47 protein-coding genes (2 of these 47 running past the window's edge) are annotated in these 57,671 nt (G+C 72.3%); 21 read left to right on the top strand and 26 right to left on the bottom strand.

The window, feature by feature from the left end; genetic code table 11:
- Positions 1 to 475, top strand: partial view of an ROK family protein gene (locus tag AB0M16_RS10160; protein WP_365340872.1) — the end only. Its footprint begins 1,199 nt before the window's first position; only the last 475 of its 1,674 coding nucleotides appear in the window; the start codon falls outside the window, past its left edge; the stop codon is at positions 473 to 475.
- Between the two features lie 221 nt (positions 476 to 696).
- Here the strand turns inward: AB0M16_RS10160 and AB0M16_RS10165 are convergent, their stop codons facing one another.
- Positions 697 to 1,893: a helix-turn-helix domain-containing protein gene (locus tag AB0M16_RS10165; protein ID WP_365340874.1), complete on the bottom strand. Its 1,197-nt coding sequence runs from the start codon at positions 1,891 to 1,893 to the stop codon at positions 697 to 699.
- Between the two features lie 178 nt (positions 1,894 to 2,071).
- Here AB0M16_RS10165 and AB0M16_RS10170 point away from each other — a divergent pair, with 178 nt between their 5' ends.
- The 5 genes from AB0M16_RS10170 (at position 2,072) to AB0M16_RS10190 (ending at position 7,037) form a co-directional block, all read left to right on the top strand.
- A complete protein-coding gene (locus AB0M16_RS10170) occupies positions 2,072 to 2,890 on the top strand; it encodes an ABC transporter ATP-binding protein (protein WP_365340876.1) in 819 nt (272 codons plus the stop codon).
- 122 nt (positions 2,891 to 3,012) lie between these two features.
- Positions 3,013 to 3,783 (top strand): ABC transporter ATP-binding protein, encoded by a 771-nt coding sequence (locus tag AB0M16_RS10175; protein WP_365341304.1) that lies wholly within the window; start codon positions 3,013 to 3,015, stop codon positions 3,781 to 3,783.
- Entirely contained in the window at positions 3,780 to 4,670 is an 891-nt protein-coding gene (locus AB0M16_RS10180) for a branched-chain amino acid ABC transporter permease (protein WP_365340878.1), read from the top strand. The genes AB0M16_RS10175 and AB0M16_RS10180 overlap by 4 nt, the downstream gene beginning before the upstream one ends.
- A complete protein-coding gene (locus AB0M16_RS10185; protein ID WP_365340880.1) occupies positions 4,663 to 5,766 on the top strand; it encodes a branched-chain amino acid ABC transporter permease in 1,104 nt (367 codons plus the stop codon). The genes AB0M16_RS10180 and AB0M16_RS10185 overlap by 8 nt, the downstream gene beginning before the upstream one ends.
- Positions 5,763 to 7,037, top strand: coding sequence for an ABC transporter substrate-binding protein (locus AB0M16_RS10190; RefSeq protein ID WP_365340882.1), 1,275 nt, complete (start codon positions 5,763 to 5,765; stop codon positions 7,035 to 7,037). The genes AB0M16_RS10185 and AB0M16_RS10190 overlap by 4 nt, the downstream gene beginning before the upstream one ends.
- A 178-nt stretch (positions 7,038 to 7,215) precedes the next feature.
- Here the strand turns inward: AB0M16_RS10190 and AB0M16_RS10195 are convergent, their stop codons facing one another.
- Both AB0M16_RS10195 and AB0M16_RS10200 read right to left on the bottom strand, forming a co-directional pair.
- Complete coding sequence (locus AB0M16_RS10195; RefSeq protein WP_365340884.1) at positions 7,216 to 7,911, bottom strand: hypothetical protein; 696 nt, start codon at positions 7,909 to 7,911, stop codon at positions 7,216 to 7,218.
- Positions 7,899 to 13,844, bottom strand: a complete 5,946-nt coding sequence (locus tag AB0M16_RS10200) for an RHS repeat-associated core domain-containing protein (protein ID WP_365340886.1) — start codon at positions 13,842 to 13,844, stop codon at positions 7,899 to 7,901. The genes AB0M16_RS10195 and AB0M16_RS10200 overlap by 13 nt, the downstream gene beginning before the upstream one ends.
- A gap of 1,219 nt (positions 13,845 to 15,063) precedes the next feature.
- On the opposite strand from AB0M16_RS10200, the gene AB0M16_RS10205 reads away from it, so the two are divergent.
- Positions 15,064 to 19,110 carry an FG-GAP-like repeat-containing protein gene (locus tag AB0M16_RS10205; RefSeq protein ID WP_365340888.1) on the top strand — a complete coding sequence of 1,349 codons (4,047 nt, stop codon included), beginning with the start codon at positions 15,064 to 15,066 and terminating at the stop codon, positions 19,108 to 19,110.
- A 105-nt stretch (positions 19,111 to 19,215) separates the two neighbouring features.
- On the opposite strand, the gene AB0M16_RS10210 is transcribed toward AB0M16_RS10205, so the two are convergent.
- Together AB0M16_RS10210 and AB0M16_RS10215 are read right to left on the bottom strand one after the other, a co-directional pair.
- Positions 19,216 to 19,698: a VTT domain-containing protein gene (locus tag AB0M16_RS10210; RefSeq protein WP_365340890.1), complete on the bottom strand. Its 483-nt coding sequence runs from the start codon at positions 19,696 to 19,698 to the stop codon at positions 19,216 to 19,218.
- Positions 19,699 to 19,984: 286 nt separating this feature from the next.
- Complete coding sequence (locus AB0M16_RS10215) at positions 19,985 to 20,239, bottom strand: hypothetical protein (RefSeq protein ID WP_365340892.1); 255 nt, start codon at positions 20,237 to 20,239, stop codon at positions 19,985 to 19,987.
- A 177-nt stretch (positions 20,240 to 20,416) separates the two neighbouring features.
- Between AB0M16_RS10215 and AB0M16_RS10220 the strand changes: the two genes are divergently transcribed.
- Positions 20,417 to 20,920 (top strand): hypothetical protein, encoded by a 504-nt coding sequence (locus AB0M16_RS10220; RefSeq protein ID WP_365340894.1) that lies wholly within the window; start codon positions 20,417 to 20,419, stop codon positions 20,918 to 20,920.
- A gap of 198 nt (positions 20,921 to 21,118) precedes the next feature.
- A complete protein-coding gene (locus AB0M16_RS10225) occupies positions 21,119 to 21,889 on the top strand; it encodes a hypothetical protein (RefSeq protein ID WP_365340896.1) in 771 nt (256 codons plus the stop codon).
- A 93-nt stretch (positions 21,890 to 21,982) separates the two neighbouring features.
- On the opposite strand, the gene AB0M16_RS10230 is transcribed toward AB0M16_RS10225, so the two are convergent.
- A complete protein-coding gene (locus AB0M16_RS10230) occupies positions 21,983 to 22,903 on the bottom strand; it encodes an EamA family transporter (protein WP_365341306.1) in 921 nt (306 codons plus the stop codon).
- Between the two features lie 77 nt (positions 22,904 to 22,980).
- Between AB0M16_RS10230 and AB0M16_RS10235 the strand changes: the two genes are divergently transcribed.
- Entirely contained in the window at positions 22,981 to 23,487 is a 507-nt protein-coding gene (locus tag AB0M16_RS10235) for a MarR family transcriptional regulator (RefSeq protein ID WP_365340898.1), read from the top strand.
- 97 nt (positions 23,488 to 23,584) lie between these two features.
- On the opposite strand, the gene AB0M16_RS10240 is transcribed toward AB0M16_RS10235, so the two are convergent.
- From AB0M16_RS10240 to AB0M16_RS10255, 4 genes are all read right to left on the bottom strand, one after another.
- Positions 23,585 to 24,124, bottom strand: a complete 540-nt coding sequence (locus AB0M16_RS10240; RefSeq protein WP_365340900.1) for a hypothetical protein — start codon at positions 24,122 to 24,124, stop codon at positions 23,585 to 23,587.
- Positions 24,117 to 25,664, bottom strand: coding sequence for a TIR-like protein FxsC (locus AB0M16_RS10245; RefSeq protein ID WP_365340902.1), 1,548 nt, complete (start codon positions 25,662 to 25,664; stop codon positions 24,117 to 24,119). Before AB0M16_RS10245 ends, AB0M16_RS10240 begins: the two co-directional genes overlap by 8 nt.
- A gap of 276 nt (positions 25,665 to 25,940) precedes the next feature.
- Entirely contained in the window at positions 25,941 to 26,438 is a 498-nt protein-coding gene (locus AB0M16_RS10250) for a VCBS repeat-containing protein (protein WP_365340904.1), read from the bottom strand.
- Positions 26,324 to 27,481 carry a GDSL-type esterase/lipase family protein gene (locus tag AB0M16_RS10255; protein WP_365340906.1) on the bottom strand — a complete coding sequence of 386 codons (1,158 nt, stop codon included), beginning with the start codon at positions 27,479 to 27,481 and terminating at the stop codon, positions 26,324 to 26,326. Before AB0M16_RS10255 ends, AB0M16_RS10250 begins: the two co-directional genes overlap by 115 nt.
- Before the next feature lie 540 nt (positions 27,482 to 28,021).
- Here AB0M16_RS10255 and AB0M16_RS10260 point away from each other — a divergent pair.
- Positions 28,022 to 28,177 carry a DUF6131 family protein gene (locus tag AB0M16_RS10260; RefSeq protein WP_365340908.1) on the top strand — a complete coding sequence of 52 codons (156 nt, stop codon included), beginning with the start codon at positions 28,022 to 28,024 and terminating at the stop codon, positions 28,175 to 28,177.
- A 180-nt stretch (positions 28,178 to 28,357) separates the two neighbouring features.
- Here the strand turns inward: AB0M16_RS10260 and AB0M16_RS10265 are convergent, their stop codons facing one another.
- From AB0M16_RS10265 to AB0M16_RS10280, 4 genes are all read right to left on the bottom strand, one after another.
- Positions 28,358 to 29,020, bottom strand: coding sequence for a deoxynucleoside kinase (locus AB0M16_RS10265; RefSeq protein WP_365340910.1), 663 nt, complete (start codon positions 29,018 to 29,020; stop codon positions 28,358 to 28,360).
- Between the two features lie 521 nt (positions 29,021 to 29,541).
- Positions 29,542 to 30,540, bottom strand: a complete 999-nt coding sequence (gene gap / locus AB0M16_RS10270) for a type I glyceraldehyde-3-phosphate dehydrogenase (protein ID WP_365340912.1) — start codon at positions 30,538 to 30,540, stop codon at positions 29,542 to 29,544.
- Between the two features lie 243 nt (positions 30,541 to 30,783).
- Positions 30,784 to 31,743 carry a helix-turn-helix domain-containing protein gene (locus tag AB0M16_RS10275; protein WP_365340914.1) on the bottom strand — a complete coding sequence of 320 codons (960 nt, stop codon included), beginning with the start codon at positions 31,741 to 31,743 and terminating at the stop codon, positions 30,784 to 30,786.
- A 131-nt stretch (positions 31,744 to 31,874) separates the two neighbouring features.
- The gene (locus tag AB0M16_RS10280; RefSeq protein ID WP_365340916.1) at positions 31,875 to 32,120 is read right to left on the bottom strand and encodes a DUF6479 family protein; all 246 of its coding nucleotides are present in this window, start codon (positions 32,118 to 32,120) and stop codon (positions 31,875 to 31,877) included.
- 243 nt (positions 32,121 to 32,363) lie between these two features.
- Between AB0M16_RS10280 and AB0M16_RS10285 the strand changes: the two genes are divergently transcribed.
- Entirely contained in the window at positions 32,364 to 33,755 is a 1,392-nt protein-coding gene (locus AB0M16_RS10285; RefSeq protein WP_365340918.1) for a Mucin-2, read from the top strand.
- On the opposite strand, the gene AB0M16_RS10290 is transcribed toward AB0M16_RS10285, so the two are convergent.
- Positions 33,727 to 34,662, bottom strand: coding sequence for an oxygenase MpaB family protein (locus AB0M16_RS10290; protein ID WP_365340920.1), 936 nt, complete (start codon positions 34,660 to 34,662; stop codon positions 33,727 to 33,729). The genes AB0M16_RS10285 and AB0M16_RS10290 overlap by 29 nt on opposite strands.
- A 108-nt stretch (positions 34,663 to 34,770) precedes the next feature.
- Entirely contained in the window at positions 34,771 to 35,373 is a 603-nt protein-coding gene (locus AB0M16_RS10295; protein ID WP_365340922.1) for a hypothetical protein, read from the bottom strand.
- A 552-nt stretch (positions 35,374 to 35,925) separates the two neighbouring features.
- Here AB0M16_RS10295 and AB0M16_RS10300 point away from each other — a divergent pair.
- The gene (locus tag AB0M16_RS10300) at positions 35,926 to 36,633 is read left to right on the top strand and encodes a response regulator transcription factor (RefSeq protein WP_365340924.1); all 708 of its coding nucleotides are present in this window, start codon (positions 35,926 to 35,928) and stop codon (positions 36,631 to 36,633) included.
- A gap of 8 nt (positions 36,634 to 36,641) precedes the next feature.
- Here the strand turns inward: AB0M16_RS10300 and AB0M16_RS10305 are convergent, their stop codons facing one another.
- Together AB0M16_RS10305 and AB0M16_RS10310 are read right to left on the bottom strand one after the other, a co-directional pair.
- Positions 36,642 to 37,433 carry a CAP domain-containing protein gene (locus AB0M16_RS10305; protein ID WP_365340926.1) on the bottom strand — a complete coding sequence of 264 codons (792 nt, stop codon included), beginning with the start codon at positions 37,431 to 37,433 and terminating at the stop codon, positions 36,642 to 36,644.
- 370 nt (positions 37,434 to 37,803) lie between these two features.
- The gene (locus AB0M16_RS10310; protein WP_365340928.1) at positions 37,804 to 39,918 is read right to left on the bottom strand and encodes a hypothetical protein; all 2,115 of its coding nucleotides are present in this window, start codon (positions 39,916 to 39,918) and stop codon (positions 37,804 to 37,806) included.
- A gap of 552 nt (positions 39,919 to 40,470) precedes the next feature.
- Here AB0M16_RS10310 and AB0M16_RS10315 point away from each other — a divergent pair.
- The 7 genes from AB0M16_RS10315 to AB0M16_RS10345 all read left to right on the top strand — a co-directional run bounded on the left by AB0M16_RS10315 (position 40,471) and on the right by AB0M16_RS10345 (position 48,119).
- On the top strand, positions 40,471 to 41,025 hold the full coding sequence (locus AB0M16_RS10315; protein ID WP_365340930.1) for a hypothetical protein: 555 nt from the start codon (positions 40,471 to 40,473) through the stop codon (positions 41,023 to 41,025).
- A 270-nt stretch (positions 41,026 to 41,295) separates the two neighbouring features.
- The gene (locus AB0M16_RS10320; RefSeq protein ID WP_365340932.1) at positions 41,296 to 42,087 is read left to right on the top strand and encodes a thioredoxin family protein; all 792 of its coding nucleotides are present in this window, start codon (positions 41,296 to 41,298) and stop codon (positions 42,085 to 42,087) included.
- Positions 42,087 to 42,695, top strand: coding sequence for a TlpA disulfide reductase family protein (locus AB0M16_RS10325; protein ID WP_365340934.1), 609 nt, complete (start codon positions 42,087 to 42,089; stop codon positions 42,693 to 42,695). Before AB0M16_RS10320 ends, AB0M16_RS10325 begins: the two co-directional genes overlap by 1 nt.
- Entirely contained in the window at positions 42,692 to 43,474 is a 783-nt protein-coding gene (locus AB0M16_RS10330; RefSeq protein WP_365340936.1) for a cytochrome c biogenesis protein CcdA, read from the top strand. The genes AB0M16_RS10325 and AB0M16_RS10330 overlap by 4 nt, the downstream gene beginning before the upstream one ends.
- A gap of 137 nt (positions 43,475 to 43,611) precedes the next feature.
- Positions 43,612 to 44,202 (top strand): hypothetical protein, encoded by a 591-nt coding sequence (locus AB0M16_RS10335; RefSeq protein WP_365340938.1) that lies wholly within the window; start codon positions 43,612 to 43,614, stop codon positions 44,200 to 44,202.
- Positions 44,203 to 44,411: 209 nt separating this feature from the next.
- Positions 44,412 to 45,821, top strand: coding sequence for a sensor histidine kinase (locus AB0M16_RS10340; protein WP_365340940.1), 1,410 nt, complete (start codon positions 44,412 to 44,414; stop codon positions 45,819 to 45,821).
- Between the two features lie 405 nt (positions 45,822 to 46,226).
- Complete coding sequence (locus tag AB0M16_RS10345) at positions 46,227 to 48,119, top strand: hypothetical protein (RefSeq protein WP_365340942.1); 1,893 nt, start codon at positions 46,227 to 46,229, stop codon at positions 48,117 to 48,119.
- 205 nt (positions 48,120 to 48,324) lie between these two features.
- Here the strand turns inward: AB0M16_RS10345 and AB0M16_RS10350 are convergent, their stop codons facing one another.
- From AB0M16_RS10350 to AB0M16_RS10385, 8 genes are all read right to left on the bottom strand, one after another.
- Positions 48,325 to 48,792 carry a DUF3592 domain-containing protein gene (locus tag AB0M16_RS10350; protein WP_365340944.1) on the bottom strand — a complete coding sequence of 156 codons (468 nt, stop codon included), beginning with the start codon at positions 48,790 to 48,792 and terminating at the stop codon, positions 48,325 to 48,327.
- Between the two features lie 272 nt (positions 48,793 to 49,064).
- A complete protein-coding gene (locus AB0M16_RS10355) occupies positions 49,065 to 50,384 on the bottom strand; it encodes a phytase (RefSeq protein WP_365340946.1) in 1,320 nt (439 codons plus the stop codon).
- A 183-nt stretch (positions 50,385 to 50,567) separates the two neighbouring features.
- Positions 50,568 to 51,059: a hypothetical protein gene (locus AB0M16_RS10360; protein WP_365340948.1), complete on the bottom strand. Its 492-nt coding sequence runs from the start codon at positions 51,057 to 51,059 to the stop codon at positions 50,568 to 50,570.
- A complete protein-coding gene (locus AB0M16_RS10365) occupies positions 51,056 to 53,542 on the bottom strand; it encodes a molybdopterin-dependent oxidoreductase (protein WP_365340950.1) in 2,487 nt (828 codons plus the stop codon). The genes AB0M16_RS10360 and AB0M16_RS10365 overlap by 4 nt, the downstream gene beginning before the upstream one ends.
- A gap of 368 nt (positions 53,543 to 53,910) precedes the next feature.
- A complete protein-coding gene (locus tag AB0M16_RS10370) occupies positions 53,911 to 54,108 on the bottom strand; it encodes a hypothetical protein (protein WP_365340952.1) in 198 nt (65 codons plus the stop codon).
- 855 nt (positions 54,109 to 54,963) lie between these two features.
- Positions 54,964 to 55,122 carry a hypothetical protein gene (locus AB0M16_RS10375; RefSeq protein WP_365340954.1) on the bottom strand — a complete coding sequence of 53 codons (159 nt, stop codon included), beginning with the start codon at positions 55,120 to 55,122 and terminating at the stop codon, positions 54,964 to 54,966.
- Between the two features lie 107 nt (positions 55,123 to 55,229).
- Positions 55,230 to 55,706, bottom strand: a complete 477-nt coding sequence (locus AB0M16_RS10380) for an SRPBCC family protein (RefSeq protein WP_365340956.1) — start codon at positions 55,704 to 55,706, stop codon at positions 55,230 to 55,232.
- Positions 55,707 to 56,150: 444 nt separating this feature from the next.
- On the bottom strand, positions 56,151 to 56,573 hold the full coding sequence (locus AB0M16_RS10385; protein WP_365340958.1) for a hypothetical protein: 423 nt from the start codon (positions 56,571 to 56,573) through the stop codon (positions 56,151 to 56,153).
- Positions 56,574 to 57,021: 448 nt separating this feature from the next.
- Between AB0M16_RS10385 and AB0M16_RS10390 the strand changes: the two genes are divergently transcribed.
- Positions 57,022 to 57,671, top strand: the 5' end (the start) of a protein-coding gene (locus tag AB0M16_RS10390) for an RICIN domain-containing protein (protein WP_365340960.1). It continues 1,447 nt past the right edge of the window; the window shows 650 of its 2,097 coding nt (coding positions 1–650); its start codon is at positions 57,022 to 57,024; its stop codon lies off the right edge, out of view.

Below are 57,671 nucleotides of genomic sequence, written 5' to 3' on the forward strand. Positions count from 1 at the left end.
CGCCCCGTCCGACACCGAGACCGGCGGGACTCGGGCGTCCGCGGCCCGGGCCGAGTCCTACCCGGCCTGCGTCTCCGGGACGGCTGTGGCCGGGCCCGGGTCGCCCGGCGCGGCGCCGGACGCGGTCGCGCTCGCGGTCCTCGACGAGACCGCCGAGTACCTGGGCGCCGGGCTGGCCGACCTCATCAACCTCTTCCAGCCGGACCGGATCCTCGTCGGCGGCTGGGCCGGGCTCCAGCTCGGCTCCCGGTTCCTCGCCACCGTGACGGCGTACGCCCGCGCGTACGCGCTCCGCCACCCCGGCGGCCGGACGGAGATCGCGCTCGGCACTCTCGGACCCGAGGCCGTCACCGTCGGGGCCGGACTGTTGCCACTGGTCGACTTCTTCGCCCAGGGCGGGCGCCGCCCCGAGCACGCGCCGAGCATCCCGGCGCCCGCCTGGCAGACCGCCCTGCGGGACCGGGCCTCCACCTGAGTCCAGGGCCCGCACCGGTCGGGCGTACGCGGCGGACCGGCCGTGCGGGCGCCCCGGGGGGCGGGGCCGAGCCCGGCCGAAGTGGCGAGGAGCGGCGTCCGCCCGGCCCGGCAGGCCCGGCGTCGACCGCACGGCCCCGCGCGCGCCGGCCCCGACTCCCCCGGCGCCGGCGTCGAGCTTCCCCTTCGTGCGGGAGAGCCGACGGGCCGGTCCGCGCGTCCTCAGCAGGCCGTCAGGCGGAAGGCGTCCAGGGCCAGGGTCATCTCCGTGAGGTCCCTCGGCCGGGACAGGGACCGGGACGTCAACTGCTCCAGGCGGCGCAGCCGGTTGAAGACCGTGTTGCGGTGGCAGTAGAGGCGGGCAGCCGCCCGGCCCGCCGAACCCTCGCACTCCAGCCAGACGTCCAGTGTCTCCAGCAGGATCGCGCGGTCGGCCGGGTCCAGTTCCAGCAGGCCGCCCAGGACGTCCGTCACCAGGAGGCCCGCCAGCTCCGGCTGCCCGACCACCAGGGCGCCCGCCATCCGGCGGTCCAGCCGGACGATCTGCCGTGAGTCCGGCGGACTGGTCCGCAGAGCGAGCTCCGCGAGCCTGCGTGCTCGTCCCAGCTCCAACAGCCCCGTCACCACGGGGCTGATCCCTCCGGGCCCCGGGCAGCGCCCGTCGAGCAGCTCGGACAGCGCGTCCAGCCCGACGCCCTCCGCCAACGACACCACCCCGATCTCGCAGTCCGCGCCCATCCGCCACAGGAACCGCACGCCCGCCCCCTGCACCCGCCGGTGGAAGGGCTCGGGCACCTCCCGCCGGTCGGGCCGCAGGACCACCACCGCGTACCGGCCGTGCTCCGGCAGATCCAGGCCGGCCGCCGCCCGCGAGCTCACCTCCGTCGAACACTGGCCGTGCAGCAACGCGTCGAGGAGCGCCTGGAGCTGCTCGTCGGTACGCCGCCTCAGCTCCCGTTCCGTCGCCCGGTACGCCTCCGAAGCGGTGTCCGCCTGCGCGTCCACGGCCTGCCAGACCATGGTCGCCGACTGGGTCAGCACCGCCAGTCTCGACGGGTGGGCCGAGGCGTCGTCGATCAGCGCCTCCCACACCAGATGGCCTGCGTGCCGGTAGGCGTGCACCACCAGTTCCAGCGGCATCCCCTGCTCGGCTCGCCGCCGTCCCAGCTCGTCGGCGTGCTCCAGGTCCCGCCGGGGCGAATCCCGCGGCGCCGAGATCATCTCGATCCCGATCCGCAGCGCCTCGTGGGCCTCCCGCCAGTGCTGGTCGTGCGGCACGATCCGGCCGTACGCAGGCTCGTACGCGAGCAGTTCCCTCAGGTGCTCGTCCACCAGCTGGGGCAGCCGCCGCAGAAGCGCCGTACACGCCTCGGCCAACAGCTTCCAGTCATCACCGGTCCGTGGTCTGCGCCGTCCCATGCCCGGAGGATGCCACCCCGCCCCCCTTCCCGGCAGGCCCCTGACACGCGGTGTTGTGCCCGTGCACAACCCGTACCTGCACCGGCTGGGCACCGGCAGCGTTTCGGGCTCCGCACGTGGACGGGCGGCCACCGCGGTGCTGGGGTGACGCCACTGAACGGGCCACGGAAGGGGAAACATGGGAGGGACCGGACTCGCCCTCGAGGTCACGGACCTGTCGGTGGGATACGGACCGGTACGCGCCCTGAGGCAGGTGTCGCTCACCGTGCCGGAAGGCGCCGTCGTCACCGTTCTCGGCGGCAACGGCGCGGGGAAGTCGACTCTGCTGAGGGCCGTGTCGCGAACGCTGTCGTTCCACGGCGGGGCCGTCACCTCCGGCTCCGTCACCTTCGGGGGGCGGCCGATCGACGGGCTCGCGCCGGACCGGGTCGTCGCCGCCGGAGTCTCCCAGGTGCCGGAAGGCCGGCAGGTCTTCGCGCGGATGACCGTGGAGGACAACCTGCGGGCCGGGGCGCTCGGTGCGCCGGGTGACCGGAGGGCGAAGGCGTCGGCCCTGCGACGGGTCCACGGGCTCTTCCCCGTTCTCGCCGACCGGTCCCACCAGCGCGCCGGACTGCTGTCGGGCGGTGAACAGCAGATGCTCGCCGTCGGACGCGCGTTGATGGCCTCGCCGAAGCTGCTCCTCCTCGACGAGCCCTCGCTGGGCCTCGCGCCGCTCATGGCGGCCCGGATCGCCGACACGATCCGCGAGATCAACTCCCAGGGCACCGCCGTCCTCCTCGTCGAGCAGAACGCGGCGCTCGCGCTGCGGCTCGCCGACCGGGCGTACGTCCTGGAGGTCGGCGAGGTCGCCCTGTCCGGCCCGGTCGCCGAACTCGCCGCCTCCGACGAGGTACGGCGCCGCTACCTGGGCGTCGTCGACGAGGACCAGGACACGGACGGGTCGTACGCCGCCGTCGCGCACCCCGTGCTCACCCGCTGGGAGGAGATCCGATGAGCGGACCCGCCGCTCGTGGCTCGGACGCTGGTGGTCCGGGGCGTCCGCCCACCGCACCCGGCGAGGGCACCGCGGCGGACGCCCGGTCCCCAGGGCCCACCACCCCGAAGGGTCTCGCCTCGGTGCCCGCCCTCGAAGTCCGTGACGTCACGGTCCGCTTCGCGGGGCTGACCGCGCTCGACGCGGTCTCCTTCACCGTCCGTCCCGGCACGGTGCACGCCGTCATCGGACCCAACGGAGCCGGCAAGTCCACCTGCTTCAACGTGCTCTCCGGCGTCTACAGGGCGAGCTCGGGGAGCGTCCGGCTCGGCCCGCACGAACTCACCACCCTGCCTCCGCACGAGATCGCCGGGCTGGGCGTCGCCCGCATCTTCCAGAACCTCGCACTCCCGCCCCGCGCCACCGTCGAGGACAGCCTGATGCTCGGCCGTCACCGGCTCACCCGTACCGGCTTCCTCGCCGCCGGGCTCCGGCTGCCCTCCGCCGCCCGCGAAGAGGCCCGACACCGTGCCCGCGTCCGTGAGATCGCCGCCTTCGTCGGCCTGGAGAAGCAGCTCACGCAGCCTGCCGGATCCCTCCCCTACGGGCAGCAGAAGCTCGCCGAACTGGCTCGCGCCCTCTGCATGGAGCCCACCCTCCTGCTCCTCGACGAACCCGTGGCCGGCATGACCGCCGACGAGCGCCGCCGTACCGCGGCCGTCATCGCCGGCGTCCGCGACAGCCTCGGGATCTCCATCGTCCTCGTCGAGCACGACATGGGCGTGGTGATGCGGCTGGCCGACGCCGTCACCGTCCTCGACTTCGGCCGCCGGATCGCCGACGGCGCGCCCGGCGACGTCCAGAACGACCCCGCGGTCGTCCGCGCCTACCTCGGAGAGGAGACCGCCGGGTGACCACCTTCGCCGAACTCCTGCTCAACGGCGTCTCGCTGGGATCCGTCTACGCCCTCATCGCCCTCGGTTTCGTGGTGATCTTCCGCGCCACCGAGGTCGTCAACTTCGCCCACGCCTCCTTGCTGCTCGCGGGCGGCTACGTGACCGCGGTGCTCCACGACAGCATCGGTTTCTGGCCGGCGCTGGCGGCCGGGATCGCCGGCGCGGCCCTCGTCGGCGCCGCCGTCGAGTTCCTCGTGATGCGCCGCTACCGCGGCTCCGACCAGAGTGTCCTCGCCATCGTCACCATCGGTGTCGACATCCTGCTGGCCACCGAACTGACCCGTCGCATCGGCACCGACATCCTGTCTCCCGGCGACCCGTGGGGCGACGACGTCGTCACCATCGGTCCGGTCACCCTGGCGCAGACCCGCATCGCGGCCCTGCTCGTCGCCGGGCTGCTCATCACCGCCTTCCTGCTCGCCTTCCGCCACACCTCCTGGGGCGTCGCCATGCGCGCCGCCGCCGAGAACCGGGAGACCGCGGCCCTCATGGGCGTCCGGCTCGGCCGGGTCTCGCTCGGCGCCTGGACGGTGGCCGGCGGCCTCGCCGCCGTCGCCGCGCTCTTCCTCACCGTCTTCCCGACCCCCGGCCTGGAGCGCACCACCTCCCTCGCCGCGATGAAGGCCTTCCCCGCCGCCATCCTCGGCGGACTGGACTCCACCACCGGCGCCCTCGTCGGCGGCCTGGTGGTGGGGGTCACCGAGTCCCTCGCCACCGGCTACCAGGGCGATCTGACCTTCCTCGGCCGCGGCATCGGCGATCTCGCCCCGTACCTGGTGATGGTCGCCGTGCTCCTCCTCCGCCCTGCCGGGCTCTTCGGCACGAAGGAGCTGTCCCGTGTCTGACGCGCTTCCCCGCCGTGGAACGGCTCGCCTCGCCCGGCCCCGGGTCGTCGCACGGGCCGCCGCCGGACTCGTGCTCGTCGCCCTGCCCTTCTACCTGGACCGGTTCTGGATCCAGGCCGGGCTCTTCGCCATGGCGGCCGCGATCGGCGCCATCGGCATCAACCTGCTGACCGGTGCCACCGGTCAGCTCTCCATGGGCCACGCCTTCTTCCTGGCCGTCGGCGCGTACGGCTACTGCGCCTTCGCCGGGGACGGAGCGGACGGGCTGACCGGACTGGGCCTGCCCGGCTGGGTCGCCGCCGCCCTCGCCGTCGCCCTCGCGGGCGCGGCCGGCGGGGTGTTCAGCCCCATCGCCGGTCGGCTGCGGGGCGCCTACCTCGGCATCGCGACCCTCGCCCTGATCTTCATCGGCCAGCACCTGCTGTTCAACGCCCACGACCTCACCGGTGGTTTCAACGGCCGCGCCGTGCCCCCGCTGAACCTCTTCGGCCTGACCTTCGACGACAACGAGCTGCTGATCGCCCAGGTGCCGTTCGGGTCGGCGGAGAAGCTCTGGTACGTGGGTCTCGTGCTCCTGCTCGCGGGTGCCCTCTTCGCTCGCGGCGTGCTCCGCGGCCGCCCCGGCCGGGCCATGAACGCGATCCGGGACCACCGGATCGCCGCCGGGGTGATGGGCGTCCCCGTGGCCCGCTACCGCGCCGCCGTCTTCGTCCTGTCATCCATGTACGCGGGACTGGCGGGGGTGCTGCTCGCGCTGGTCTTCCAGCGCACCGTGCCGGAGTACTTCGGCATGCTGCTCTCCCTCGAATACCTGGCCATGATCGTCATCGGCGGTCTCGGTTCGGTCGCCGGGGCGGTGGTGGGAGGCGTCTTCGTCTCCCTGCTGCCGCAGCTCCTCAACCGGTACAGCGACGCACTTCCCCTGGTCTCCGCCCCCGGGACAGGCGGGATCGCCCCAGGAGAAGCGGCCCGCTACCTCTACGGCGCCGCCGTCGTCGCGGTGGTGCTCTTCCTGCCCGGCGGCCTGGTCCGGCCGACCGCCCGGCCACGCGGGCGAACCGCCCAACCCTCGCACTCCTCTGGGGAGGAACGATGACCCACCGACGTCAGGCCTCGAGAACCACGGCCGTCGGGCTCGCCGCAGCCCTCGTCGTGCTGACCGCCGTCGGCTGCAGCTCCAAGGCCCGGTCCACCGACGACGCCGGCACCGGATCCGACGGGGTGAGGTCCGGCACGGGCGTCACCGACAGGACCATCGCCGTCGGTGCCCTCACCGACATGACCGGCGTGTACGCCACGCTCGGCAAGAGCGTCACCCAGGCGCAGCAGCTCTACGTGGAGCAGGTCAACGCGGCCGGCGGAATCTGCGGCCGACAGCTGGAGCTGACGGTCCGCGACCACGGCTACGACCCGCAGAAGGCGCTCTCCGCGTACACCGAGCTGGAACCGAAGGTCGCCGGCTACGTGCAGTTCATCGGCTCTCCGTTCGTCGCGGCCGTGAAGCAGCGCGTCGACGGCCGGGACAAGGGACTGGTGCTGCCGCAGGCCTGGTCGGCCTCGTTGCTGGGCTCCCCGTACATCCGCGTCCTCGGCTCCACGTACGACATCGAGACGATCAACGCCGTGGACTTCCTGGTGAAGGAGAAGGGGCTGAAGGCGGGCGACAGGCTGGGCCACGTCTACTTCGAGGGCGACTACGGCGAGAACGCGCTCAAGGGGTCGAAGTTCGCCGCCCGGAAGGCGGGTCTGACGGTCGTGGAGCAGAAGATCAAGCCCACCGACAACGACATGTCGGCCCAGGTCGCGGCGTTGAAGCAGGCGGGCGTCAAGGCGGTCGTCCTCAGCGCGGGCCCCCGGCAGGCCGCTTCGCTGGTCGGGGTCGCCGCGGCGGCGAAGCTGCTCGTACCCGTCATCGGCAACAACTCCGCTTTCGCCCCCCAGCTGCTCGGCACCCAGGCCGGACCCGCGCTGGAGAAGATGTACTGGTTCGCCTCTCCGAGTCTTCCGATCGGCGCCGGCACCCCGGCCGCGAAGAAGCTCGTCACGGACTACAAGGCCGCGTACCCGAACGACGGCCTCGACAACGGCGTCGTGGCCGGATGGACGGCGGCGAGCGTCTTCGGGGAGGCGCTCAAGAGGGCGTGCGACGCCAAGGATCTCACCCGGGAAGGCATCGGCAAGGCCCTGCTGACCCTGAACGCGTACGACGCCGGGTTCGGGACGCACGACTTCAGCGATCCGAAGGCGCCGTCCTCACGCGAGTCCGTGATCCTCCAGCCGGACAAGTCCGTCCCGGGCGGCATGCGGATCGTCCGTGAGCCGTTCGTCTCCGAGGCGGCGAAGGGCTTCACGCCGCAGGCCGGCTGAGCGCGCACCGCACCGGCGTTCGCCCGTTCGGCCCTCGACTACCTGGGCTCCACCGTCCGCCGAGGCCGGCGGCTGCGTCCTGCCCGCGAACCGGCGGGCCTTCCTGAGCAGCAGGGTGAAGCGGAGGGGCGCACCCCGACGGACTTCCCGTCGGAGTGCGCCCCCTCAGTCCTGCGGATCAGGAAGCCGACGCCGTCGTCGACGCGCGGGCACCACCGCCCATGGTGACCCGCAGCCGGTCGGGCTTCAGCCGTCCGTCAGCCTGCTGCAGCGTCACGTCGATCCAGCCCCGGTGATCGTCGGGGAGCGTGACGTAGTAGACGTCGCGCCCCGTCCGTTCCGGGTCCAGCTTTCTGACGAACCGCCAGGACACCTCCTTTCCGCGGTACTTCACGGATGTCACCGTCGCCCCCGGCCCGGAGACGAACACCACGTACGACTCGGCGAATCCCATTCCCGGGCCGAAGAGCGCCGCGAGGTGCGAGCCCTTCTCCTCCGGTGCGACTCGTCCCGCACCGCACACGATCTCCTGGGCGGCGCCTGAGGACGTCTGCCCGAAGCAGACCTTGCCGTTCGTGGTCTCCCACAGGTAGGAGACGGCCTTCCCGGACCGGCGGGCCAGGCTCAGCCCCTTGTCCGTGGGGGCCGCGCCGGACTGCCGGGCCTGGTCCGCGACCGCTTCCTCGAGCCGGCGCGGGTCGGCCTGTTGCTCGCCGGCAGTCGCGTGGGCGGACGGGGACACGGACCCGCCCGGCGTGCCGGCCGAGGGCTTCCCGGCGGGCTGCGGTCCGCAGCCCGCCGCAAGGATCAGCGCCGAGGCGGCCGCCAGCAGCAGGCGCGCAAAAGGTGGCCGGTGGCGTGTCAGTGGCCGCACGTTCCCACCTGGGTGCACATGACCACGTCCAGCCTCACCAGGTTGGGCGGAGCCTCCTTGAACTTGTTGCCCTGCCAGGTGTGGATGTCGAACGTGCCCCAGCTCCTGGTCGACGTCTTTCCGTCCGCGTCCTGGTAGACGGTCTGGAACCGGGTGACGTAGCCGGACGGCACGTAACCGTACATCTCTCCCTTCTTGAGCGTCATCGTGCTGGCCTCGGCGGCCGTCGAGGTGTTCGTCTTGGTGTCGGAGTTGGTCCAGGTGTAGTCGCCGTTGAGGCCGAGCGTGGTCTCCACCTCGCCGTCCACGAGCAGCGGGATGTGGCCCCCCACCTTCGCCTTCACCGATGCCGACCAACCGAACTTGTCGGCGAACTGCTCCATCGCCGCGTACATGGCGGCATAGGTGTAGGTGAACGACAGCGTCTGGTCCTCGGTGACCTCGCGGACGTTGGCGCCGGTGGAGAAGTCGGTCCACGGACCCTGGTACGTCACCACCGTGGACACCGGCCTGGTGCCAGGAGGTCCGTCGGGGACCACGACGCCCTTGGGCAGCTTCGGCGGCAGCTGCTGGCAGCCGTCGCAGTAGTGCTTCCCGGACGAGCCGCCACCACTGTTGCCACCACCGCCGCCACCGCCGCCGCCACCGGAGCTGGTGGTCTTCGGGGTGTAGCCGACGGAGTCCTGGATGTCCTTGGAGCAGTAGGCCAGGTCGTACAGGCACGAGTTGGGAGGCGAGCCGATCTCGGTGCCGGCCGGGTCGCTCAAGGACAGCGGGTTGTTGTTGCTGTAGGTGTACGCGTTGTGCTGGCGCGGGTCCTCGGTCACGAACAGCGGGTCGACGGAGATGAAGCGCCCCGTGGAGGGGTCGTACTCACGGGCGCCGAGGTGCACCAGACCGGTGACGGCGTCGTCCGTGCCACCGACGAAGCCCTTGTCTCCCGACCAACCGGTGGGCAGTGTGCCGCGCGCGCCGCCGAAGAGCGTGGACTTGCGTCGCGTGATCGTCTGCGCCGCGTCGGCCGTGATCTGGGTGGTGCCGGTGCCGTGGTGGTCGCCCAGCACGAAGGTCAGCTTCCCGCCCTTGCGCACGGCGATCGTCTGCGCGCCCGACATGTAGTAGCGGGTGGCGCTGAGCACTCCGCTCGCGCTGCGGCGCAGCTCGTTGCCTCCCGGGAGGTACAGGGTCGTGCCGGTGGTGTCCTTGGCGAGGAGTCGCTGGCCCTCGGTGTCGTAGAGGTACGAGGCCTTCTCGTTCGCGCCCTCGGAGACCGACGCCAGGTGTCCCTCGTCGTCCCATCCCAGGGTCTGCTGGGCGGCCGTCCCGATCTTGCGGGTCCGGGTGTTGCCGGCCGCGTCGTAGGAGAAGGTCTCCTCGTGCGCGTCGGCGCCGGTCTGGGTGACCTTGGGCAGATCGTGCTTGCCGGCGGTCGGGGCGGCGTACGTTCGCGCGGTGGCCTCGCCGGAGGCGGTGGGGTGGCGCGTCTCGGTCTTCCGGTTGCCCATCACGTCGTAGGTGTACGACGTCCAGTAGGCGTCCTGCCCGCCGACGACGGACGTCGAGGGTGTGACGGCGCACTGCTGGCCGGTGTTCGTCCAGGCTTCGGTGATCCGGCCCAGCGGGTCGAGGTCGACGCACTGGGTGTCGGTGGTGCGCGCCGCGTCCTGGCCGTAGGCCGTGGCGACGGAGACGACGTTGCCCGACGGGTCGTAGCCGTAGCTGGTGTCCTCGACGCGCTGCGGAGCCGCCTCCCGGTCGGTGTAGGTGCGGCTGAGGACGCCGGAGTGGTCGTCGTACTCGTTGGACACCCAGACGTGCCGGCCGAACTCTCCGAGCTCCATGCGGGTGTTGCGACCGTAGTGGTCGTAGGTCATGGCGGAGACGATCGGATCGACGCCCGCGCCCACGGTGTTCAGCAGACCGCTGCCTGCCGTGTAGGTGTTGACGACCTTCTCGGCCGGCAGGTCACCGATGGCGGGGTGCTGGGTCCACATCACGTCGCCGGTGTTGAGGTTGTACGAGGTGGTCCACTTGTAGACGCCGGCCGGCGCGCCCGCGCCGTCCGGGACGGTCACCTGGGTGACGACCGGCTTGTAGAGGCTGTTGTACGTGGTGATCGCGTTCTCGTAGGCCTTGCCGCCGACCCAGCGGGTCGACTTCGACAACTGCCCCTTGGCCACGGTGTCGTACTCCCACGACGCGAGCACGGTGGTGCCCTTGGTCAGGGCGGTCTTGCGTCCCAACTCGTCGTAGTCGGTGTGCAGGGTGATGCCACGTCCGACGTGGGTGACGTCGGTGGAGCGGTCGCCCTGGTCGTACGCGGTTTTGGTGGTGCCCTTGTCCGGGTCGTCGACCTGGATCTGGCGACCGCGGACGTCGTAGGTGTAGGTCCAGGTGGCGTCCGAGGGGTCGGTGACGGATGCCAGCCTGCCGCGCTTGTCGAAGCCGTACCGGGTGGACTGGTAGGCGGTACGGGCCGTGTCGGTGTACTGCCGCGACTCGATCGTGCGGCCCTGCGCGTCCACGACCACCGTCGATGCCGTGCCGCCCTGGGGCGGGACGACAGTGGTGGTGTCGCCGGTGTACTGGGTGACGGTTCGCCGGGTCTCGTCGCCGAACCGCCGGGAGATCTGCGCCGTGACGCGTCCGGCCCCGTCGAACTCGGTGTCGGTGGACGCCGGGTACTTCAGCTCCTGCCCGGTGACGAGGACCGGCTCGGCCGCCCCGGTCGCGAAGTAGACGCCGGAGGTGCGCCAGGCCTGGCCGCGGGTGTCGTAGAAGGTCTCCGTGACGAGGCGGCCGGCCCGGTCGGGCGATTCGCGCTGCGTCTGCCGGGCCCGCAGCAGACCGTCGTAGAAGGTGTACTCGGTCTGGTAGGTCGCGTCGTGGGCCAGGGTCCTGGCCGTGATGACGGCAGGCGCGTCGTTGCGGAGCTGGTAGTCGAAGACCCTGCTGGGGGAATGGGGATAGGTCGTGGCGGAGCGGGTCGGCAGCCACACCTTGGTGATCCGGCCCAGCGCGTCGTAGGCGGTGGTCGTGACCTTGCCGTTGGCGTCGGTCACCTGTGTGGGCTGGCCGCGCAGCGGGTCCATCTGGGTGGTGGCCGTGTGGTTGCGCGGGTTGGTGACCACGACGGTCGTGGGCGCTTCGCCCGTGGCCGGGGTGTACACCGTCTTGGTGATCTTGCCGTAGGCGTCCGCGACCGTCAGGCCGCGCCCGTAGATGTCGAAGTCGGCGGCCGGGGTGCTGGTGGTGACGTCGTAGCCGTTGCCGGCGCCGTTGATCCGCTCGGACCGCGTGACGTCGCCCTTCGTGGGTGCCGTGCCGAGCGCGCCGCCGTCGTAGTAGGTCCGGACGTCGTCGATGACGTCGGCCGGACGGGACGCGGTGGCATCACAGGTGACGGCGACCGTCTCGACCCTGCTGACCTTGTCGAGGATCTTGCCGGCGCCGGTGCGGGCGTAGCTGGTCGTCCTGCAGCTCTCGTCGCCCGTTCTGGCGGTGTCACCGGTGGTGGATTCGGTGGCGACCATGCCGTAGCCGTCGAAGGTGCGGTCGACCTCGGTGGTGCGCGTACCGCCGCTCACGCTCGTGCGGGTCGATTCCTTCTCCACACCGGTCTGGTACGAGACCAGGTCCGGGAGACCGGAACGGGTTCGCGTGGCGATGGCCGCGGAGCGCCACGGGGTGTACGAGGTCGCCGTCACCAGCTTGCTCGTGTCGTCGCCGTTGTACGTGATCTTCTCGCGCAGCATCCCCGCGAACGCGTCGCGGTCGGTGACCGCGTGCCCTGCCGAGTCCTTGACGTCCTGTCCGTCCCGGCCGCGGAAGTACCGGTTCTCCGTCAGGGTCTTCGGGTCGGAGGCGCTGCCGACACGGGTCTGGACCCGTTCGTAGCCGCGGGCCACGGAGTAGGTGCGGTCCTCGGCCTTGCTGAGCTCGTCCGTGCTCTTGGTCCAGGCGGCGCCGCCCAGGTAGGAGTAGGACGTGACCTTGTCCGGGGACTCGACGAGGTTGTCGCCCTCCACGACCTGGGTGGCCACGTAGGTGTTGAACCAGTCGAGCTTGGCGTCGTAGCCCTCGTACGCCCACTTCACCGGGTAGCAGCGAGTGGTGTTGGTGGCGTCGGCCGCCGGCAGGGTCGTCGCGGTGCACTCCGGCTCGGAGTAGGTGACGCCGATCGTGCCACCGGTCTCGGTGGTGATCTGGTAGACCCGCAGGCGGACGAAGGGCGCGAGGCCGTCACCGGTCTTGTCGACGCGGTTGGCCCGCTGCTCGCCGGCGAACGTCACTGCCGGCAGCGTGGCGCTGCCGCCCGCCAGACCGGTGCGCTGGATGGACTTGAGCCACATGGGTGTCGAGATGCCGTCGCCGGAGGCGGGGAAGTCGTGCCCCAGGGTCCAGGTGTCGACGTCCTTGTAGGCCCCGCCGGTCAGCAGTTCGGTGGTGAGGGAGGCGAGTCGCTTGCGGGACCAGAACGTCGGGGAGAACTGGTCCTTGCACTCGGTGGAGCCGTCCTTGCAGTACTGGTCGAACGGGACGTCCGGCCAGTTCTTGGCGTTGGTCTCGTCGAACGTGCCGCAGTTCGCCAGGCAGCGCTCGTCCACCGCGAAGCGGACCTGCGCCATCGGCTTGCCGGAGTAGACGGCGTCCGACCGGAGTCCGTAGTCGATGCGCTCCAGATAGCCGCCGCGGACGTACCGGGTGACCGTGGCCTTGCCGGTGGTGTCCGAGACGTTGCGCCCGTAGTTGTTGGTCTCCGTCTGCCAGTAGTACGCCATGGCGTTGTCACGCGGGTCGACCACGTAGTCGAGCTGCCAGCGCCATGCCTGCTGGCACCAGCCGCTCGCGAAGCTCGCGTTGTAGCAGGGCTCGCCGGACTGGTTGCCGAACACCGGGACGGTCCACGTCGAGTGGGTCGAGGGATCGGCGGCGGTGGCGCCGGGGAGCCTGTTCAGGCCGAAGAAGTACTGCGTGCCGTCGGCCGTGGTCACCTTCCAGTGCTCGCCCTTGCCGTCGACGCCGTCGGTACCGCCGTCACCGTTGTCGGCTCCGGTCAGCTTCTCGACCTTCGTCCCGTTGTCGGCGGCCTCGTGCCAGCCCTTGCCCGGCTGGTGGACGAGCTCGGTCGACTTGCCTCCCAGTGACAGGGTCGCGTTGTCGTTGAACCAGCACAGGTCACCGACGCGGGTGGTGTTGGTGCCGTTGGTCTTGTCGTCGTTGCAGGACTTGTAGCGGCGCTCGATGAAGCCCGGCTCGTAGGCCCATCCGTCGCCGATCCAGGACGGCTGGTTGTTGGAGGCGGCCGTACGGCCGTCCACCGCTTGCGAGTTGTAGTCCAGGGAGATCTTGGGCTGGAGCCCGCCCGGTACGGCGGGCACGTTGATCGGGTGGGACCAGGCGAAGCTGCCCATCGACTCGCCGGAGCTCCAGGAGCCGGCCGGCTGCAGGGACGTCGCCTTGTAGTCACCGCTGGCGCCGGCCTCCTCGGCGGCTGCGGCGAGGACGGTCGTCGTGCCGATGCCGACCGGGGCGCTCAGCGTCCCGGTTCGGGTGTCGTTGGTGGTCGGCAGCGGTGTCTTGACCCGGCACGCGGCCTTGTCGGGCGTGGTCAGGGCACAGGCCGGCAGGCTCACCAGTCGCAGCCGCGCCGCCCAGTCGCCTCCGTACGCGCCGCGGAAGGCGGAGTAGTTCACTTCCATGCGGGTCCGCACGGGCTTCGACGCGCCGTCGGAGCGGCTCACGGAGAGCAGGAGCCCGTCGACTCCGGCCTTGCGGGCGGCGGCCCGTTCGGAGACGTTGACCTCGACCTTGACCGTGGCCCGAGCCCCTCGTGGCGTGGAGGCTGCCTTGCCGTCCTTCGCGCCGGGGACGGCGGCCGGCTGTCCCTGATCGGTCAGGGCGATGGCGACGGGCAGGTTCGCGGCCCGCACGGGCGCCGGTTCGGCTCCGCGCCGTGTGGCGGGCCGCCCGCTCGTGGGAGCCAGCTCCACCTCGGCCGTCGCGGCACGGGGCCAAAGGACCTCGGGGCCGCCCTTCCAGGCGTGGGCCGCCGCGGCGTCGGGTCTTTTGGCCCCGCCGATGCGGGCCTTTTTGGCCGGCACTGGTTTCGGCTGATGCAATCCAGGAAGCGGAGTTCTGTCATCCGCATTAGCCGTCACGGCCCCCGACGTGGGCAAAAGACCCATAGCGATCGCGGCGGCCAGAACAGCCGCGGAGCCGCGTATTCGTGGAACTCTCACGCTCACCTCTCGCACAAAGCAGAAAATGTCGCCGAACGCTAGCAGCGCGCCCACTCGGCGGGTCGACCACTTGAGCAAGATCTGAGATCTGCACGGAGAACCGCGAATTCCCTCCCGATCGAATGACGATCGGGCGTTTTGCCCCCGGCCCGACAGTGCGGACCATGCCCCTTTTGGCATCGGCTGCGGACATCTGGGCACTGACGCAGCACGTCTGCGCCGGTACGAGGCGGGTGCAGGGTCGAGCACGCGGCCCGCAGATCACCTACGACAACGGCGGAACAATCAATTCCGGGCAAAGAATGAGCGCCCTTGTGAACAGGGCTCGGGAACACGACTGAAATCCCCGCTCGGCACGCGCCGCTGCTACGCGCCCATACGGCGACGAACCCGTCCGGACAAATGGACCACTCCTTCGCGACGAACGGCCGGTGTTCGCGCGCGAGAGCCCCACCGGGGGGACGCGTACAGCGGGCACGGTGGGCGAAACCAGAGCGCCCGAACCCACTCGATCGAGCCCACGCAGGCACCCGTCGGGCGCACCGGCGAGCACCGTGGACAACCCGCCCGAGGCCGCGAAATTTGAGGCGGACTTGAGACTTCTCCCCTCATCCGCATTCCGCGACACAGTTCCTGAGGGAATCACGGTCCCGGCCGGTCAGTGATCGACTAGTCTGCGCTGGCGCGAGAGGCGCAGCCGGGGGGCAGGGCGCCTCTGGGCTGCCTTCGCACGCGCTGCGCCACCCCGAACCGACACTCTGGCTCGCCGCTCCGCCGCCGCCTGTCCTCCTGGGACGAGGGGCCGCTCGGATACGGCACTGCCCGAGCACCATCGCACCGAGAGAAGAGAACCCCTTTGTCGAGTACGCGTAGCAGGAGTCGCTGGAGACGGACTCTCCACCGGGCCACAGTGGTGGCACTGGTGGGCTCGATCGCCCTGTCCGTACCGCCGGCGACCGCCGCCGGGCAGGCACGGACGACCGTGGCGGTGAGCGAGGACGACGGCAGTCTCAGCCCCGAGGACAAGGCCCTGCAGGAGGCGAAAGCCACCGGGAAGCCGGTCGAACTGACCTCCGCCCGGACCGAGTTGTCCGACACCTGGGTGAACCCGGACGGAACGTTCTCCGAGAAGAAGTACGGTGCGCCGGTACGGGTGTTGCGAAGCGGCGCCTGGGTCGCCACGGACCCGACGCTCGAGTTCGCCTCCGACGGATCGGTGAAGCCGAAGGCCACCACCGTGGTCGTGACCTTCTCCGGCGGCGGCACCGGACCGCTCCTCACCGGCGTGAAGGACGGCCGCACGCTGTCGCTGTCCTGGCCGTCCGCGCTGCCGAAGCCGACCCTCAACGGCAACGTGGCCACCTACGCCGAAGTGCTGCCCGGCGTCGACCTCCAGCTCAAGGCCGAGGTCGAGGGCTTCTCCCAGCTCGTCGTGGTCAAGACCCCCCAGGCCGCCACGAACCCGGCACTCGCCCAGCTGAAGTACACGATGTCCACGGTCGGGGTCACGGTCGCCACGGACCCCGACACCGGCACGGTGACCGCGACGGATCCCGCCGGGCAGACGGTGTTCACCAGCCCGTCACCCATCATGTGGGACTCCACCACCACCAGCAGCGGCACGACCGCACCGCAGAGCCTCAAGCAGTCGGCGGTCCAGTCCCTGACGGCGACGGAGCCCTCGCCCGAGCCCGACAGCTCCTTCGAGCAGCCTTCCGGTTCCAAGGAAGCCGTCATGGCCACGTCCGTGACCGGCAGCACCCTCCAGATCACCCCGGACCAGCAGCTCCTGCAAGCGGCGGACACCACCTACCCCGTCTACATCGACCCGTCGTGGGCCTGGGGCGGCCGTAACAACTGGACCCGGGTCTCGAAGAAGTACCCGACCAAGAACTACCTCAACGCCAACGAGGTGGCCCGCGTCGGATACGAGAACGAGACCAACGGCCTGTCCCGGTCCTTCTTCCAGATGGACACGGCCAACGTCCGCGGCACCAAGGTGATCAGCTCCACGTTCCGCATCAGGAACGTCTGGTCCTGGTCCTGCCAGGACCGGCCGGTGCAGCTGTGGCACACCAAGGCCATCGGTGAGAAGACCACCTGGAACAACCAGCCCGCCAAGATCGACTGGCTCTACAACGTCAACGACTCCAAGGGCTGGTCCAGCAACTGCCCTGCGGGCAACCTCGAGTTCGACCTGACCTGGAAGATGCAGCGCATCGCCGCGGCCGGCGACACCAGCATCACCCTCGGCATGTACGCCGAGAACGAAGCCGACACCTTCGGCTGGAAGAAGTTCGACCCGAAGACCGCCACCCTGGAAACGGTCTACAACAACCCGCCCGCCACGCCGACCGACCTGGGCACCAACCCCAAGACCGACTGCACCAACGGCGGCCTCATCGGCAACACCACGGTCAGCCTCCACGCGTACGTCACCGACCCCAACGCCGGTAACCTCTCCGCCCAGTTCCAGGTCTTCCGCAACGACGGAACCATGGTCGCCGACGAGTGGATCCCCGGACTCAAGGACCGCGTCTCCACCCTGGTCGTCCCCGACGCGAAGCTCCCGACCGGCAGCTACACCTGGAAGGTCCGCGCGTACGACCAGAGCGAGTACTCGGCCTGGAGCCAGACCTGCAAGTTCACCATCGACCGCACTCGACCGACCGAGAAGCCGGCCATCACCTCGGCCACCTTCCCCAACGGTGAGAACGGCTGGCCCGCCGGCACCGGCAAGGCCCGCAACCCCGGCTCGTTCACCATCTCCGCCAACGGCGTCGGCGACGTCACCTGGTACGGCTACTACACCGACTGGGACCCCGACGTGAAGAGCGTCACCGTCCCCGCCGGCGGCTCCACCACCATCCAGCTCACCCCGCCCGGCGTCGGCCCGCACTTCGTCTACGCCTTCAGCCAGGACCCCGCCGGCAACCGCTCCGACACCGCCGCCTACCTGTTCTACGCCGGTCGGTCCACCGCGCGCGACCAGGCCGGCGACCTCAACGGCGACACCCTTCGCGACATCTGGAGCAAGGACAGCTTCGGCACCCTGCTCACCTACGCCGGCCAGGGCAACGCGAAGTTCTCGACGACCACCAACGGCGGCATCAGCGGCCTGGGCTCGGCGCTGACGACCAGCTCCCTCGACTGGGGTCAGGACGGCTACAACGACCTGATCACCCTGCAGCACGACACCAACGACAACATCGACAAGCTCTGGGTCCACTCCAACAACGGCCTCGGGCGCGTGCAGCAGCACAGCGCCCAGCAGATCAACGTGAGCTGCCCCGTCCGTGACGAGGAGATGGGCTGCACCGAGGAGGGCGACGACCACTGGCAGGGAGCTTCCCAGATCGTCAACCCCGGTGACCTGAACGGGGACGGACGGCCCGACCTGCTGGTGAAGCAGGGCAAGCACCTGTGGGCCTACTTCGGCGAGCGCAACCTCCTCCTCGACACGCACGGCGCGCCCGTGCTGGTCGGCGGCGAGGACTGGGACAAGTACAGCGTCATCACCCCCGGCGACCTCAACGGCGACAACGTCCCCGACCTCTGGCTGCGTGACAACGCCAACGGCGACATCCTGCGCTCGTACGGCAAGCCGAGCGCGGACAAGAAGGCCGCCGTCGACCTGGCCACCTGGGGCTCCGCGCCCCGCACCAGGGTGGGTGTCGGCGTGACCCAGGCCCTGTACCCCGAGGTCGGCTCCGTCGGCGACCTCTCGGGTGACGGCGTCACCGACCTGTGGGCCAGGAAGGCCGACAACACGGTCTTCGGCTGGTTCGGCGAGATCGTGAGCGGCGCCGTCGGCTCCTTCTCCGGCGGATTCGACATCGACGCGGTGGCCGGCGCGCGCATCGCGTCCGGCACCACCCTGGCCTCCGGCGAGCAGTTCACCACCACCGGCGCCAAGCTCGTCATGCAGACCGACGGCAACCTGGTGCTGTTCACCAAGGGCAACAAGCCGGTCTGGGCCACCAACACGGCAGGAAACCCCGGCGCCTTCGCCCGCATGCAGGCCGACGGAGCCCTCGTCGTCTACACGGCCAACGGATCCACCGCGCTGTGGAGCAGCAAGACCGGCAACAAGCCCAACTCCTATGCCGTCGTGCTCGCCCGCGGAGTCCTGGTCATCTACGACGCCGTCGGCAGGAGTCACTGGACCAGCGGCGGCCAGAGCCGTCCCGACTACAACGACGACGGCTACACCGACGTCCTCGCCCGCGACGCCAACGGCGACATGTGGGTCTACCCGGGCACCGGAGGAACGGGCACCAGCACTCTGGGCACCCGCTACTTCGTCGGCAACGGCTGGTGGCGCGACTGGTGGACGAACGCCTACAACGCCGACGTCAACAACGACGGGTACACCGACATCGTCGGACGCGACCGCAACGGCGAACTCCACCTCTACCCGGGTACCGACGGGAAGGGCACCTACCCCTTCGGCTCCCCCTCCCTCCTCGGCGTCGGCTGGAACATGTACGACACCCTGGGCTTCGGTGACATCAACGGGGACGGCCGCACCGACGCCATCGGCCGCGACAGCGGCGGCGAGCTGTGGGTCTACCCCGGGACCGGCGGAACGGGCACCAGCACGTTCGGCAGCCGGGTCTTCATCGGCAACGGCTGGTGGCCCGCTTCGTGGACCACGATCCGCTTCGCCGACATGAACGGCGACTACAAGGTCGACATCATGGGCCGCACCGATCAGGGCGACCTGTACGTCTACCCCAACACCAGCACCAACAACGGGAGCATCAGCTTCGGCGCCCGCTACTTCAACGGCAACGGCTGGTGGAACGGGTACTGGAACCCCTTCGCCACCGATCTCGACAGCGACGGCTCGGCGGAGTCCGTCGGGGTGACCAACAACGGGGAACTGTACGACTACCTTCCCAGCGGTCGCACGCTGATCGGCACCGGCTGGCAGTCCTTCGACGTCATCCTCTGACGACCGGAGCCACCGGGCGCGGAAATGGGTGGGCCCCCGTCACCGACGGGGGCCCACCCTCGCGTTCACCAGCAGGAATGCAGCACCCGCCGCCACGAGTCGGGCTCACGCTTCCTCGGCCACGGTGTCACCGGAGGACAGGGCAGCCCTTCTCCTGCGGAGCACCACCACCCCGCACACCGCGAGGAGGAGGGCGACCACGGCGGACACCCCGAGGGCCGTCCGTTCGGCGAAGAGCCTTCCCAGCACTTCGAGCACACCGAGCCCGGCGGTCGCGTAGATCAGGGCCCAGGCCGCTCCGCCCACGAACAGGGCGGGGAGGTAGCGCGGCAACGGCATGCGCATGCTGCCCGCGAGGAAGTTGGCGGCGGTCTGGAAGCCGACGGTCAGGAAGGAGACGGCCACCACCGGAGCGCCCCACCGCTGGATCGCCCGCTCGGCGCGCCGGAACTTCGCCGAGGAGATCCGCTCGGCGAACCTGCTGCGCCGGGCTCCGGCGCCGGCGAGCCACCCGACGGCGAACGTCCCTCCCGCGCGGAGCAGGACGATGGCGTACAGGGCTGCGGCAGTGAGCGCGACCTTATCCACGACGACTCGTCCCGGGCAGCGAAGGTCCGGAACCCGCGTCCCCCGTCAGCCTCGTGGACGTCTCGCGCCACCGGGGGCACGACGCGCACGAGCCCGGGTCACCGTCTCTCATCTGCGCCCCGCCCCTGTCCGTTCCGCCTCTGGTTTCCCGCCTGCCGCACTGTCGCACCGGAACCCGAACCGCACACCCGAGCCGAGATGACAGGCAAGGCCAGCCTAACCTAAGGGCCGCACGGTGCGTACAGCGCCCACGTCGCCCGGTGCGCGGCCGGCACCGCGGGAAGGGTCACCGGCTTCGCACCGACCGGACCCGTGCACCTCTCTCGGTGCGCACGAGCTCGCGCAGCGCGACCCGCGCCGCCGGCCCCGCGCCGGGGGTGGCCCAGTAGGGGTGCCACCAGAGTCGCACGGACAGACGCAGGAGCCGTCGCCGCAGGGCGGCGGTGCCGCGACCGGAACCCGCACCCGCGAGGGCGGCGTAGGTGGCCGTCCAGGCCCTCTGGGTCTGGACGAGGTCGGGAGGGAAGGGGCGGCGCTCCACTCCTCAATTAATACATATGTTCGATTAGCGGCACAAGGGGGACTCGCTTCCACCGCGGAGTGTCAGCCGGGCAGTCTTGGTCGAGGAAATCGTGCGGGCTTCTCGCCGTCACCCATGACGGTGGCTCGACCGCCGGTCGCACCCGTCGCGCCCGAGCACTCCGCGATCGTGGGGATCATGCATTCCCGCCGCACCGCACCCGCCCTCCTCGTCGGTCTCCTGCTCACCGTCTCCGGCTGCGTCGCCGTCCCCAGCGCTCCGCCGGCGCCGGCCCGCCCGCCAGCGGGCCTGTCGCCCGCCGACGACCGACCGCCCGCCCCGCTCCCCCGTGAATGGCCCAGCCCCACCCAGGACACACCCCGGGAAGCACTCGACACCACCGACCCCGCCCCCGTCGGCGACCCGCCAAGTCCTCGACCGGGTCGCGGGCGCAAGGCCCCCGGCGCACCGGCCGCCGAGCGCACCGCCCCGCACCGCACCGGTGGGCGGCCGCCGCGGCAGAAGGCCACCAAGCCCCCCAAGAAGCCCCGCCGGAGCTCGCCGGCGAAGACGCCGAGGCACGCCGCCCCGCCCCGCCCGGTCGGGACGCCGGCCGACATGCGCCGGCTCTGCCACGAAGCCGAGCGCATCCAGGTCCCGTACGGGGTCCCCGCCCTCTGCCGCCGTTCGTACGGCAGTTGAGCGGTGCCCGGCGCTCCCGCCGGGCCGACCACCGAGGTCCGCCCTGCGGACGGCAGGCACGGAAGCCGATGTCACCCGTGATGACGGCCCGGCCCGAGGGGGAACCAGGCAACCCGTCCGCCCGTCATCTCCACGGGAGTTGCGCGAGACTCACACTCCACACCCATCGCTCTTCACCACCGAGGTACGAGGAGATCCATGGTCGACACCGTCAACTCACTGGCCACCCGCTTCCACGAGCTGATGGTGGCGCTGCTGACCGGCGGCCCCGCCACGGTGGGCACCGCGGGCCTCCACGACGTCGTCTCGCGCGCCGCGGCTCTCGGCCCCGACGGCACATGGCTCGCCGCCGCGGGCCATGCGAGCCTCGGCGGCCTGGCCATCGCACACGGACGGACGGACCAGGCCGTCGCGCACCTCGACGCCGCGGTGGCGGCCGGCTACAACGACTGCGTGGCGTTGCACGTCGCCCCCATGCGCCCGCTGCACGAGGATCCCCGCTTCCAGGCGCTGTACCAGCGGATGCGCATCACCCAGGCGGACCTCGACGAGGTCTTCTGGCTGCACCAGGAGATGCAGCTCATGGCACGGGACGCCCAGGACGCGACCGTCGACAACCTCGGGCGCCTCGACACCGGGGTGTCACCCCTCCCCAAGGCCCCGATGCCGACCAGGCAACCGAACACCCCCGGCGTCTTCGTCACGCGCATCGATCTCGCCGCGATCCAGACCGCACTCCAGCAGTCCATCCTGAAGCTGGAGTTCGAGCGCAGTTCCGGCAACACCAGCCTCGGTCTCATCGACGACACGTGGGACCACCCCCGCGCCTGGCAAGACGCCCGGTACGCCGACGAGCTGGATTCCCGCCGCCTGCGGGCCGCCGAGGCCCGGGCGTTCGTCGAACGCCCGGGCGCCGACACCACGCTCGTCCCGTGCCCGCCCCTGGGATCGATCACCTACCCGAGCTGAGGGGTGCCGCACCGGCGCGGGGACCGGCGGTCTTCCCTCGCCGACGTCCCGCCGACTTCCCTCGCCGACTTCCCTCGTCTTCCGTCTTGATCTTCACGGGCGACCGCACGGAGCGGGCGCTCGTGCGGTGCGCTCGTCGGCCACCGGGTGGCGAGGTGTCCGGTGGCCGCCGTGGCCGCCCGCCGCCCTGGGCCGCCCCAGGAGCACCCCGGCCAGGACCAGCACCAGTCCGCACGTCTGCTGGACCGACAGCGTCTCGCCGGCCGCAGCGGTGCCGAGCAGGACGCCGGTGACGGGGTTGAGCAGTCCGATCAGTCCGACGGTCCCCGCGGGCAGGTGCCGCAGCCCGGTGAACCAGGCGACGAAGGCCAGCGCGGTCGCGATCAGCGTGACGTACCCGAACGCGAGGAGCGTCGGCCCGGACAGGGCGGGCGGGGGCCCTTCCACGGCGGCGGCGAACGGGAGCAGGATGAGACCTCCGGCGGTGAGCTGCCAGGCGGTCGAGGCGATCACGTCGGTGCCGGCGCTCCATCGTTTGGCCAGGATGTGCCCGAAGGACGACACGAGCATGGCGGCGGCCGCGGCCAGGATTCCCGGCACGCTCACGGCTTCCGTTCCGGTGAGCAGCATGAGGCAGACGCCGGCGAGCCCGATCGCGGCGCAGGCCACGTGGCCGGTCCTCGGCCGTTCGGAGACCAGGGGCCACGCCACGAGCATCATCGTCAGCGGAGCCACCGCCATCACGGTCGAGGCCACACTGGTCGGAAGCAGCTGGGAGGCCGCGTAGACCAGGACGAAGAACACACTCATGTTGAGCAGTCCGAGCACTGCGGATCGCCACCACCACGGGCCGCGCGGCCGTTGTCTGCGCAGGCAGAGAAGGGCGAGACCGGCGGGAAGCGCCCGGAGGGCCGCCCCGTACAGCGGCCGGTCGGCAGGCAGGAACTCGTGCGTGACGAAGTAGTTGGTGCCCCAGGCGACCGGCGCCACCGCGGTCAGCACCACCCACCGCATATTACCTTCCATGGAAACTAATAATAGCTTCCCGGGAAGCTACGATGGGAGCCATGGGCATGGAGCACGATGAACCGATGGACCGCGTTGCCCGCATCCAGGCGGACTGGCGCCGCGAGCGCCCCGACGTCGACACCACCCCGCAGGGAGTGATCGGACGACTGCACCGCCTGGCCGACCGGCTCACCGAGGAACTCGGTCTCGTCTACGGCCGGCACGGACTCGGTGAAGGCGAGTTCGACGTCCTGTGCGCCCTGCGCCGCGCGGGGGAGCCCTACGAGCGGGCACCCGGCGAGCTCGCCGCGCACACCATGGTCACCACCGGCGCGATGACGAAGAGAGTCGACCGCCTGGAACGAGCCGGACTCGTCACGCGCCGCCGCTCGGATGACGACCAACGCGGCCGGATCGTCGCCCTCACCACGCCCGGGCGCGAAGTGATCGACCGCGCGTTCACCGACCACATGCGCAACGAGCACCGCCTGCTCGGTCTGCTGACACCCGCCGAGGCCGCGTCACTGGAGACGCTGCTCACGACCTGGCTCTCCCGCATGGAGCAGCCACCAACCCCGGACGGCGAGTGACCGGCTTCCGGAGCGGGGACGGCCTCCCCTGTGCGAGTCCGCCCCCACCGCGACGAAACCCCTGATCCCGAAGAGTCCCCTCCCGGCGGGAGACGCATCACGGCACGTTGGCCGCTCCGGGATCGGTCGGCGGAGGCGGCACCGGTGCTGCCGGGGCGCCGCCGATGATCTGTCTCAGACTCGTCGCCGTCGTACCGATGTCATGGGAATCGCTCCTGCGGAGCACGAACATCTTCGTGAGCGCGATCAACACCGGCCCGACCAGGATCCCCATCGGGAGGTACTGCCCGGCCTGGCCGAACCAGGTGGCTCCGCCGATGCAGCTGAGACTCACCACCACGCCCGCGCCGACTCCCACCAGGTGCTGCTTGTGGGCGTTGCCCGTCCGCTCACGGCGCTCCTGGAGCTTCGCCAGGTCGAGCTCGTGCCGGCGTTCCGCCTCCTTCAGCTGCGCCAGGTTCAGCTCGTGCCGCCGCTGGTCGTCCTTGGCCTTTCGCTGGTGCTCGCGCTTGAGCTGGGGCTCCATGGCGTCGAGGACGGCGACCAGCTGGTCGAGGGGGACGTCGGCCCACTCGCGGGCGATCTTGTGCGCGCGTTCGAGCTCGGATGACCCGCCCGGTACGTCCTGCTCAGCCACGCCGCCTGCCCTCCGTCATGTCTCCCGTCTCCACCGGGGTCCATCTCTGACCGTCGTCCACACCGCCCGACCCGGGCCCGCCGTCCGTCCGGGAGGGCGCCGTGGTGGGGGGCGGTCCGATACGGAGGAACATCTCGGCGATCCCCCTGCTGACGGCCTCGGCCGCGTCGTCGATCTCCAGCGCCGTGTAGTGCCGCAACAGCGCCGCGACCCTGTCGACGCGCTCGGTCTCGAGGCTCTTCGGGATGTCGTGCGCCTCGGGGGTGAAGGGCGTGCCGGCGCCGTCGGCAGCCATCGGCCCCCGAAGCCGTGGCCTTTCGACGACGCTCCCCGCGGCCGGCGGATAGACCGTGGCATGTCTCAGAAGCTGCCTCGCGGCTGCCTCCACCACGTGGGGCAGGATCCGAGCGAAGGCCTCCAGGCTCGGCACACCCCCGGCCGCAGCCCGGCTGACAGCCCGACCTTGGCCCAGCTTGACGGGCATGGTCGTTTCCAGCATCCCGCTCAACTCGGCCTCACGCGCGCGGGACTGGCGATCGAGCCGGTTCCAGGGGACGATCACACTGCCCGAGGAGCGGTGTTCGGCATCGAACGCGGCGAGGCGTGCACGGCGCCGCTCGTCGTACAACGCCCAGCGGTCCACGAGGAGGATCTCGGGCCCGAGGGACGGCTGTTCGAGCTTCCGCGGCCCGGCGTCGTCGAAGGAGACGACACTCGTCTCGTAGTTCAGCGCGCGGCCCAGGTCCTGGGCCACATGCGCCAACGGGCGGACGGATTCGGGGTAATAGGGATTCCAGCTCAGAGGGCTGTCCCCGTAGTACTCGGGATCGCGGTCCCGTGGCAGGTCCTGCCGGGCGGGCGCGGCGACGGTGACCTGAAGGCGTCGGGCGGGCCCGCCGCCCGGGGGGCCGAAGGCACTGGGCGTCTGTCGGTCGTCCAGGGGGCGGCCGGGCTCGAGGCCCGCGGATTCCGCGACGGAGACGATGCGCTTGGCGATCTCGTACACCGTGCGCTCGTACTCCTCGGCGTACGCGCGCAGTCTGACCAGCCCGTACAGGCCGTCCGTGACGTACCGGTCGCCGAAAGCCCGGTGATCGAACTGCAGCCGCTCCACAGGGCCGGGCAGTTGCGAGGCCGGCACCGGAACCCAGACCGCGGGCACGATGGCCTCGACGGGCCGCCCGGACCTGGCCTGTTGGAAGGAGGCCCGCTGGGCGAACGCGTACCACTCCTTCCCACAGGCCTCGCTGGCGAAGTACCGCGGCGAGAGGAGCGGGACGAACACACGGCAGGTGGCGAGCGCTTCCGCGACGCGTTCGGCCCCTCCGTCCCCGGGGCGTACGGCGCGGTCCATGAACCCCACCGGGACCCCGGCCGGCGCGTCGGTCATGGCCATCACATGGCCGCACAGATCACGGAACAACCGCTCCACCCACATGTCCGGATCCGGCCCCCCGGCTCCGAGCCGGGGCGAATGCGCGTAGCTCAAGAAGAAGTACGGCCGCTGGTCCGCCGCCCGCTGCCACGGTGACGCCTGCATACGCCCCCCATCCTGTCCGAGCACTCGCCCCAGTCTCGAAGAGGGCGGGCGGAATTGCCATTCCGGTGTCGGACGTGCCGTATCCCGTCTTCTGTCGGTCGATCAGCACCCATCCTCGGTCATCGTCGACCACGGCACGGCCCGCTTCAGCGATTCGCCCACAGGATCCCCCTCGGTCCCCACCGAGCCCGAGGCCGGACGGCTGCACCGAGCGCCGTCCTCCGGGCCGTGGTACGCCGTTGCGCCGACGGGGCCGGTCTTCCCGGCCCCGTCATGTCAGTGAAGGGTGCCCGTGTAGGTCCAGCCGTCGGGGCCGGAAGGGTCACCGCCGTTGAAGAGGTACGTGTGGGTGGTGCCGTCGGCGGTGGAGTACAGGTAGTCGGCGTGGGTGTCGGCGTCGACGTCCACCAGCTGCACCTGATGGTGGTCGGTGGTGACGCCGGTCGCGGTGCGCCCCAGGTACAGCCAGCCGCCGTGTCGGTCCCCACCCCGGTTCAGGTAGGTGGTGACACCGCCGCTCGCCTCGACCGTCTGGTAGTCGGCCCGGCCGTCACCGTCGTAGTCCGCGAACCGCACGCGCGTGCGGTCCGCGGTCGTTCCCGTCGCGACCTGACCCAGCCCCACCCAGCCTCCCGCCCCGGCGGGATCCCCGCCGCGGTTCAGGTGGACGCTGACGGCTCCGCCGTCGGCAAGCGTGAGGTAGTCGGCACGCCCGTCGCCGTCCCAGTCGGCGAAGCGGACCCGCTCGTGGTCGGCCGTGGTGCCCCACGCCACCTGGCCGATGTGGCGCCAGCCGTTCGGCCCCGAGACGTCACCCCCCTGATTGACGTAGACGTGACCGCCCCGCCGGGCATGACGACGAGGTAGTCGGCCCGGCCGTCGCCGTCGAAGTCCGCGAAGCGCACGCGGCTGTGGTCGGTGGTCACGCCCGTGGCGACGCGCCCGATGTCCTGCCAGCCGTCGATCCGGTTCAGCCGCGCCCGCACCTCACCGCTGTCCGCGATCTGCAGCCGGTCGGTGCGGCCGTCGCCGTCGAAGTCCGCCCACCGTAGGCGTCCGGTACCACCCGCTTCCGTCCCCGCGCGGGGCGGAGGAGTGCGGGCGGCCCAGCCGTCGGTGACCACGTGCTCGATCGCCTCGCTGTAGACCGCTGCCATCTTCCGGTAGCCGGCGTCGCTGGGATGCAGCTTGTCGGGAAGTTCCGTGTCCACGTCCAGGCGCGGCGACGACACGTACACGAACCGCTCTCCGGCCGCGCGGCGGGAGAGCTGCTGCCGGGAAACGGCGGCGTTGAACTCGACGGTCTGCGCCTCCAGGCCCGGCGTGTCGGTCAGGAGGCCCTGGACGATGACCGTGACGCCCGGCTGGTTGCGGTAGATGTCGCTGACGAGCGCGTCGAGTTCGCCTGCGGCGGTGGCGGGGGCGGCGCCGTACCACTTGAGATCGTTGATACCCAGGTGGAGCAGCACCACGTCGGGGTCCGCGGCGGCCTGCCAGCCGCGTATCTCGTTGCGGACGGCACCGATGGTCCAGCCTCTGTGCCCTTCGTTGTCCGGGTCGCCGACCGCGCCGAAGGAACCGGATCCCACGAAGTCGGGGACGTAACGGGTCTGATGTGCCATCAGATCCCACAGTGGCCCGCGGTATCCCGCCCCGTCGGAGCTGCCCTCGCCGGCCGTGATCGAGTCGCCGAGCGGCATGATCCTCACCAAGGGCGGTGACGGCTGCACGGCTGCGGCGGAGGGAGTGGCCGTGAAGCCGGTCAGGGCGACTGCCGCGAGCATCGCCGCGACGGTGGATCGGTTGCGTCTCGTCATGGTCGTGTGGCCTTTCACAATGCGGTCCGAACGGGCGCCGCGCAGACGGCCTTCGAGTCACCCGACGGCTCGACGACCCTCGATGACCCTCGACGCGCCTCGACGCGCCTGGGCGCGCCTCGGCGCCCGAGACACCGTCGGCGTTGCGTGGCAGCGGAGACGAGCCCGCCCGCCCGGGTCCCCCGGAGACCGGTCCCTGCGGCGTGCGGAGCAGGTACCGAGCTCGTCGAAGCCTATCGTCGATCTTCGACGGGCCCGGGTGCCGGGGAGGTCCGGGCACGGGCCGGTGCTCCGCACGCCGAGGAGGACGGAGCCCGCGTTGCGCAGGCGCGCCCCTCGTGCCCTTCGGACCGGCGTCGGTTCCGGTCGGCCATGGCCGACCGGCCCCCGCGGCGCCGGAGCCGCCCGCCGCGTTCCGCCGTGTTTCGGCCCGTCCTGCATAGCCCGCCCGGAACCGGGTAGCAGCGGCTCTGCGAGAGGGGCCGTACCCGGCCCGGTAAGGATCCGGTGCCGCCCGCCGCCCCGGAGTGGAGAGTAGCCATGATCATTCTCGGCCTCATCCTGCTGGTGCTCGGCTTCGCGCTGGGTATCTCGATTCTCTGGACGATCGGCATCGTCCTGCTGGTCATCGGCGCCGTTCTGTGGATCATGGGGTCCATGGGCCACGCCGTTGGCAGCCGCAACCACTACTGGTGACCCGGGATCCGGCCCGGCGGTCATGGCTCACGCAGCGCCGGCTGGTGGCGGGGGCGGTCCCGAGGGCCGCCCCCGTACGGGCGCTCCTGCGCGCAGCAGGAGGCAGCCCCACGGCGCGGCCGTGGGGCGGGAGGCACCCCGCGCACGGCGTTCAGCGGGGGCGGATGGCGCCGAAGTCCCTCAGGCGCGGCCCTTGGCGGCGGCCAGGGCGTCCTTGACTTCCTGTGCCACGCGGGCCGCGTCCTCGGCGTTGTTCACCACGTCGGTGCGGTTCATGTCGATGACGAGGACCTCGCTGGCCGAGTAGTGCTTGTGCACCCAGTCGTCGTAGCCGGACCACAGCGTCCGGTAGTACTCCACGAGGGCCTCGTCCTGCTCGAAGTCACGGCCGCGCAGCCCGATGCGCTTGAGCACGGTCTCGAAGTCCGCCTGCAGGTAGACCATCAGGTCGGGTGCCTTGCGGTACGGCAGGCCGTCGATCTCGCGCATCATCTCGTTCAGCAGGCCCTCGTACACCTGCATCTCGAGGGAGCTGATGCGGCCGAGGTCGTGATTGACCTTGGCGAAGTACCAGTCCTCGTAGATCGACCGGTCGAGGACGTTGTCGCCCTGCTTGTAGGCTTCCTTGATCGAGGCGAACCGCGTCTGCAGGAAGTAGAGCTGGAGCAGGAACGGGTAGCGCTTGGCCTGGATCTCCTCGGGGCTCGCCGTGTAGAAGAGCGGCAGGATCGGGTTGTCGTCCACGCTCTCGTAGAAGACCTCGCTTCCCAGCTCCTTGGCGAGCAGCTCGGCCACGCTCGTCTTGCCGATGCCGATCATGCCTCCGACGCAGATCACTGCCATACCTCACTTCTCCCTGGGGCTTCCGTTCACGGGCGGGGGCTGGGCTCCCCACGCCACTGGGACGCGTGGCAGCGGTCGCTCGATTCCCCAGGATCGTGGTGATCGGAGTCACGTGGTCCCCCCGCCCGGGCCTGAGCTCCGGCGCGGGCCGCCGTGATCGGCCGTCATCGGCCGGCCTGACCGGCCTTGCGCAGGTGCCACTACAGGAACACGCCATCGCCCCCGCGGCCGCTATGAAGCATAGATGACGCCTCACCCCAGGTAGGCCGGGCGGCGGCCCCTCAGCACGGCGCTCCCCGCCGCCCCGGACAGCCATGGGTCCGGGGCGGTGCGGGCGGCTTCGGCGCTCCGGTCGCCCCGGCCTCGGGCGGGCCGCCTCGGCGCTCCGGTCGCCCCGGCCTCGGGCGGGCCGCCTCCGTGACCGGGCGCTCCGGTCGGCCCGATCGGCCCACCGGAGCGCCCGAGGTGCCCGCGCGTCGCCGGAGTGGTCGCCGGGGGCAGGGGTGCCCTCCGGCGTCCGGTCAGCGGGTGGCGAGGAACTGGAGCGTGTCGATCACGCGGTTCGAGAAGCCCCACTCGTTGTCGTACCAGGCGACCACCTTGACGTGGCGGCCGTCGACGCGGGTGAGGGCCGAGTCGAAGATGGAAGAGGCGGGATTGCCCGTGATGTCGGACGACACGAGCGGGTCGTCGGAGTACTCGAGGATGCCGGCGAGCGGTCCCTCCGCCGCGGCGCGGTACGCCGCCAGCACGTCGTCGCGCGTCACCTCGCGGGCGACGGTCGTGTTGAGCTCGACGATCGAGCCCACCGGAACCGGTACGCGGATCGAGTCGCCCGACAGCTTGCCGTCGAGGTTCGGCAGCACCAGGCCGATCGCCTTGGCGGCGCCGGTCGTGGTCGGCACGATGTTGACGCCGGCTGCCCGGGCGCGACGGGCGTCGCGGTGCGGACCGTCCTGCAGGTTCTGCTCCTGCGTGTACGCGTGCACCGTGGTCATGAACCCGTGCTCGATCCCGGCGAGTTGGTCGAGGACAGCGGCCAGCGGCGCGAGGGCGTTGGTGGTGCAGGAGGCGTTCGAGACGATCGTGTGCACCGCCGGCTCGTACGCGTCGTTGTTGACCCCGAACGCGAGCGTGACGTCGGCGCCGTCCGACGGCGCGCTGACGAGCACCTTCTTCGCGCCCGCGTCGAGGTGGGCGCGGGCGGCCTTGGCCGAGGTGAAGCGGCCGGTGGCCTCCAGGACGATGTCGACGCCGAGCTCGGCCCACGGCAGCTGCGCCGGCTCGCGCTCGGCGAGCACCGCGATCCGACGCCCGTCGACGACGAGGGCGTCTCCGTCGACGGTCACCGGGCGCCCGAGCCGACCGGCCGTGCTGTCGTAGGCGAGCAGGCGGGCGAGAGTGGCGGGCTCCGTCAGGTCGTTGACGGCGACGACCTCGAGGTCGCTGTCGCGTTCGAGCAGAGCACGCAGCACGTTGCGTCCGATGCGGCCGAATCCGTTGATGGCGATGCGAGTCATGAGCGATGTCCCTTTCCCTGTGATCACCAGCGTCGCCTTCGGCCGGTGCCGCTGACAGTGGCGGGATCGCCATGGTTCAAAAGGATCTCGCCACAGCTCCCGCCACCGCCGTCTCCACTGCTCCCGCCACCGCCGCCGCCACGGCCACGGCCACGGCCACTGCCACTGCCACTGCCACTGCCACTGCCACCACCCCCCACCCCCACCCCCGCGCCCGCCACCGGTGCCGGTGCCGGACGCGGGTCACTCGCCCCGGGTGAAGGTGCGCCGGTACTCGCTCGGTGTGGTGCCGAGGATGTGCTGGAAGTGCTGGCGCAGGTTGGCGCCGGTGCCCAGACCGACGTCCGCGGCGATCTGTTCGACGCTGCGCTCGGAGCGTTCGAGCAGCTCGCGCGCCAGATCGATGCGGGCGCGCATCACCCACTGCATCGGCGTGTAGCCGGTCTCCTCGACGAAGCGCCGGGAGAACGTGCGCGGCGAGACCCCGGCCTGCCGCGCCAGGGTGTCGAGGGAGAGGTGCTCGCCGAGCCGGTGCAGCGCCCACTCCCGGGTGGTGGCGAACCGCTCGCCGAGCGGCTCGGGGACGCTGCGTGGCACGTACTGGGCCTGACCGCCGCTGCGGTAGGGGGCGGCGACCAGGCGCCGGGCCGCGTGGTTGGAGGCGGCCACGCCGAGATCGCCGCGCACGATGTGCAGGCACAGGTCGATGCCGGAGGCGGCACCCGCCGAGGTGAGGACGCTGCCCTCGTCGACGAACAGCACGTTCTCGTCGACCCGGACGAGCGGATGCCGGGCCATGAGCGCCCGCGTGTAGTGCCAGTGCGTCGTGGCGCGCCTGCCGTCGAGCAGACCCGTGGCCGCGAGCGCGAAGGCACCCGTGGAGATGGCCGCGAGCCGAGCACCCCGGTCGTGGGCGGCGACCAGCGCGTCGACGACGGCCTGCGGCGGGTCGTCGCGGTCCGGGAACCGGTAGCCGGGGACGAAGACGATGTCGGCCCACGCGAGCGCTTCGAGGCCGTGCGCGACGTAGTACGCGAGGCCGTCGCCACCGGTCACGGGACCGGGTGTCGCCCCGCACACCCGCACCTCGTACGGCATGCTCGCGCGGGTCGTGAAGACCTGCGCCGGAATGCCGACGTCGAGTGGCTTCGCGCCGTCGAGCACGAGGACGGCGACGCGATGCAGGCGGGAGGGTGGCGGCACAGGAAGAGATTACGTGGGATGCCGCGAGCGGGCGTGCCCCTGCCAGGGAAGCCGCTCAGATCGCTCACCGGCCTCGTCGGCCCTCCGCGGTCCTCCGCGCGGGCCGATGGCGGCTGTCTTCTCACCGCGTCTCAGCGGCCCGGGCCTCCCCCGCCCCGCTCGTCGGGTGTGGTCCATGAGTCGCGGTCCGCCCTGGCGTCGGCACGGTCCGCACCGGTGGGATCGGCGACCGGCCTGCGTCGGCGCGCGACGCGACGACTGCCCCACCAGAACGCACCGAGGAGGACGAGAACGACCACGATGCCGACGGCGACGGCGAAGAGCACGCCGTTGGATCCGGCCGACGCGAGGACCGGCACAGCTGCGGCAGCAGTCATGATCACCTCTCCAGGGGTCCCTCACCCGGCAGCCGGGCGCTGCGGGTGTACCCCGCGGCTGTCCCCTCCCGGCCCGCGCAAACCCCCCTCGTCACGACGAGCCGCCGCCCCGGCGGCCGGACCCGGCGGGAGGGCCGCCGGGAGGGCCCGACCCGGCGGGACGGCCGGTGCCACGGCGGTTCCCGACAGGAGAACGGGAGATCATGGTCGCGGACCGAACGAGAGACACAGGGGTGGGGAATCATGGTCGCGTTCCACGCATCCGCGCTGGACGGAGTCGCCCGCAATCCGGCGCTGCCGACGCCACTGCTGCTGCGCCTGCTGGCCCACGACGCCGGCGACGGCCCGCCCCGCCAGGCCTTCCAGCGGGCCGGACTTCCCGAACCGGCCGTCGCGGTGATCCTGGCCCACCCCGACCCGCGCACCCGGATCGAATTCGCGATGAGCAAAGGGGCGGACCCCGCACAGCGGGCCCGGCTCGCGGACGACCCCTCCCCCAGGGTGCGGGCCGCCCTCGCGTACGGACCCGAGTGGGGCGATCCGCGTACACCCGTCATGCCGCTGCCGGACGCCGTGTGTGCCCGCCTGATCGACGACCCCGACCCGTCCGTCCGGGAGGCCCTGCTGGATTCGCCCCACCTCGTGCCGTCGTTCGTGGCCTCGCTGGCGACGCACCGCGATCCGGCGGCGCGCCGGGCAGCGGTCCGTGCGTGGGACATCCTGCCGACGGGCGAGCGGTCGGCGCTGGTGGCCGACGCCGATCCCGAGGTGCGGCGGGCCGCTGCGCTGTGGGCGTGCCGAGAGGACGCGCACGTCACCGCCGGGCTCCTCCGCGATCCGCGGTCCGCCGCCGAGGCCCTGCGCCGCGGGCTCCTGCTCCGCGCGGACGCCGAACGGTGCGTGACCGAAGGGACGCACCTGGTCTCGCTCGCCGAGAACCCGTCGCTGCCCGCCGACCTCGTGGAGCGGCTCGCCGCCGACCCCGACGAGTCCGTACGGCTCGCGGTCTCCCTCAGGCCCGAGCTGAGCGAGGAGCGGCGCATGGCGATCGACTTCACCGTGGGGGCGTTCGCCAGGGGAGGAGACGTGGCGTGGGTTCGGGACGGGCTCTGCGACCCCGAGGTGCTGCGTCGGGCCGCGGCCTCCGCCCATCCGCTGCTCCGACGCGCCGCCGCGCAGAGCCCCCACCTGCCGCCCGACGCTCTGCGCCTGCTCGCCCGCACCGAGGACCCCGTGGTGGAGGCCCTCTTGGGCGTGCACCACCCCGATGCTCCGGAGGAGGTCCTGATGCGCGTGTACGCGCGGCTCGGCGGGACGTTCTCCGCCTGGATGGCGGAGACTCACCCCCGTTTCCCCCGCGAGGGTCTCGCCGCGCGCTACGCCGACCACCCCGACGGGAACTACCGTCGGCTGGCCGTCCGGGACCCGGCCGCCACCCCCGCGCTGATCGAGCGACTCAGCCATGACCGCACGGTCTGGACGCGCCAGGCGGCGGCCGGTGACCGTCGCCTCCCGCTCCCCCGGCTCCGCGAAGTGCTCCACGTCCCCGAACTGGCCTCCAGCGCGGGTGCCAACCCCGCGCTCCCCGCGGAGGAGATGGCCGCCGTCATGGACCGCGCCGGCGTGTCCGCCTGACCACGGAGCCCACCCCCGCTCGGCGTCGCTCCGGCGGCCTCCGCCGCGGCGCCGCGGGCATGATCCAGCGGATCGCCGCGACGACCGCGTGTCCGCCGGGGCGGGCGAACGGCAGCAGCAGGCGCGTGGCGTACGGCAGGTCGAGGCGGGCCCGTACCCATGCGGGAAGGAGCTCGACCGCCGCGGCGGCCAGGAACGCGTACGGGATCCGCGCGGGCCACGGCAGCGGCGGGCGGGACAGCAGGTAGCGCGCCGCCGCGCGCGACTGGGCGGTGGGGCGCAGCTCCGGTCGGTAGTCCGCGAGCCGCGCCGCCAGGCCCGCGGTGCCCTGCGGCGGGTCCGCCACGCCGAGCCGGCGCGCGACCCGCGCCATGTCGGCGACGTAGCCGTCCGCCGCCCGCGGATCCAGCGGGCGCCTTCCGTAGCGCTGATGGGCCCTCAGGAAGCAGGCGGTTTCTGCCGCGTGCACCCAGGCGAGCAGGTGCGGATCGGAGGCCCGGTACGGCACGCCGTCCGGCGTCCGCCCCCGCACCGAGTCGTGTACCCGGCGCACCCGACGCACCGCGCGCTCGGCATCCTGCGCCGTACCGAACGTCGTGACCGCCAGGAAGGTGCTGGTGCGTTGGAGCCGCCCCCAGGGATCGCTCTCGAACCCGGAGTGCGCGGTGACCGCCGCCATCGCGACGGGGTGCAGCGACTGCAGGAGCAGCGCGGCGAGCCCGCCGACGTACATCGACGCGTCCGCGTGCACGACCCGCACCGGCCGGTCCGGGCCGAACCAGCGTGGACCCGGCGTCTCGTGGATGCGGGCCCGTTTCTCGCGCGCGGTCGGGCCGGCGACCCGGTGCAGCAACGCCTCACCGGCCCGCTCCCGCAGCTCACCGATGCACGGTGGGTTCCAGAGCACCCTTCCAGTGTGCGACACGGCTCCGCGGGGGGGGCGTCGCCCTCCGACGTGGTCGCCGGAGGCCCTGCGGGGCGGGCGGCCGGACCGGCGCCCGATGCTCCTCGGCCGTCAGCCGAACCAGACCACGAGGCGGACGTTCTCGTCCCCGTGCACCGCGGCGAGCTCGCGCATCATCGCCCACACCGGCCCCCAGCGGTCGCCGTCCGGTGGGGCGAACATGCGGGGGGTGACGACCACGGGGCGGTAGACCGCGCCGTCCAGGTGCACTTCCCCGCCCTCCGGCCACTCCGGGGGCATCAGGTCCTCACCGAAGATCTCCTCCGATGCGTCGAGGACCTCGATCGGCGTCCAGCGCACGCCGTCCAGGACGAGTTCGCCGTCCGGGCCGGGCCGCCACTCGCCGATGTGCGTCCAGGCGGGCCCGTCGGCGAGGGGGGCGTCCCAGTCGACCGCCGCGACCTCGGCCCAGGTGGCGTACGAGTGGCTGTGGTTCACCTCGTCGTCCGGAACGTCGTCCGAAACGTCGTCCGGCTTGCCCCGGTGGTCGAACAGCGCCCGGTCGTGTTCCAGGCCGAGGCCCCCGCCGTAGCCGAAGAGACACTCCCGGGCGTAGCGGTCGCGCACGAGCGCGCAGTCCGGCAGCCAGTCCCCGGTCCGCCAGCGGCCGTCGGCCTCGCGTACCTCGATCAGACCCTCGATGTCAGCCCCCATGGGTGGCGATCCTAGGTTCCCGCCCCGTCCAGGAGCACGGCGGCCTGCAGGCAGCGACCGGTCCGTGCGCCCCGTCACCGCCCCTGTCGCCGCCGCGAGCTCGTGGGCGACAGGACTGCCGTGTCGCCGCGGGGGTAGGCGCGGGGCATGAGTACGCCTCCGAACGACCCGGTCCCGCCCAGTCCCACGCCGTCGCCGGGGCCCGGCCCCGGGCCCACGCCGGGTCCGCTGCCCGGGCCGGCGCCCGGGCCCGGTGGGCCCGACCCGGTTCCGCCGGCGCCGCCGCAGCCCGAACCGGATCCGCCCTCGCCCGGGCCGCGTCCGGAACCGTTCCCGCAACCCGGGCCGCTTCCCGCTCCGGGGCCCGGCCCGGAACCGGTGACCTGACGTTCACCGGCCGGCGGGCAGGAGACCCGCACGGCCTGGCACGCAGTCCGTCGGGGCGGGGCCGCAGGGTGCGATCGCCCGCCCTCCGGGCCCGTCGGGGCCGGGCATCGCGGGGCCTTCTCCGGGCCGTCCGGAGGGTGAACAGGCCGCTGTAGGGTGTCCGCCATGCCCTGCGTACTCGTGGTCGAAGACGACCCCAGCATCCGTGCCTCGCTGATGGAGATCCTCGCGGAGCACGGTCACACGGTGCGCAGCACGGGCGACGGTTTCGGTGCGCTGCGGGAGGTCACGCAGGGGGCGTTGGACGCGGTGGTGCTCGACCTCGGCCTGCCCGACCTCGACGGCGGCGACGCCCTGCGGATGATCCGCGGCATCTCGAACGTGCCCGTGGTGGTGGCGACCGCCCGCGACGACGAGGGCGAGATCGTCAAGCTGCTGAACGCGGGAGCGGACGACTACCTGGTCAAGCCGTTCTCCGGGGCCCAGCTCATGGCCCGGCTCTCCGCGGTCCTGCGGCGCAGCGCGGCCCCGGCTCCGGTCGCCGGGCACGCCCCGGCCGTCGCCCCGTCGAGTCCGGTGACGGTCGGCGAGCTGACCGTGGATCCGCTGGCGCGTGCGGCGTACCTGGCGGGTCATGAACTGGTCCTCACCCGTCGGGAGTTCGACCTGCTGGCCTTCCTCGCCCGGCACGCCGGCACGGTCGTCTCCCGGCGCCGCCTGCTCGCGGAGGTCTGGCGGGAGGCGTACATCGAGGACCAGACGATCGACGTGCACGTGTCCGCGTTGCGGCGCAAGCTCGGCGAGAGGGCCTCGGCACCGCGCTATCTGCGCACCGTGCGCGGTGTCGGCATCAAGCTGGTGGCGCCGCACTGAGGGCCGGCTCAGGCGGGGGTGCCGAAGTCCTGGGTCCACCACGGGCCGCCGTCGGTGCTGACGCCGACGCCGATCTCGGTGAAGCCGCAGTTGAGGATGTTCGCCCGGTGGCCGGGGCTGTTCATCCAGGCGTCCATGACGGCCGCCGCGTCGCTCTGCCCCTTGGCTATGTTCTCGCCGGACCGTGACCACGTGTACCCGGCCGCTTCGATGCGGTCCTGCGGCTGGGAGCCGTCCGTGCCGGTGTGGGAGAAGTTCCCGGTGGCAGCCATGTCGTCCGTGTAGTCCTGGGCCGCCCTGGTGAGGTCCGCGTCGACCGTCAGGGGCTTGCAGCCCGCTGCGGCGCGCTCGATGTTCGCCAGGCGTACGACCTCCTGGGCCTCGCTGCTGCCCGTGGGGCGCGAGCCGCTGTCGGCCTTGGTGGCCGAGGGCTTCTTGGCGGCGGTCCTGGTCGGTGCGGAGGCCGGCTTGTCGGCGGTGCGGGGCGCGGAGGGCTTCGCCGCCTCGGTGGCCGAGGGGGACACCGGGGCGGAGGCTGCGGGGGAGGCGGTCGTCAGGGTGTACGGGGCGGAGGACGCGGGCGCCGAGGACGGCCCCGACGTCGGGGTGGGGATCACCCCGGGTGTTCCGTCTCCGAGGGCGACCTGGTCGGCCTTGTCGCCTGCGGCGCCGGTCAGTTCGGCACCGGCCATGCAGGCGGCCGCGACGGCCAGGGCGCCGATGCCCGCCACGGCTGCGGTGACGCGCGGAGGGCGTGGGGCACGGTGTCCACGGCGTCCGTGGGCGGCACGGGGGCTCATCTCGGGGTCCTCCAGGGGGTGCGGGCAGGTCGGGGGCGGGGTGCCCGGGGCCTGCGGGTGCGCGACGGTGGGAGCTCGGCGGTGCGTGTGCGGCGGAGAGGTCCGCGGCTTGCCGTGACCGGATCGTAGGCGGGCCGGAGCTGCGAGAACGCCGTCTGAGGGAGGCGCTCAGGAGGACATAAGCATCTGCTCAGGTTCGGCGCCGACCGGCGGGTCGGGTGTGGCGGGCGGTCCGGCGGGGGTGGTCCCGGTGTGCCCGTCCGCCCCGTGGCTCCCGCGGGTCGTGGTGCGGCACGCGGACGCGCGGCAGGGCCCACGGCCGTGGGACCGCGGGCCCTGCCTCGTGCTCTGCCGGTGGTGCGGTCGCCGGTCAGCCGGTGGTCGACGGCATGACGTGGCCGAGCAGGCCCTCCCGGACGTAAGGGCCCTCGCAGTCGGCCCTGTTGGTGACGAAGTGGTCGAACACGGATGGGATGTGGCAGCGGTACACGGGCACCGAGCCCGGGACCGCCCGCGCGTACACGTATCCGATCGGTCCGAGGCTCGGCAGGCCCTCGCAGCCCGGGTCCGGGGTGAGCAGCGAGTGGCGTGCGGCCTGGCACTCGTAGAGGCGTACCGTGTCGGGCGCCGGGTCGCGCAGCACCTTCCAGACCGCCTCGTGCGTGAATCCGCCGGGCAGGGCGCGCGGCGAGGCGAGGTGGCCGTGGTACGAGCGGTAGCCACGGACCAGCGGTACGTAGGGGGTGCGGTGGGCGGCGGTCCGCCCCCAGGTGCGGAGGTAGCCCTCGGCGCCCTGCATGAGTTCGTCCACGACGTCCTGGCCTCCGGAGACGCGGATGTCCTCGATCCAGTCCGGTACGAGTCCGTAGTGCGTGCCGCCGCCGTCGGTGTTGACGTCCCAGACCCGGTTGCCGGTGACCTGCCGGTCGAGGAGCGAGCCGCCGTCGGGGCTGCGGAAGGGGTACGTCACGGGGGTGGTGTGCGCGCCCCGTGGGCCGGGGAGCCAGGCGAAGCCGTTCATGTCGGTGCCGATGCCGAAGCCCGCGCCGTACTTCGTGCGCAGGTCGGCGTGTCTGCGCGTCTCGGCGATGAACGCCGGCGCCTCGTACATGTGGCCGGTGATGAAGCCGCCCAGACGGTAGACCCGCTCGGTCCAGCCGTCGTCCATCCAGCCGTGGGTGGACAGGACGCCGGGGTAGCCCTCGGCTTCGAGGATCCGCAGTGCCCGGTCGGCCGCCTTGACGCTCATGTGGTCGACTTCGAGCATCATGTTGCGCTTCGTCATGCCGAGCACCGCGTACTCGCCGAGCGCGGTCAGGCCGCGGCGGTTGCACTGTGCCTGGAGGGCGTTCCCGTAGTCGGGCAGTGCGGTGCCCTCCGGCAGGGACGCGCGGATCCTGGCTGCCGCCTCCGCCTCGGGAGGTGAGGAGCCCGACTCCCCCTCGCGCGCCGCGTCGTCCGCGAGCGCTTCGGGGGCGAGCGTCCCGAAGCCGATGGGGTTGTCGTGCTGGGGCCCTGCGCACGGCTCGGTGCTCCAGAAGGTGCCGGTCGACAGGAACTGACCGGCGTTGACGGCCATGCCCTGCGTGCCCGAGTCGAAGCGGACCCCGCACAGTGCGTTGTCGAACTTGTGACAGAGGAACATGCTGCGGACGCCCAGCCGGTGCAGCTCGTCCAGCCCGCGGTCGATGTCCTGCATGCTGCACCGCGGCGCGTCCAGGACCTGCTTGCAGCCGAACGGCTCCGAGGTCTCGACGCCGAGGACGACCGCGAGCTTGCCCGCCTCGATGACCTCGCGCGCCTGCGCGGGTTCGGTGACGACCCGGAACCACCCCTTGCCGGTACCGCCGTACATGCGGTCGACGTGGTCCTGCAGCTCGTACGTCTTCTGGATCTGGAGCCTGATGGCGGTCATCTCGTCGCAACCGCGGTCCTTGAAGAAGTACAGCGAGCAGATGACGCCGTTGGTGACCATGTCGTTCACCAGGACCCGCTGGCCGCCCCTCCAGGCCCGTTCGACCCATGCGTAGTAGGTCTGCTGGTGCGTGGCGGAGTCGTGGGCCGGCCAGTCGCGGAAGTCCGGCCAGCCGTTCGGGTCGTGCCGGCCGTCGCCGCCCTTGGTGATCATGTCGAAGAGGGCGAGGACGCCGTTCGGGTAGTGCTCGGGGCAGTCCTTGAGGGCGTCGGCCACGCCCGCGGGCGAGAAGGTCTTCCCGCAGACCAGCCGTCCGCCGAAGGCCTCGTTGGACATCAGGTGTACGTGTCCGTCGACGTAGCCGCGTACGCGGCCCTGTGCGTCGGTCCCGGTGAAGGGCTCCCCCGTGACGTTCACCTGGGAATCCGGTGCCGGGCGGGCCGTGGGTTCCCACCAGGCCGGACCCGCCGAGGCTCCGGCGACCCCGGAGCCGAGCAACAGCCCCAGGAGCGCGACGATCGCGCCCGACAGCAGCAGGCGGCTTCTTCCGAGGGTTCTTCGACGTCTCATCCGCACGCCTTTCGTGAGGGACATGGCAACGCGGAAATGTGGTGAGGTGCGCCCGAGAAGTCAACGGAGGCGTCCGGCGCCCGAGTCGAGGGCTGGTGCGTTCACGCCAGAAGATCCCGTGCCGTGATCCCCTGCTGCCACGGGACGGATGTGGGCGAAGGTTCAGACCTGAAGCCCCTCGGGGCGCGGCCCCGAAACGACCGTCCACCGCGCCCCTCGGGGGCCGGGCGAGCCAAGGAACCGCAGGTCGGAGGCGTCTGACGGGGTGCCGCGCCCGCGGGCGCCGCCGGAGCGCGGTCCCGTCTCCCGCCCAGCCCGGACGGCTCCGGTGCGGGCGGGTGCCACCCGGTCCCGGAGGACGCTGACTGAACGGCCAGTCGGGCCGGGCTCGACATGACCGGTTCCCGCGCCTCGGACAACGCTGTCGAGCGGGTGCCACCGGCGCGCCCCGCGCTCCGCCGGGCGGGCCCGCCGCGTGTCCGACTCCGCCGGGCCCGCTCCGCGAGCGGGGCCCGGGCGGGCGGTGCTGCGGGCGTCGGCCACACTGATGCGGTGCCACGCCTCACGCGCTACCTCCTCATATGGCTGTCGTGCACCGCGGCCAGCGTCACCGCGGTCATGCTCACGGTGTACTTCGTCATCGGCCTGACGCGGCCGACCCCGCCCGCCGCGCGGTCGGTCCAGGCCGTGTATCCGTCGCCGTCCGGCATCGTGGGCGTGCCGGCCTCGTCCGCCGCCGCAACGCCCAAGGCCCCGTCGACCGCCCCGACCGGCCCGTCCGCACCGGCGCCCACCAGCTCGCGCACGCCCTCGCCGTCGTCCACACGGGCGCCCGTCACCTCCTCGCCCCGGCCATCGTCGCCGAAGTGCAGCGGAGGGCCCGGTCTGCACACCGTCCCCTCCGAAGGCGGCAAGGTCACCGTCCAGTACGGCCGCGACAGCGTGTGCTTCGTCTCCGCCGTCCCCGACCCGGGGTTCCGCACGAGCACCCGGCAGACCGACCCCGGCACGCTCGTGGTCGTGTTCACCAGCGACGACCACCGCTCGGAGATCACGGCGACCGTCGTGCCGACCGCGCAGGCCAGCGTGCGCGAAACCCGGCTGTGAGGCCTCCGCAGATGCCGTGGCCACCCGGAACGGCCCCGGCCGCGGCCCCGTCCACGGCCCCGCCGTCGCGAACCTGAGCAGTTCCTTAAGCCTCCCTGATGAGCAGCATCAGGACGGTTCCGGGAGCCCTTTCCGCCCCTAAGCTCACGGTCGGTCAGGACGATCACTCCGGCCCCGCACGGCGGGGCGCCGGACGGCGTCCTGGCCCCGCTCCGGCACCGGCCGCCTCAAGGCCCCGGAGACTCCACCGACACTAGGGGTTGATTCGCCATGGCCGCACACCGGCGTCCACGCACCGCTGGCATACAGGGACTCGTCCGCCTCTCCGCCGTCACCCTGACGGTCGCGACCGCTGCCGTGGCCACGGCCTGCGGCGTCGGCGGCTCGAAGGACGACGCGGCGCGGAACGTCTCCGTGGCCGCGGCCCCGGACGCCCCCACCGACCAGACCACCACCGACGCGCCGTCCATGGACGCCTCGACCGCCTCCGCCACCCCGGGCGCCGCGTCCGCGTCGGCCTCACCGACGGCCCGGCCGACCGTGTCCACCTCCTCGCCCGCCGCCAGGAGCGCCGCCACGACCAAGGCCGCGCCGCGCCCCGCCAGGACGACGGCCGCCGCCGAGCCGGCCAAGCCGGCCGCCACGAAGGGCGGTTCGGGATCCGGCTCCTCGGGCTTCGCCACCGGCTACCCCACGGGCGCCGACGCCCGCGGGGCGGTCAGGGCCGCGGTCGCCGCGGCCAAGGCCGACGGCAAGAAGGTGCTGATCGACTTCGGCGCCAACTGGTGCGGCAACTGCAGGGCCGCCGACAAGGTCTTCGCGACGAGCGGCGTCGGCGCACTCCTCGACGCCTCGTACCACGTCGTCAAGGTCGACATCGGCAGCCAGGACTCCGCCGCCTTCGACCTGCTGCGCAGCTACTGCTCCGGCGAGGGCGCGTACAAGATGCCCGTCCTGGTGGTCCTCGACGGCAGCGGCAAGGTCGTGACCGAGACGCACTCGACCGGCAACCCGGACCTGACCGACGCCGGCCTGAGCGCGTTCCTCCGGAAGTGGGCCTGATGACGGCCCGCCGTCGCGGACGCGGCGCACCGACGGCGGTCACCCTGCTGCTCCTCGCCCTCGCCGCAACCGGCTGCGGGGGTGCCACCGCGGCCGGACCGGACGGCGCCGACGCCGGAGCGTCCGGGGCCGGCACCGCCTCGACGGCGAAGGTCCTGCCCGTGGCGGACCGCCGCCCGGCGCCCGACACCGCCGGCCGGGATCTCGCCGGCCGGGACGCCGGACTGCGCTCCTACCGCGGCAAGGTCGTCGTCCTCAACGTGTGGGGCTCCTGGTGCGCGCCCTGCCGCGCCGAGGCCCGTGATCTGGAGGCGCTGCGGGCCGCCACGGAGCCGCGCGGGGTGCAGCTCCTGGGCGTCAACGTCCGCGACCGCTCGACCGGGCCCGCCCGGCAGTTCGAGAAGACGTACGGGCTGCGGTACCCGAGCATCCACGACCCCGACGCGAAGCTGCTCCTGGCCTTCCCGCCGGCGCTGCTCAACCCGCAGGCCATCCCCTCCACCCTCGTCATCGACCGGCAGGGCAGGATCGCCGTCGCCGTCTCCGGACCCGTCACCCGCGCGCAGCTGGAGCCCCTGGTGAACCGCGTCGCCGAGGAGGGCGCATGACCGGCCCCACGGGGATCGCGCTCGCCTCCGGCCTGGACGCCGGCGCGGTGTCGGGCACCCTGCTGCTCGCCGTGCCGGTGGCCGTGGCCGCCGGCCTGGTGTCCTTCCTCTCCCCGTGCGTCCTGCCGCTCGTACCGGGCTACCTGAGCTACGTCACCAGCCTGTCCGTGTCCGATCTCGCCGGGGCGGACGGCGGCAGGCGGGGCCGGATGGTCGCCGGTGCAGCGCTGTTCGTCCTCGGTTTCAGCAGCGTCCTAGTGTCCGGCGGTGCCCTGTTCGGGTTCGTCGGACGCAACCTGCTCGCCTACCAGGACACCGTCACGCTGGTCCTCGGCCTGTTCACCGTCGTCATGGGCCTCGCCTTCGCGGGCTGGCTGCCCGGCTTCACCCAGCGCGAGCTGCGCAGCCGGCGCCGCCCCGCCTTCGGCCTGGCGGGCGCCCCCCTGCTGGGCATCGTGTTCGGCGTGGGCTGGACCCCGTGCATAGGACCGACCCTGGCCGCCGTGCAGGCGCTGGCCTGGAACGAGGCGAGCGCCGGGCGCGGCGCCCTGCTGATGGTCTGCTACTGCGTCGGGCTCGGGGCGCCGTTCCTGGTCACCGCGCTCGCCTTCCAGCGGGCCCTGCGCGCCTTCCGCTGGGTCAAGAGCCACCACCGGACCGTCATGCGGGCCGGGGGCGCGCTCTTGGTCCTCGTCGGCGTCCTGCTGGTCACCGGCCTGTGGACGGACCTCGTGTACGCGTTGCAGATACGGCTGGAGGGAACGACCGCGGTTCTGTGAGCGGCGTCAGGCGTCAGGCGTCAGGCGTCAGGCGTCAGGCGTCAGGCGTCAGCAGATGGCACTCCCCCACGGCACGTGGCCGGCCGGGAGCAGCAGCGAAACCATCCTTGAACGGAAGAAAGACGAAGAACGACGACATGACACGGCAGATGACTCCTGGACACCCGGCTCCCCGCCTCCCCCGCGCCGCACGCACGCGCCTCGCCTGGCTGGCGGTCGCCCTGCTGGCGGCCTCCTCGTCGACCGGGTGCGGACGGGAGTCCGCGCCGCGGCATCCCGCCGCGATGACGGAGTTCCACGAGAACGGGGTCACCGTCCGGCTGAGCGTGGCGGACTGGAAGTCCTCGGCGGGCACCCTGGTCGCCACCTTCACCCCGGACGACACCGGCTTCCACCTCTACAGCACCGCGCTTCCCGCGGAGGGCGTCGAGGGGGTGGGGCGGCCCACCCAGGTCCGTCCGACGGGATCGGTCACCGCCGCGGGCGGGATGACGGTGGACAAGCCCGTCAAGACCATCAAGGTGCCCGGGGTACGCAGTGCCGTGCCCGTCTATCCCGACGGCCCCGTCACGGTCACGCTGCCGATCCGGGCGACCGCTCCGGGCGGGGCGAAGGTGCTGGTCGGCTATGCGAGCTGCAGTTCGACCGAGGGGTGTACGATCCCCGTGGCCGACCGGGCCGTGGCCCTGCACACGGGCCAGGACGGCCTGTCGTTCGACGCCGTCTGACGGCCCGTCGTCGCGGATCACGAGGCCCGGTGACGCCGGCCGCCCTCGTGACGGGCGTCGCGCCGGAGTCCTTCCGGCGCCCGCCCGCGGCGACCTTCGTCCCGGACCCCGAACCCTGCCCGTACCGCTTGACGCGCGGCTACCCGTTGGAGCGCTGCACCCGTGAACCGAGGGCCCCGAAGACCCCATGACGAGTGCGGGGCCCCGCGGTGAGGCGCTCCCTGGCGGGGGTGGCCCTGGCGGTCACCTCGATGGTGGCGCTGTCGTTCCTGATTCCGCTGGGACTGTTGGTGATGTCGCTCGCCCGCGAGCAGAGCATCACGGCGGCCGAGCAGAGCGCCGCGGCGATGGCGCCGATCCTGGCGCTCACCACGGACGCGGCCGAACTGCGCGAAGCGGGCGCGGGGCTGCGCGCGGCCGAGCACATGGTCATCCATCTGCCGGACCACAGCACGGTCGGCGGTGCGGGGCACGCGCCGCCGGAGCTGCTGGGCCGCGCCGAGGTCGAACGCGAGTCGATCTCGCGGGACGTGCCCGGTGGTTGGATCTACCTGCAGCCGGTGATCCTGCCCCAGGACCGGGTCGCCGTGGTGGAGAACTTCGTGCCCGACGACGACCTGACCCGCGGCGTCGCTCTTTCGTGGAGCGTCATGGCCGGCTTGGCCGTCCTGCTGCTCGGCGGCTCCGTCCTCGTCGCCGACCGCCTCGGCTCCGCCGTCGTCACCGCCGCGAAGCGACTGGCCGAGGCGTCGCGCCGACTCGGCACGGGCAACCTCGACACCCGCGTACAACCCAAGGGACCACCGGAACTCAAGGAGGCGGGCACGGCCTTCAACACCATGGCCGACCGGATGACGGATCTGCTCGCGGTGGAACGGGAGCTGGTCGCCGACCTGTCCCACCGGCTGCGCACCCCGCTGACCGCGCTGCACCTCGCCGTCGAGCGGATCGCGCCGAGCGCCGACACCGGGCGCATCCAGGCGGCCGTCGCCGAGCTGGAGAAGGAGCTCAACGCGATCATCGCCGAGGCCCGCACGCCGCTGGCCGTCGGCCCGATGGGCCGGGTGCTCCGGGGGGAGGACTCCCCCGACGGAGATGCGCTCGGCGGGGAACGCTGCGAGGTCGCCGACGTCGTCCGTCGGCGCGCGGCCTTCTGGGCCGTGCTCGCGGGCCAGCAGGCGCGCCCCTGCGAGCTTCAGATCACCGACGAGACGACCCCCGTCTGCCTGCCGGAATCGGACGTCACGGCCGTCGTGGACGCACTCGTGGGCAACGTCTTCCGCTACACCCCCTGGGGCGCCGCCCTGGAGATCTGCGTGAACCGCACCGCGCACACCGTGGAGCTGGCCGTCCACGACGCCGGCCCCGGGATCACCGACCCGGACGGCGCCCTGGCCCGCGGCGGCAGTACCGGCTCCACCGGGCTGGGCCTCGACATCGCCCGCCGCGCGGCCCTCGCCGCCCGGGGCACCGTCCACATCACCCGCGGCCCCCTGGGCGGCGCCCGCGTGGCGGTCACGTTCCAGCTGTCGACGGAGCCGACGGGCAGGCGTCCACGGACTCGACGGAGGGGCAGGAAGGCCGGGGCGGCACGCGTGCCGAACCCTCAGGGCGACTGACGGTCCCGCAGCAGCCCACGTTCCCCGCCGTCAGCGAGGCAGCCGGGTCAGGGGCGGTGGCCCCAGACGCTCCTCGGCGGCCCCCGTGGTGCCCTCATGGGTGGGCCCTTCAAGCCGCCGCCGTCGGCTGCCGTGGGCTGCCGTCGGCGGTCTGCCGCAGGTATCGGGATTTGCGATCGGCACGCCCCTCCCTCCCATCCACCTTGAGACACCAGATCCATGACATCCGGTGCGCACGCGGAACCGTTCGCAGGTGCGCATCGTCCCTTGATTCGGGTGTGAGGTAAAGCCCTTGCACGGCACAGCAGTTCGGGCCGACCGAATCCCGCAGGGGCAAGAGTCCGAGAGTCCGGTCGGCACGACGTCCGCTCCGCCGCACGGACGAACTCCTGGGAGGTCACCTTCATGAATCCGAGACCGCGCCGACCACGCGTACTCGCCGTCGCATCCGTGCTGGTGCTCGGTGCGTTCCTGGCACCGGCGGCGACCGCGAGCGCCACCTCCGCAGCACCCGCGGCACGCGCGGCACCCGGGGCTCCGGCGCCCGCCCGGATCGATCTGGTCCTCGACCTGTCCGGGTCGATGAACGAGAACGACGCCGGTGGCCAGACCCGCCTGGCCGCCGCCAAGCAGGCGGTCACCCGCATCATCGACACCGCCCCCGAGCAGGCCCCCCTGGGACTGCGCGTGTACGGCGCCACCTATCCCGGACAGGACAAGAAGCAAGGCTGCGCCGACACGCAGCAGGTCCTGCCGGTCACGCCGATGGACCGGCCGGCACGGGCGGACGCCCAGCAGCGGGTCGCGGCGTTCAAGGCGCTCGGGTTCACACCGATCGGCGTCTCGCTCCGCGAAGCAGCCAAGGACCTCGGCACGAGCGGCGAGCGCCACATCGTCCTGATCTCGGACGGTGACGACACCTGTGCGCCGCCGCCCCCGTGCGAGGTGGCCCGCGAGCTCAAGGCGCAGGGCATCGGGCTCGCCGTGGACGTGGTCGGCTTCCGCACGCCCTCCGCGGCACGGGCGCAGCTGAAGTGCATCGCCGACGTGACCGGCGGGTCGTACGCGGACGCGGGCGACGCCGACTCGCTCACCGCGAATCTGAGCACCCTGTTCCGCAAGGCGTGGCGCACCTACCAGGCCACCGGAACGCCGCTCAAAGGCTCCCGGAATGGTTGCCAGGACGCACCGCTGGTCACTCCCGGCCAGTACCTGGACGAGTTCACCGGGGGGAAAGACCTCTACTACAAGGTCAAGAAGCGGCCGGACCAGCGGCTGCAGGTGAGCGCCACCGCCGTCGCCGAGGAGGGGTACGGGCGCGGGTCCCACATCACCGTCGCCGCCGGCCCTCCGGGAGACGGCGAACCCCGCGCGTGGCTGCGGGAGTTCGCCCAGTCGACGGGCTGGGCGAACATCATCTCCGCCGGAGGCCGCAGCAAGCCCGGAGCCGGCAACGAGAAGCGCGCGCCGAACGACGTCGGCTGCATCATGGTCGAGAACGACGTGACCAGGTCCGGCGACGGGCCGTTGCCCGTCGAGCTCCTCGTCGGCATCGCCGACAAGACGACCCAGGAGTCCGGCCCGCGGGCTCCTGAGCCCCGCACCGGGGCGGACGCCGAGGGCGGCTTCTCCTTCAACAGCGCCACCCCGATCGGGCCGGGCACCCACCGGCAGTCCATCGCCGTCGGTGAGGCCCCTTTCTGGCGGGTGGAGCTGAAGGCCGGCCAGAAACTGACGGTCAGGGCCGGCGTGGACATTCCGGCCGACTTCCCGTCCTCCGCCACCGCCGGGTGGGGTGTCACCGTCTACAACGCCCAGCGCTCGTCGACGCTGTGCAACGAGGACCACGACCTGACCGAGCTCCTCTCGGGCAGGACCGGGCACATCGAGCGGGTCTGCGGGCCCTGGGAGATCACCGCGCCGGACGACGCGAAGAGCCCCGACTCGAACGGGTACGACGTGCCCGGCACGTACTACATCCAGGCGCAGGTCGCCGAGCCGGGCGACGAGGCGAAGGGCGTCGTCGTACCGATCTCACTGACGGTGGACGTCTCCGGCACACCGAGGTCCGGGAACAGCCCGGTGTTCTTCTTCGGTGACGACGCCGCCCAGGGCCGCTCGCCGTCCGGTGCGAACGGCAACGGCGAACGGGGCGGGGGCGGCGGCGGCACAGCCTCCGCCGCGAAGGACGACGAGTCGCCTCTGGGCGGTCTCGCGCTGCCGGCGGGTGTGGGCGCCGGGGTCCTCCTGCTCGGCGGCATCACCTTCTACGCCCTCAGGCGCCGCCGCGCGGCCTGACACCCGGCACGCGCGCGGCTGAGGCGACCGGCCGGACTCCGGGATGCGCGACCGGCCCACCGGTCCGGCTGCCGCGGTCCGGCCTCGTCGCACCGTTCCGGCTCACTGAGACGTGGAGCCGGAACGGCACACGCCGCGTCGAGGGCGTGCGTCGCGGCCGCGCCGTCGGGCGCTCGCCCCGCGAAGGAGCCGGCCCCGTCCGTGTTCAAGGCCCGTACGACAGCGCCACGACGACGAACGCCGTCCCGATCGCCACGCAGAGGCCGCCGAGCCCCACGAAGAGCCACCACACGCCGGGCTTCTCGGCCGGTAGCGTCCAGCGCGACGGCTTCGCCGCGTCGTAGCGCACGTCGACCCGGGCGCCGAGCGAGAGCGTCCTGTTCAGGGGACGAGCGACGTGCGTCCTGGTCTCCATCGCCTGACCGTCGACCGTGGTCCACGCTATGACCGGGTAGTAGGCGGTGGTCCCGGAACGGCGGACGGTGATCGTGCTTTCCGAGCCGGGTCCCTCCAGCTGCGTCGGCTCGAGGCGGATCACCACGCCCTGAGCCCGCTCCCCCGTCCGGATCAGCCGTCGGATCTCCCGGATCCTGCCATGGGCCGCCGTGGCGAGGACGGCTCCCGTCGGGGTGAAGGCCAGCGCGATGAGCCAGGCGATGTGGGTGGAGGACATGCGAGCTTCTCGATTCGGCCGCGCACGGCGACGACATGGGTAGGGGGGTGCGGCGGCCCGTGCGGGGAAACCCCCGACGGACGCCGACCCCGGTCGGGCAGGACTCCGACCGTAGCCGACCGACCGCAGGCGGTCGGTCGCCGGCCGGGCATCGGGCTGCCCGGCCGGCGGTGGCCGACCCCTGGGTGCGGCGCGCTCGGCGCACTGGGCACGGCACACGGGAACCCTCGACGAACGCGGCGCTCGGCGTCGGTCGGACGGGGCGCGGACGGTCAGTCCGCGTCGCGGGGGTCGAAGGACGTGGTGTCGATCGTCAGCGGCTCGCGGAAGGCGCGGGCGACGGCGTCCCAGCGGACGAACTTGAAGTTGGTGCCGGCCCGGTCGCCGTCGACGGGGGTGGCTTCGCCGTCGTGGGTGATCAGCATGCCCTGGGGGAAGTTCCGGCCCAGGGGGACGTTGACCACGGTGGAGCCGTCGGAGTGCTGGACGCCGTCGACCGCGCCGTCGCCGATGCCGAAGGAGCCGACGTAGTCGTTGTCGCCGCCGCGTTCGTAGACGGCGAACGTGTTGTCGCCCTGGCTGGAGGCGAGGACGTACCCGGCGCCGTTCCCGGCGTGGTAGACGGTGACGCCCTCGGCGTCGGCACGCAGGTGCTCGCCGCCGAAGCCGGGGTCGCCGGCCGTGTCGAGGACGCACTCCTCCTCGGCCGCGTCGTACGTCCACGGCGTGCCGTACTCGCGGACGCGGTCCAGCAGTTGCGGGCGTTCGAACTCCTCGTCGTCCAGGTTGATGCGCCACAGGCCCACGCGCTCCTGGGCGGCGTACAGGACGTGGTCCTCGAGGTCGACGGCCATGCCCTCGACCTGGGGACGTTCGCCGGGGTCCGCGCAGGGGGTCCACGCCGTGCCGTTGGGCAGGGTGAAGGTGTCGGGCAGGTCGAGCGTGTCCTCGGTCCGGTAGCCGACGCGTCCGCCGCGGTCCTCCAGCTGCAGCAGTCGCAGGCGGGTCTCCTCGCGCTGCGACACGACCACGTAGGCGTCGTCGTCGTCGCTGAAGGCGGTCAGGCCGTAGGAGGTGCGCTGGCCTTCCACCTCGCTCTCGTCGGCGGCGAAGACCGGTGCCGCGTCGGCGGCCGTCACGTCCTTCAACGGCGGCCTGCCCGCGGCCACGGCGGCCGGGTCGATGGCGTACGCGCGGACGCGGTCACGGCCCCGGTCGCTGACGAGGGCCAGGTCCGTCTTGCGGCCACCCAGGACGAAGCCGTAGACGATGTCGACGTTGTTGAAGCGGCCGGGCTTGGCGTCCTCGCTCGGGGCCTGCGGCGCCGCGATGTGCTGGAGGCGTCGGCCGTCGAGTCCGTAGACGTCGAGGCCCGCCTCCTTCAACGTGCTGACGACGATGCTGCGGCCGGGATTCCTGGGGTCGACCCACACCGCCGGGTCGTCGGCGTCGGCGTTGGCTCCCGCCTCGTCGTCGTGGACCGCGGGGGTCTCGACGGTGGCTGTGACGGTCACCGGGGCCACGGGGCCGGTGGTCAGGGTGAATGCGGTGGCAAGTGCGGTCAGGGTGGTGCCGACGGCGAAAGCGCCCATGTTACTCCTTGGTAGGAATATGAACACCTGGGACGCTAGACGGACTTGCCGAAGGCACCGGAACGCAGCCGTTAACAGCGGGTGATCTTTGGGGACGGGGGCCCGGCCCGCTCCCCCCGCGCAGGGCGGTGCTCACGTCACGGGAGCGGCGGGAACCGCTGGGCACGCAGGACGCACGCCGCTTCACATGCTCGTGATCGCCTGCGCCGACAGGGTTTTGAGCAGGGTGTTGGTCCAGCGCATCTGCCGCAGCGTCCGCGGATGGCAGTCGGAGGCGAGGGAGAGCAGTGCGGCGTCCTTCGATGCCTGGGCGGCCTGGGCGAGCATCTCCCAGTGCAGCGAGTTGGAGACCGCCCTGAGGTGCAGGTTCCTAAGGTCGCGCAGGAGCATCAGAGGGGACTCCGGCGAAGGTCCGCCTGCCTCCGGTGTGCTCATCGGGTCGGCGCCCAGGATGTTGCCGGGGGCGCCGGCCGGGACGCCCGCCAGGTCGAGCCCGCGCTCGGCGGCCGTACGGGTCAGGCGCTGGACGTGTTCGTGGGACCAGGCGGCCAGATCGGTGGCGACGTGGTGGATCTCGTGCTCGGCGCGGTGGTGCTCCGCCGCTGCGGTGAGTTCCTCGGCAAGAGCCTGCTCGCCCCGATGCAGCGCGCGCAGGAGGAGTTCGACGCCGTTCACCGGTCGCCTCCCTGGGGGTTCCACGCGGGGTGCCGCGCCTGGGTCGCCCGGGCGGACGGGCCGCCGGCGGTATCCCGTACGTTCCCGTTCACGGGGGCGGAGGCCGCGGTCGTGGGTGCCGGGCTGGGTGTGCCGTCGCCGCGCGCGACGAGGGCGAGGGCCGCGGCGGCCGTCTTGAACAGCGGCTGTTTGGAGGCGGGGTCCCAGTCGGTGATCGTCGTCTCGTTCGCCGCCCGGCCGGGCGAGGTGGCGTCGGGCCGGAAGCCCGCGGGTGTGTCCCAGTACCCGTAGTGGAAGGGGACGAAGAGCACACCGGGCCGCAGGCCGGTGACGCGCAACCGTCCCCGCAGGGTGCCGCGGCGGGTGGAGACGTCGACGAGGTCGCCTTCGCCGAGGTCCAGCCGCGCCGCGTCGTCCGCGGAGATCTCGACCCATACGTCCGGGGCTGCCGCGTCGAGTTGGGGGACGCGGCCGGTCTTCGTGCGGGTGTGGAAGTGGTAGAGGGTCCGGCCCGTGCTCAACTGGAACGGGTACTCCTCGTCCGGCAGCTCGTGCGGGGCCAGATAGGCGGCCGGTTTGAGCATGCCCTTGCCGTCCGGGTTGAACGACCGGTACTCCACCGCGCCGTCGGCGGCCCCGGTCACCAGGTCCTTGCCGTACTCCTCGCACAGGTCGGGGGACGCCCAGCTGATGCCTGTGGTGTAGAGGCGCTCGGTGCCTCCGGGCGCCGTCTCGTCGACGGGCCACTGGATGCCGCTGCCGCCCCGCAGCATCCGGTACGTCAGACCGGTGTAGTCGCACGGGCGGCCGGCGCTGCACCGTTTCCACGCTTCGAAGGCCGACTCGGGGTCGCTCCAGGTGATCAGCGGCCCGCCGTCCTTGTCACGGAAGCCCATCCGCCGCGCGTAGTCGAGGAAGATCTCCAGATCGGGCTTCGCCCGACCGGGAGGCTCGACCGCCTTGTCACAGAGGTGCACGGTACGGTCGGCGTTGGTGAACGTGCCGGTCTTCTCCCCCCACGTCGCGGCCGGCAGCACCACGTCGGCCAGCTGTGCCGTCTCGGTCAGGAACAGGTCCTGCACGACGACGAAGAGCCGCTCCCGCCCGAGGATCGAGCGGATGCGGGACAGCTCCGGCAGGGACACGGCCGGGTTGGTGCCGGAGATCCAGAGCATCGCGATGGAGCCCTGCTCGGCGTAGCGGAACATCTGCATGGCGTGCGTGGGCGGCGCATGGTGCGGAATGGTGGCGGGCTCGACGTTCCACACCTCGGCGAGGTCGGCGACGTGCGCGTCGTTCTGCCAGTTCCGAAAGCCCGGCAGGTCGCCGTTGGCTCCGCACTCGCGGGTGTTCTGCGCGGTGGGCTGTCCGTTCATCTGCAGCACACCCGCCCCCGGCCGCCCCAGCATGCCCCGCAGGAGGTGCAGGTTGTTGACCTGCACAGCGGCGGCGGTCGCCTGGTGGGACTGGTAGACGCCCTGCAGGACGGTCGACAGCAGCCGCTCGGCGCCGCCCAGCAGCTCGGCAGCCTCGGCGATGCGGCCGGCCGGGATGCCGCAGATGTCGGCCGCCCACCGCGGTGTGCAGTCGCGCAGGTGCTCGGCGAGCTCTTCGAAGCCGACCGTGTGCGCCTGGACGTAGGCGTGGTCGACGCGGTCCGTGCGGATGATCTCGTGAAGGAGCGCATTGAGCAGCGCCAGATTGGTGCCCAGCCGCGGGGCGAGGTGCACGCTCGCCCTGCGGGCCACCGGGGTGGGCCGGGGATCCACGCAGAGCAGGCGCGGCGGATCGGCGCCCTCCAGCCGGTCGAGGATCCGCATCCACTGGACGGGCTGCGTCTCGGCGATGTTGTGTCCGAACAGCGCGATCACGTCGGCATGGTCGATGTCGTCGAAGCTGCCCGGCTGCCCGTCGCAGCCGAAGGACTGCTTGAGTGCCTCGGCCGCGGTGGCCGTGCACAGACGGGTGTTCCCGTCGAGATGGTTCGTGCCGATCCCCGCGCGTGCCAGTACCGCGAGCGTGTAGTACTCCTCCAGGAACAGCTGACCGGAGGTGTAGAAGCCGATCGAACCGGGCCCCCGGTCGTCGAGGAGCTCCCGGGAGCGCGAGACGACCCGCTGCATGGCCGTGTCCCAGTCGGTCTCCACCAGCTGTCCGTCCTCTCGGACCAGCGGGCGCGTCAGCCGGTCGGGAGACGCGTTCGCCTGCCATCCGAAGAGGTCCTTCGGTCCCAGCCGCCCGCGGTTGACCCGGTCCACCGCCCGCCCGCGCACGCCGACCATGCGCCCGTCGACGACGGCGATGTCCATCGCGTCACCGTCCGAGTGCAGGATCGACGCGGCCTGCACCCACCGCTGCACCCTGTCCGGCTCGACGTCGCCGGTGAGGTACGTGTCCGACCGGGCCGGCCACGGCGTGTGCCGGCCGTACGGCACGCGGGCTCCCCACGGCTGCGCGATCCGGTCCACCGACGCGTCGTCCACGACTGCCTCCCAGTCCGCCGCCCGAGCCCTCCCTCAGGGCCGCCGCCGGGTCGGCGGCGCGGGCGGACGGCGTATTCGACTCCCGTACGCCTGGCCCCGGCGCGAGGGCCCAAACCCAGCTCCAGCTCCAGCTCCAGCTCCAGCTCCAGGCCGAGCGTCCCCGTCTTCCCGAGGACGGTCTGCGCGCAGGGTGCCGCCCTGGCCGAGACGGCCCGAACGGCACGGTGCGCGCACCGTGCCGCGTTGCCCCTGGCTCTCGTCTGCTGGCTCTCGACTGCTGCCTCTCGCCAAGGGCGCCCGGCGTGGGCGCCCGCATCCGCTACGCGCTACGCGCTCCGTGCGGTCCGCGCCCGGAGCGAAGCGGCCTGTCAGTGGGCGGCCGCCCCGAACTCGGCGTGCTGGGTGCGCAGGGAGAAGTCCGGCTCCCCCGTGGGTGGGTGGCCCATGAACTGGCCGCTCGCCTCGGCGCGGGCCTCCTTCATCAGCGCGCTGAACTCCTCGTCCGTGAGCCGACGCCTGCCGTGCCCCGCGTTCTGGGATCCTCGGCCGCCGGTGTGCCTGCCCATCTCCTGGCCTCCGTCCCGCCGTAGCGGTGTTCGGACGGGCGACTACCCAGAAACGGCCGCGACAGACATACCGGTGGGCCTCGACCTGGGCGGTGCCGCTCCCCTGCCGCTCCGGTCGCGCGACCCGCCCCTGGGGGGCGCGGGTGAGGGCTCAAGGGTCAGGGGTCAGGGACCGAAGGGCACAGGCGCAGGGGGAATCAGCAGGGGGAATCAAGGAGGAATCAGGGGCGAAGACGCCCCGCACGTCCGCGCGGGCGGGAGGCATCGGCGCGGTCCCGGGCGGAGACGGCGCGGCCCGTCGAATGAATCCGCCGATACGGGTCACTCGCGGAAAGAGGGGACGCCGCCACCAGACCGAAAGGAGCTCCGCCCCATGAACACCGCCCCCGTGCCGCAAGACCTCGACACCGCCCGTGTGCCGCAGGCCGAACCGCCCCGGCCGCCGGGCCCACCGCAGCGTTCCGAGCCCTCCGGCCCGCCGGAGCCGGCCGAGCCCCCCGTGCCGCCGGATCCGCCGGCGCCGCCGGGCAGGCCCACCCCGCCGCCGGAGCCGCCCCGTCCGACGGGGCCCGGCCCCGAACCAGCCACACCGGATCCCGGAAAGCCGCGTCCGCCGGAGCCGCCCGACTGACGCAGGCGCGGGCCGGGCCGCCCTACGGAAGCACGCGCAGACCCCCGAGCGGCCCGGCCGGAGCGACGCGCAGTCCGACCGGGGCTACGCGAAGACCCGGCCGCCCGACCGGCGCAGCCGGGCACCGAGCTCGGCGGGCGCGGCCGCACGGGCCACCCCCACCGCTCGGTTCGCGGCGGGCCCGGCGGGGGTCAGGCCGTCGGCCTGCGGGTCAGCCCGTCGGCCTACGGCGACTCGCTCCCGTCATCGTCCTGATCGTCGTCGTCCTGCGCCTTGGCGCGCACGTCCTTGGGCGTGGGAGCAGAGATGTTCCGCTGCTCCGCCGACCGCTCCCGGGTCTCGTCGTCGACCTGTGTGTGCTCGTTCTCTTCAGGGGTGCTCATGTCCCCATCCTCTCCCTGCCTCGGCCGGATCGCGGGTCGGACACGACGGAGGGCGGCTGCCGTCCGTTCCGGTCGGTGAGCGGCAGGTCGCAAGAGGCACGACCGCCTCAGCGGCCGACGGTCCCCGGAGGGACTCCGGCGGGGCTGCCGTGCCGCTCGCGGACGGCGATCCTGGCGAGCTTCGTCAGCATCATGCCGTTGCGGATGGAGACGAGGTAGTCGACGGGGAGCCCGTGCATGCGGGTGCCGGGGCCGCGCAGGGGATGCCACTCGAGGAGGAAGAGCGTGTGCTCCCCCCAGGGGATCAGGTTCATGGCGATGCGGGCAGCGCCGAAGGGATCCGCCTTCGCTTCCAGCTCCAGACGGCGCTCGGGCTCGCAGATGCGTACGACACAGGTGTCATCGAGAGTGAGCGGACCGGCACCGACGCGGACCCGGAGCCGGGCGCCGACCTCGGGCCACTGCGGATCGACGGCGATGACCTGCTGCGTTCCCGACACCCACTCCCCGTAACGATGGCCGTCGCACAGCAGGCCCCACACTTTGGACGGCGGGCTCAGGATCAAGCGGCGATTGCGGGACACTGCGACCGCCTTCCTTCTCTTCGTCGGGAGCGGCATCCGTAACCTCGGCCGACGCTATCCGCATCACGCGTCCCCGGCACGCGCAGTGACCCGCGTGCCGGGGCGCCCCGTCCGCGGAGGAGTGCGGACCCGGCGGCCTGCCACGCCGTCGGGCAGCGCGTGCGAGGGAGCGGGCCGCCGAGGTCTGCGTAGGACATCACGTCGGCGAACGGACGGGTCCCCGGCGCCGTACGGCTGCCGCGCCGCGAGGCGTGTGGCGGCGTAGGCCGTCCGGGCGAGGGCCGGGGCCGGGGCTCACCGCCCGGGCGACGCGGAGGGCACCCGCCTCGGCGACGGGCGGAGCCGTGGGGCTGCGGGGCCGGCTGGAGGGCCGCGGGGCCGGCCATGATGTGCGGCGACTCGACCGACGGGCCGACGAGCGGCGAGCGAGGCCCCGGCGCCTGGTCAGGCGGAGACGAAAGCGCCCGCGGGCGCGTCGTCGAGGACGAATCCGTTGTCGAGCCGGACCCGGACCGTGACGCGACTCCTCCCGCGCTCGTAGGCGATCCAGTGCTCCTCCAAGGCCGCTACCTGCTCCTCCAGTTGCTTTCTGCTCGCCGGCGGCATCTGGTGGCCGAAGTCGCCGAGCAGCGACGCGAGGCGCAGGTACTCACGGACTTCGTGACTCTGCTGCCGCTGGTGCTCGTCCACGCGCTCGACCGTGCCCTCGGTGCCCGCGGCCAGGGCCAGAGAGGCGGCGAAGGCCTCCGTCTCCGCAGGGGGCTCCGCGGCCGGAGTCACCGACCCGGCCAGCCGGAGATCCGCCGCCAGCCGCACCCGTCGGCCCACGTTCAGCGTCATCGATCCTTCGTCCTTCTTGTCCGTCACGGCGTTCGGTCACCTGTGGCGTCGCCAGGCACACCGGAGGACTGGATCATCCCACCGCACTGTCGGTCGCGTACCCACGCGCGCCGACCGGGCGGCGGCCAGGAGGGTCACGGGCCTTGCGGACCGGGCGAGTTGGGGGTGCGCTCACGGGTGGTGATCGGGGGGATTCGCGAGGTGAGAAATTAGGTGAATCCTTTACTGAATTCACGTCAATAGTTGTCGGCGTTTATTTCGATTGCATAACAGGATCGCCGGAAAGGCCTGGACCAAGGCGCGGCGACGCGTGTAACTCCCCTTATTTTAAAGGAAATTGAGTGTTCATCAGATACGGTGGCGTAGGTAACGGAATGGATTCTTTCAACGCTCTCCCCTTTGTCCGAATTCTCCACCGGGAGGTTCTGACAGGCTTCCGCGCACCCAGTCTTCTGACCAAAGAGTTGAGGTGTGCATGTCTAGACATAGGAAGCCGAAGGAGAGTCAGGCGCGCGGGGCGCGGCCTCGCAGACGCTTCGCGGGTGTCACCACCGCCATGGCGCTCGCGGCAGTCATAGCCGGGGGCATCGCCTACGAGGCGGGTCGCGCGGACTCGGGCGCGACGCCGCTCGCCCGCCTCGAGACCCCCGCCACCGACATCGCCGTACCCGCCGCCGCGCCCGCCAGGGACGAGGAACCGGAGCCGATCCAGAAGAAGCCGGCCAACGAGCCGGCCCGGGGCATGGTGTACGACGGGCTCAAGGTGGCCCCCGAGGGGGACCGCTGCGCCGGCGTGTACGCCACCGCCACCGGCCACTGCACCCACGGCCCCGACGCCCCGCCGAAGGGCGTCGACATCCACAAGGACACTCCGCCGGCCGTCAAGTCCGTGGCACCGGCCGCGGATCCGGCCAAGCCGTCCGCCGCGCAGCCTGCGCCCCGCAAGAGCCAGGGGCCCGCCCAGGACGCGCCCGCCGTCGATGCGCGGGCCCCGCGTACGGCGGCAGCCGCCGCGTCGCCGAGCCCCACGACGGCCGCCGCCCCCGCCGCCCCCGGATCCACCACGACCGCCGCCGCCGGGCCCGCCGGCCAGACCGTCCAGTGCGACGGCGACGGCAGCACCGG

It is taken from the genome of Streptomyces sp. NPDC051921, assembly GCF_040680975.1.
Classification (GTDB): Bacteria; Actinomycetota; Actinomycetes; order Streptomycetales; family Streptomycetaceae; genus Streptomyces.

Bases quoted from the DNA above. Each gene is read 5' to 3' on its own strand.
- AB0M16_RS10165 (WP_365340874.1), bottom strand. From the start codon at position 1,893: ATGGGACGGCGCAGACCACGGACCGGTGATGACTGGAAGCTGTTGGCC.
- AB0M16_RS10170 (WP_365340876.1), top strand. From the start codon at position 2,072: ATGGGAGGGACCGGACTCGCCCTCGAGGTCACGGACCTGTCGGTGGGA.
- AB0M16_RS10190 (WP_365340882.1), top strand. From the start codon at position 5,763: ATGACCCACCGACGTCAGGCCTCGAGAACCACGGCCGTCGGGCTCGCC.
- AB0M16_RS10220 (WP_365340894.1), top strand. From the start codon at position 20,417: ATGCATTCCCGCCGCACCGCACCCGCCCTCCTCGTCGGTCTCCTGCTC.
- AB0M16_RS10225 (WP_365340896.1), top strand. From the start codon at position 21,119: ATGGTCGACACCGTCAACTCACTGGCCACCCGCTTCCACGAGCTGATG.
- AB0M16_RS10230 (WP_365341306.1), bottom strand. From the start codon at position 22,903: ATGCGGTGGGTGGTGCTGACCGCGGTGGCGCCGGTCGCCTGGGGCACC.
- AB0M16_RS10235 (WP_365340898.1), top strand. From the start codon at position 22,981: ATGGACCGCGTTGCCCGCATCCAGGCGGACTGGCGCCGCGAGCGCCCC.
- AB0M16_RS10245 (WP_365340902.1), bottom strand. From the start codon at position 25,664: ATGCAGGCGTCACCGTGGCAGCGGGCGGCGGACCAGCGGCCGTACTTC.
- AB0M16_RS10255 (WP_365340906.1), bottom strand. From the start codon at position 27,481: ATGACGAGACGCAACCGATCCACCGTCGCGGCGATGCTCGCGGCAGTC.
- AB0M16_RS10260 (WP_365340908.1), top strand. From the start codon at position 28,022: ATGATCATTCTCGGCCTCATCCTGCTGGTGCTCGGCTTCGCGCTGGGT.
- AB0M16_RS10265 (WP_365340910.1), bottom strand. From the start codon at position 29,020: ATGGCAGTGATCTGCGTCGGAGGCATGATCGGCATCGGCAAGACGAGC.
- gap (WP_365340912.1), bottom strand. From the start codon at position 30,540: ATGACTCGCATCGCCATCAACGGATTCGGCCGCATCGGACGCAACGTG.
- AB0M16_RS10280 (WP_365340916.1), bottom strand. From the start codon at position 32,120: ATGACTGCTGCCGCAGCTGTGCCGGTCCTCGCGTCGGCCGGATCCAAC.
- AB0M16_RS10285 (WP_365340918.1), top strand. From the start codon at position 32,364: ATGGTCGCGTTCCACGCATCCGCGCTGGACGGAGTCGCCCGCAATCCG.
- AB0M16_RS10295 (WP_365340922.1), bottom strand. From the start codon at position 35,373: ATGGGGGCTGACATCGAGGGTCTGATCGAGGTACGCGAGGCCGACGGC.
- AB0M16_RS10300 (WP_365340924.1), top strand. From the start codon at position 35,926: ATGCCCTGCGTACTCGTGGTCGAAGACGACCCCAGCATCCGTGCCTCG.
- AB0M16_RS10305 (WP_365340926.1), bottom strand. From the start codon at position 37,433: ATGAGCCCCCGTGCCGCCCACGGACGCCGTGGACACCGTGCCCCACGC.
- AB0M16_RS10310 (WP_365340928.1), bottom strand. From the start codon at position 39,918: ATGAGACGTCGAAGAACCCTCGGAAGAAGCCGCCTGCTGCTGTCGGGC.
- AB0M16_RS10320 (WP_365340932.1), top strand. From the start codon at position 41,296: ATGGCCGCACACCGGCGTCCACGCACCGCTGGCATACAGGGACTCGTC.
- AB0M16_RS10325 (WP_365340934.1), top strand. From the start codon at position 42,087: ATGACGGCCCGCCGTCGCGGACGCGGCGCACCGACGGCGGTCACCCTG.
- AB0M16_RS10330 (WP_365340936.1), top strand. From the start codon at position 42,692: ATGACCGGCCCCACGGGGATCGCGCTCGCCTCCGGCCTGGACGCCGGC.
- AB0M16_RS10335 (WP_365340938.1), top strand. From the start codon at position 43,612: ATGACACGGCAGATGACTCCTGGACACCCGGCTCCCCGCCTCCCCCGC.
- AB0M16_RS10345 (WP_365340942.1), top strand. From the start codon at position 46,227: ATGAATCCGAGACCGCGCCGACCACGCGTACTCGCCGTCGCATCCGTG.
- AB0M16_RS10350 (WP_365340944.1), bottom strand. From the start codon at position 48,792: ATGTCCTCCACCCACATCGCCTGGCTCATCGCGCTGGCCTTCACCCCG.
- AB0M16_RS10355 (WP_365340946.1), bottom strand. From the start codon at position 50,384: ATGGGCGCTTTCGCCGTCGGCACCACCCTGACCGCACTTGCCACCGCA.
- AB0M16_RS10370 (WP_365340952.1), bottom strand. From the start codon at position 54,108: ATGGGCAGGCACACCGGCGGCCGAGGATCCCAGAACGCGGGGCACGGC.
- AB0M16_RS10375 (WP_365340954.1), bottom strand. From the start codon at position 55,122: ATGAGCACCCCTGAAGAGAACGAGCACACACAGGTCGACGACGAGACC.